The sequence below is a fragment of the Amphritea balenae genome, assembly GCF_003858655.1.
Lineage (GTDB): Bacteria > Pseudomonadota > Gammaproteobacteria > Pseudomonadales > Balneatricaceae > Amphritea > Amphritea balenae.
In genome coordinates, this window is the sequence record NZ_RQXV01000002.1 from 460105 (window position 1) to 509633 (window position 49529).

Annotated in this window: 42 protein-coding genes and 2 riboswitches (1 of these 44 running past the window's edge); of the genes, 39 read left to right on the top strand and 3 right to left on the bottom strand. The window is 49.8% G+C overall.

Going from position 1 to position 49529, the window contains the following annotated elements:
* The 8 genes from EHS89_RS06385 to EHS89_RS06420 form a co-directional block, all read left to right on the top strand.
* A protein-coding gene (locus EHS89_RS06385) for a monovalent cation/H+ antiporter subunit D family protein (protein ID WP_124925289.1) crosses the window boundary here: on the top strand, nt 1–222 show its 3' portion. 1329 nt of this gene lie to the left of the window's left edge; the window shows 222 of its 1551 coding nt (coding positions 1330–1551); its start codon lies beyond the left edge, outside the window; its stop codon occupies nt 220–222.
* Entirely contained in the window at nt 219–1748 is a 1530-nt protein-coding gene (locus EHS89_RS06390) for a monovalent cation/H+ antiporter subunit D family protein (RefSeq protein ID WP_124925290.1), read from the top strand. The genes EHS89_RS06385 and EHS89_RS06390 overlap by 4 nt, the downstream gene beginning before the upstream one ends.
* The gene (locus EHS89_RS06395; RefSeq protein ID WP_124925291.1) at nt 1749–2006 is read left to right on the top strand and encodes a hypothetical protein; all 258 of its coding nucleotides are present in this window, start codon (nt 1749–1751) and stop codon (nt 2004–2006) included.
* Nucleotides 1999–3723, top strand: coding sequence for a Na(+)/H(+) antiporter subunit D (locus tag EHS89_RS06400; protein WP_124925292.1), 1725 nt, complete (start codon nt 1999–2001; stop codon nt 3721–3723). The genes EHS89_RS06395 and EHS89_RS06400 overlap by 8 nt, the downstream gene beginning before the upstream one ends.
* A gap of 407 nt (nt 3724–4130) precedes the next feature.
* The gene (locus EHS89_RS06405; RefSeq protein ID WP_124925293.1) at nt 4131–6317 is read left to right on the top strand and encodes an OsmC domain/YcaO domain-containing protein; all 2187 of its coding nucleotides are present in this window, start codon (nt 4131–4133) and stop codon (nt 6315–6317) included.
* 255 nt (nt 6318–6572) lie between these two features.
* On the top strand, nt 6573–7004 hold the full coding sequence (locus EHS89_RS06410; protein ID WP_124925294.1) for a hemerythrin domain-containing protein: 432 nt from the start codon (nt 6573–6575) through the stop codon (nt 7002–7004).
* Between the two features lie 12 nt (nt 7005–7016).
* Entirely contained in the window at nt 7017–7295 is a 279-nt protein-coding gene (locus EHS89_RS06415; protein WP_124925295.1) for a DUF2249 domain-containing protein, read from the top strand.
* Nucleotides 7292–8593 carry a hypothetical protein gene (locus tag EHS89_RS06420; RefSeq protein WP_124925296.1) on the top strand — a complete coding sequence of 434 codons (1302 nt, stop codon included), beginning with the start codon at nt 7292–7294 and terminating at the stop codon, nt 8591–8593. Before EHS89_RS06415 ends, EHS89_RS06420 begins: the two co-directional genes overlap by 4 nt.
* 80 nt (nt 8594–8673) lie before the next feature.
* Here EHS89_RS06420 and bmt read toward each other — a convergent pair whose 3' ends face one another.
* Entirely contained in the window at nt 8674–9750 is a 1077-nt protein-coding gene (bmt, locus tag EHS89_RS06425; RefSeq protein ID WP_124925297.1) for a betaine--homocysteine S-methyltransferase, read from the bottom strand.
* A 275-nt stretch (nt 9751–10025) separates the two neighbouring features.
* Nucleotides 10026–10805: a 5,6-dimethylbenzimidazole synthase gene (bluB, locus tag EHS89_RS06430; protein WP_308430934.1), complete on the bottom strand. Its 780-nt coding sequence runs from the start codon at nt 10803–10805 to the stop codon at nt 10026–10028.
* 43 nt (nt 10806–10848) lie between these two features.
* Nucleotides 10849–11074: riboswitch (cobalamin riboswitch) on the bottom strand.
* A 296-nt stretch (nt 11075–11370) separates the two neighbouring features.
* Nucleotides 11371–11507, top strand: a riboswitch (cobalamin riboswitch).
* 94 nt (nt 11508–11601) lie between these two features.
* On the opposite strand from bluB (EHS89_RS06430), the gene EHS89_RS06435 reads away from it, so the two are divergent.
* The 27 genes from EHS89_RS06435 to EHS89_RS21040 all read left to right on the top strand — a co-directional run bounded on the left by EHS89_RS06435 (nt 11602) and on the right by EHS89_RS21040 (nt 39861).
* Nucleotides 11602–12402, top strand: a complete 801-nt coding sequence (locus EHS89_RS06435) for a DUF4198 domain-containing protein (RefSeq protein ID WP_229753628.1) — start codon at nt 11602–11604, stop codon at nt 12400–12402.
* Between the two features lie 12 nt (nt 12403–12414).
* A complete protein-coding gene (gene cbiM, locus EHS89_RS06440) occupies nt 12415–13035 on the top strand; it encodes a cobalt transporter CbiM (protein WP_124925299.1) in 621 nt (206 codons plus the stop codon).
* Entirely contained in the window at nt 13028–13609 is a 582-nt protein-coding gene (locus EHS89_RS06445) for a cobalt ABC transporter permease (RefSeq protein WP_124925300.1), read from the top strand. The genes cbiM and EHS89_RS06445 overlap by 8 nt, the downstream gene beginning before the upstream one ends.
* A gap of 2 nt (nt 13610–13611) precedes the next feature.
* Nucleotides 13612–14394 carry a cobalt ECF transporter T component CbiQ gene (gene cbiQ / locus EHS89_RS06450; protein WP_124925301.1) on the top strand — a complete coding sequence of 261 codons (783 nt, stop codon included), beginning with the start codon at nt 13612–13614 and terminating at the stop codon, nt 14392–14394.
* Entirely contained in the window at nt 14391–15083 is a 693-nt protein-coding gene (locus EHS89_RS06455) for an energy-coupling factor ABC transporter ATP-binding protein (RefSeq protein ID WP_124925302.1), read from the top strand. Before cbiQ ends, EHS89_RS06455 begins: the two co-directional genes overlap by 4 nt.
* Entirely contained in the window at nt 15083–16462 is a 1380-nt protein-coding gene (locus EHS89_RS06460) for an MFS transporter (protein WP_124925303.1), read from the top strand. The genes EHS89_RS06455 and EHS89_RS06460 overlap by 1 nt, the downstream gene beginning before the upstream one ends.
* Nucleotides 16463–16528: 66 nt before the next feature.
* Nucleotides 16529–18379 carry an ATP-binding protein gene (locus tag EHS89_RS06465; protein WP_229753627.1) on the top strand — a complete coding sequence of 617 codons (1851 nt, stop codon included), beginning with the start codon at nt 16529–16531 and terminating at the stop codon, nt 18377–18379.
* The gene (gene cobO, locus EHS89_RS06470; protein WP_124925304.1) at nt 18376–18963 is read left to right on the top strand and encodes a cob(I)yrinic acid a,c-diamide adenosyltransferase; all 588 of its coding nucleotides are present in this window, start codon (nt 18376–18378) and stop codon (nt 18961–18963) included. Before EHS89_RS06465 ends, cobO begins: the two co-directional genes overlap by 4 nt.
* Nucleotides 18963–20375 (top strand): cobyrinic acid a,c-diamide synthase CobB, encoded by a 1413-nt coding sequence (locus EHS89_RS06475; RefSeq protein WP_124925305.1) that lies wholly within the window; start codon nt 18963–18965, stop codon nt 20373–20375. Before cobO ends, EHS89_RS06475 begins: the two co-directional genes overlap by 1 nt.
* Before the next feature lie 2 nt (nt 20376–20377).
* The gene (locus tag EHS89_RS06480; protein WP_124925306.1) at nt 20378–21478 is read left to right on the top strand and encodes a cobalt-precorrin-5B (C(1))-methyltransferase; all 1101 of its coding nucleotides are present in this window, start codon (nt 20378–20380) and stop codon (nt 21476–21478) included.
* On the top strand, nt 21475–22302 hold the full coding sequence (locus EHS89_RS06485) for a precorrin-6A/cobalt-precorrin-6A reductase (RefSeq protein WP_124925307.1): 828 nt from the start codon (nt 21475–21477) through the stop codon (nt 22300–22302). The genes EHS89_RS06480 and EHS89_RS06485 overlap by 4 nt, the downstream gene beginning before the upstream one ends.
* 65 nt (nt 22303–22367) lie before the next feature.
* The gene (locus tag EHS89_RS06490) at nt 22368–23009 is read left to right on the top strand and encodes a precorrin-8X methylmutase (RefSeq protein WP_124925308.1); all 642 of its coding nucleotides are present in this window, start codon (nt 22368–22370) and stop codon (nt 23007–23009) included.
* 183 nt (nt 23010–23192) lie between these two features.
* Nucleotides 23193–24482, top strand: a complete 1290-nt coding sequence (gene cbiE / locus EHS89_RS06495) for a precorrin-6y C5,15-methyltransferase (decarboxylating) subunit CbiE (RefSeq protein WP_124925309.1) — start codon at nt 23193–23195, stop codon at nt 24480–24482.
* Nucleotides 24475–25257, top strand: a complete 783-nt coding sequence (gene cobI / locus EHS89_RS06500; protein ID WP_124925310.1) for a precorrin-2 C(20)-methyltransferase — start codon at nt 24475–24477, stop codon at nt 25255–25257. Before cbiE ends, cobI begins: the two co-directional genes overlap by 8 nt.
* Nucleotides 25254–26033: a cobalamin biosynthesis protein gene (locus tag EHS89_RS06505; protein ID WP_124925311.1), complete on the top strand. Its 780-nt coding sequence runs from the start codon at nt 25254–25256 to the stop codon at nt 26031–26033. The genes cobI and EHS89_RS06505 overlap by 4 nt, the downstream gene beginning before the upstream one ends.
* Before the next feature lie 28 nt (nt 26034–26061).
* Nucleotides 26062–26838 (top strand): precorrin-3B C(17)-methyltransferase, encoded by a 777-nt coding sequence (cobJ, locus tag EHS89_RS06510; RefSeq protein WP_124925312.1) that lies wholly within the window; start codon nt 26062–26064, stop codon nt 26836–26838.
* Nucleotides 26839–26852: 14 nt separating this feature from the next.
* On the top strand, nt 26853–27644 hold the full coding sequence (cobM, locus tag EHS89_RS06515; protein WP_124925313.1) for a precorrin-4 C(11)-methyltransferase: 792 nt from the start codon (nt 26853–26855) through the stop codon (nt 27642–27644).
* An 88-nt stretch (nt 27645–27732) separates the two neighbouring features.
* A complete protein-coding gene (gene cobW / locus EHS89_RS06520; RefSeq protein ID WP_124925314.1) occupies nt 27733–28827 on the top strand; it encodes a cobalamin biosynthesis protein CobW in 1095 nt (364 codons plus the stop codon).
* 21 nt (nt 28828–28848) lie between these two features.
* Nucleotides 28849–32787, top strand: coding sequence for a cobaltochelatase subunit CobN (cobN, locus tag EHS89_RS06525; RefSeq protein ID WP_124925315.1), 3939 nt, complete (start codon nt 28849–28851; stop codon nt 32785–32787).
* 13 nt (nt 32788–32800) lie between these two features.
* Complete coding sequence (locus tag EHS89_RS06530; protein WP_229753626.1) at nt 32801–34435, top strand: cobyric acid synthase; 1635 nt, start codon at nt 32801–32803, stop codon at nt 34433–34435.
* A 3-nt stretch (nt 34436–34438) separates the two neighbouring features.
* Complete coding sequence (gene cbiB, locus EHS89_RS06535) at nt 34439–35410, top strand: adenosylcobinamide-phosphate synthase CbiB (protein ID WP_124925316.1); 972 nt, start codon at nt 34439–34441, stop codon at nt 35408–35410.
* On the top strand, nt 35407–36615 hold the full coding sequence (locus EHS89_RS06540) for a threonine-phosphate decarboxylase (RefSeq protein ID WP_124925317.1): 1209 nt from the start codon (nt 35407–35409) through the stop codon (nt 36613–36615). Before cbiB ends, EHS89_RS06540 begins: the two co-directional genes overlap by 4 nt.
* On the top strand, nt 36605–37303 hold the full coding sequence (gene bluB, locus EHS89_RS06545; RefSeq protein ID WP_124925318.1) for a 5,6-dimethylbenzimidazole synthase: 699 nt from the start codon (nt 36605–36607) through the stop codon (nt 37301–37303). The genes EHS89_RS06540 and bluB (EHS89_RS06545) overlap by 11 nt, the downstream gene beginning before the upstream one ends.
* A gap of 85 nt (nt 37304–37388) precedes the next feature.
* Entirely contained in the window at nt 37389–38528 is a 1140-nt protein-coding gene (locus EHS89_RS06550) for a sirohydrochlorin chelatase (RefSeq protein WP_124925355.1), read from the top strand.
* A 103-nt stretch (nt 38529–38631) separates the two neighbouring features.
* A complete protein-coding gene (locus EHS89_RS06555; RefSeq protein ID WP_124925319.1) occupies nt 38632–39006 on the top strand; it encodes a VOC family protein in 375 nt (124 codons plus the stop codon).
* 129 nt (nt 39007–39135) lie between these two features.
* Nucleotides 39136–39432: a hypothetical protein gene (locus EHS89_RS06560; RefSeq protein ID WP_124925320.1), complete on the top strand. Its 297-nt coding sequence runs from the start codon at nt 39136–39138 to the stop codon at nt 39430–39432.
* 264 nt (nt 39433–39696) lie between these two features.
* Nucleotides 39697–39861 (top strand): hypothetical protein, encoded by a 165-nt coding sequence (locus EHS89_RS21040; protein WP_170167426.1) that lies wholly within the window; start codon nt 39697–39699, stop codon nt 39859–39861.
* Between the two features lie 79 nt (nt 39862–39940).
* Here the strand turns inward: EHS89_RS21040 and EHS89_RS06565 are convergent, their stop codons facing one another.
* The gene (locus EHS89_RS06565; RefSeq protein ID WP_124925321.1) at nt 39941–40840 is read right to left on the bottom strand and encodes a LysR family transcriptional regulator; all 900 of its coding nucleotides are present in this window, start codon (nt 40838–40840) and stop codon (nt 39941–39943) included.
* 154 nt (nt 40841–40994) lie between these two features.
* Here EHS89_RS06565 and EHS89_RS06570 point away from each other — a divergent pair, with 154 nt between their 5' ends.
* The 4 genes from EHS89_RS06570 (at nt 40995) to EHS89_RS06585 (ending at nt 49050) form a co-directional block, all read left to right on the top strand.
* Entirely contained in the window at nt 40995–42194 is a 1200-nt protein-coding gene (locus EHS89_RS06570; protein WP_124925322.1) for an NADH:flavin oxidoreductase/NADH oxidase family protein, read from the top strand.
* A gap of 335 nt (nt 42195–42529) precedes the next feature.
* Complete coding sequence (rpsA, locus tag EHS89_RS06575) at nt 42530–44209, top strand: 30S ribosomal protein S1 (protein ID WP_124925323.1); 1680 nt, start codon at nt 42530–42532, stop codon at nt 44207–44209.
* Between the two features lie 704 nt (nt 44210–44913).
* Nucleotides 44914–48537, top strand: a complete 3624-nt coding sequence (locus tag EHS89_RS06580) for a hypothetical protein (RefSeq protein WP_124925324.1) — start codon at nt 44914–44916, stop codon at nt 48535–48537.
* 321 nt (nt 48538–48858) lie between these two features.
* Complete coding sequence (locus EHS89_RS06585; RefSeq protein ID WP_229753625.1) at nt 48859–49050, top strand: S1 RNA-binding domain-containing protein; 192 nt, start codon at nt 48859–48861, stop codon at nt 49048–49050.
* Nucleotides 49051–49529 lie beyond the last annotated feature (479 nt).

The window sequence follows — 49529 nt, forward strand, 5'->3', positions numbered from 1 at the left end:
GAGTCACGGAAATCAGAAAATATTAAAGAAGTTTCCTGGCTGATGCTGGTGCCTATGTGGGTAATTGTTATTGCCAATATCTACTTCGGTATTGATACCAGTCTGACAACCGAAGCGGCTAGTAGCGCCTCTGAATGGCTTTTCCAAACTAACAATATGCTTGAAAACAGTGCCCTTGAAAACAATGTATCAGAGGCTAATGTGCAGGAGGTGTCTTCATGAATCTCTGGCAAGCACTCGAACCGGCGCAGCTAATTACATTATCTATCTGTGTTCCTTTTGTGGGTGCACTACTGGTTATCGCGACGGGGAAAATACCCAACCTGCGTGAAGCAGTGACACTGATAACAGCAGCAATACTGTTCAGTATTGTTCTGGCGATTACCGATTACACTTTCCAGGGAGTAACGCTCCAGCTGGATGTGGTCGAAATTTTTCCCGGGCTTGGCATCAGCTTTGTTGTTGAACCTTTAGGTGTACTATTCGCCCTGGTAGCCAGCTTTCTCTGGATTGTTACCAGCATATACGCCATCGGGTATATGCGGGGCCACAACGAAGATAATCAGACCCGTTTCTTCTGCTGTTTTGCACTGGCAATCAGTTCTGTCATGGGTATCTGCTTCTCAGGAAACCTGCTGACGCTGTTTATTTTCTATGAGGTCCTGACCCTCTCAACTTACCCTTTGGTAACTCACGCTGGCAACGACGCGGCGAAGCAGGGGGGGCGGGTCTACCTGGGTATCCTTCTGAGCACCTCAATTGCGTTCCTGCTATTCGCGGTGCTTGGCACCTATGCCCTGACCGGAACGCTGGATTTTCGCGCTGGCGGTATTTTTGATGACTCACATAATAAAGTGGTTCTCAGTGTTCTGCTGGTGCTGTTCTGCTACGGCGTGGGTAAAGCGGCTATCATGCCTTTCCATCGCTGGTTACCTGCTGCGCTGGTTGCGCCAACTCCGGTCAGTGCGCTGTTGCACGCAGTGGCTGTGGTAAAAGCCGGTGTATTCAGTATTCTGAAGATAGTTATCTATATCTTCGGAATTGAAGGCCTGAAAGATCTGGCAACAACCGATCTCATGTTATATATCGGTGCGGCGACGATACTGCTGTCGTCCTGTATCGCCATGACCAAGGATAATCTGAAGGCACGACTAGCCTACTCAACTGTGAGCCAGCTGAGCTATATCGTGGTAGGGGCGCTTCTCGCATCTTCAATCGCTAGTGCCGGTGCTGCCTTGCACATCGCTACACATGCGGTCGGTAAGATCACGCTGTTCTTCTGTGCTGGCGCTATTATGGTGGCCAGCCATAAGAAAAATATCAGCGATATGGTGGGTCTGGGGCGCAAAATGCCCATTACTTTTGCTGCTTTTACTATAGGTGCAATTAGTATTATCGGTTTACCACCTATGGCAGGAACCTGGAGTAAATGGTATCTCGCTATCGGCGCATTAGAAACGGATAAGCTCATTATCGTAGCGGTGCTGATGGTAAGTTCTCTGTTGAACATAGCTTATCTGTTACCGATTCCTATCAAGGCCTTCTTCAGCAAGCCTGTTGCAGGTGCAGAGCCCTGGTCCTGGTCACAAACAAAGGAAGCACCGTTACCGATGCTGATTGCCCTGACAGTCACTTCTGTTGGTTGCCTGGCTCTGTTTTTCTATCTTCAGCCCCTGGTCGACCTCATTAATCTGATTCCGGGAGTCTCAACCGAAATGACAGCTTCAACGAATATGGGGGAGGGCTAGATGTCTGATAAACACCATTCAGATGATGGCTGGTTTGATAAGCCTGAAAACGTTAAGAAAATGTTAAAAGTTTTCTATGTTGTTTGTGCTCTGTTAGTCCTGGTTGATTTTATTGTTCACAGACATATCTACCACGACTGGGAAAGTATTCCGGCATTTTATGCCATCTATGGTTTTATTGGTTGTGTTGTTCTGGTGCTTATAGCGACAGAGATGCGTAAGTTCCTGATGCGTGGGGAAGATTACTACGATGAATAGTGTGATACCGTTTCTTCCTTTGCTGCTGGGTGCCCTGGCGGCGATTGTGCTGCGGGGCTGGTTGCGCAATCTGATAATGATTGTTGCGCCTATCCTGGGCGCTATTAACCTGATGGGCATGGAACATGGCGTGTTCTGGTCCCTTGAGTTTATGGGTTATGCCCTGGAACCGGTAAAAGTAGATAAACTCAGCCTGATGTTTGGCTATCTGTTCCATCTCGCTTCTCTTATTGCTGTTATCTATGCGCTGCATGTTAAAGATACCGTACAGCATGTGGCAGGGCTGGCTTACGCTGCAAGCGCCGTGGGAGCCGTCTTTGCTGGTGACCTGCTTACCCTGTTTATTTTCTGGGAACTGCTGGCACTGACCTCAGTATTCCTTATCTGGGCTCGCCGTACGGATCGTGCTTATTCTTCCGGTATTCGTTACCTGATCATTCAGGTACTATCCGGTGTGTTGTTGCTTGTGGGCCTGTTGATCTTCGCCCAGGTCAATAACAGCTTGCTATTTACTCAGATCGGCCTGCAACATGAAGGCATTGCTCAAGTTGGTGCCTGGTTGATCTTCTTTGCCTTTGGCATCAAGTGTGCATTTCCATTTATGCACAACTGGCTGACCGATTCTTATCCTGAGGCTACCCCAAGCGGTACAATTTTCTTAGCCTCATTCACCACCAAGGTAGCGGTATACGCTTTTGCCCGGGGCTATCCCGGTGAGGAAATCCTGGTCTGGATCGGCGTTACCATGGCCTGTTTCCCAATATTCTTTGCAGTAATCGAAAATGACTTGCGACGGGTACTCGCCTACAGTCTGATCAACCAGATCGGCTTTATGATAGTAGGTATTGGTATTGGTACTGCACTAGCCTTAAATGGTGCCGTAGCTCACGCCTTTAACGATGTTATCTTTAAAGGCCTGCTGATGATGACCATGGGTTCAGTACTGCACATGACCGGTAAAATCAATGGTTCTGAGCTAGGCGGGCTATATAAGAGTATGCCTAAAACCACCGTGCTATGTATTGTCGGTGCAGCTTCCATCTCTGCTTTTCCACTGTTTAGCGGTTTCGTATCCAAATCGATGATTATGGCCGCTGCCGTTTCTGAAGGTTATGATGTGGTCTGGCTGTTGCTGCTGTTTGCTGCTGCAGGTGTATTCCACCACGCAGGAATCAAGATTCCTTACTTTGCGTTCTTTGCTCATGATTCGGGTATCCGTACCACAGAGCCACCTAAGAATATGCTGATTGCCATGACGATAGCCGCAATCGCCTGTGTTGTATTAGGTACTTTCCCGGCCCAGACGGTTTATGCCCTGTTGCCCTGGGAGCATAGTTATCAGCCTTATGATGTTACCCACGTGTTAACCCAGCTGCAGTTGCTGTTCTTCTCGGCGCTTGCATTTGTTTGGCTGAATCTGCGTAATATGTATCCGCCTGAGCTACCATCGACTAATCTCGATGCGGATTGGTTATACCGCAGGCTTGCGCCGGCTATTGTAAAAAGGGTTGCGAGCACAACTTATAATGCTTATGTTGGCTTTGAAAAGTCTGTAGCTATTTCGATAAAGCAGATGGTACAAGGTTCCTATGATGCAGAGTCAGGCAAACCCAAAGGTTACTTCGCAAGACTCTGGCCAACTGAAACCATGGTCGTTTGGGTAGCGGTATTGCTGGCGATCTATCTGATATTTTATTACCTACCTGATCTGCTCTAAGAGCACTTCACTTTCAGATAGTAGAATTGCGGGCTCAAGGACATAGGAGTGGTTTCGTACTCAGTTTTCGAGCCCGATGCTTAAAATATTTAAGGGAGTCATCTGTGATGACTGGAATGCTATTGGTGATCCTTCATGGTGAAGGCAAGCAGATGGCAAGGTTTCAAAAAAGCTGCAGGATTATGCTGTCTGTTTGCCGAAAGTGAAGCCTGTAATCTGAGGTCATGATGAGCTTGGGGGAAGGAGTCACTGATTATGTTCAACCTCGTTATACGGGGCTTCCAGATTGTCTTCGTTTTAATTCCATTATTAATGCTAAAATGCCTGCCAAATGATGCGACCAGCAACCCTGTTTAGTCTGCACTCATCCCTATTTTGTATCAAACGATTCCGGAACCAAGACTCAAATGGAAATCAAAGTAAATTTTTTAGAAAACCTCAGGCTTGAAGCAAAGTTTGATGATTTCACCGTCACCGCAGATCAGCCTATCCGCTACAAAGGTGATGGTTCTGCCCCTAGTCCGTTTGATTACTTCCTGGCTTCGTCGGCGCTGTGTGCTGCCTACTTTGTGAAGGTCTATTGTAAGGCCCGTGATATTCCAACCGAGGATATCCGACTTTCGCAGAATAATATTGTTGACCCTGAGAATCGCTACAACCAGATCTTTCAGATCCAGGTAGAGTTGCCGGAGAGCATCTCTGATCGTGATCGTGAGGGTATTCTCAGATCAATCGATCGTTGCACCGTTAAAAAGGTAGTGCAACAAGGGCCTGAGTTTAAGATCGAAACGGTTGAAAACCTGGACGAAGACGCCACTATTATGGCGATGGGTGTACAGGATGATGGTACTAATACCATGATTCTGGGTAAGGACCTGCCGTTGGAAAAAACCATCGGTAATATGACCGGTATCCTTGAACAGCTGGGTATGAAAATTGAAATTACATCCTGGCGTAATATCGTTCCTAATGTCTGGTCGCTGAATATTCGTGATTCCGCATCAGAATTGTGTTTTACCAATGGTAAAGGCGCGACTAAAGAGAGTGCTTTGTGCTCAGCATTGGGTGAATTTATCGAGCGCCTGAGCTGTAACTTCTTTTATAATGATCAGTTCTTTGGTGAAGAGCTCGCTAATGCAGAGTTTGTACACTATCCAACCGAAAAATGGTTCCCGCTTTCTGAGGATGACGCTATTCCTGAAGGCTTGTTAGATGATTACTGTCTTGATATCTACAATCCTGAAGGTGAGTTACAGGGCTCCAACCTGATAGATACAAATTCCGGGAACCACGAGCGCGGTATTTGTGCCTTGCCCTATATCCGTCAGTCCGATAATGAAATCGTCTATTTCCCGTCTAACCTGATGGAGAATTTATTCCTTAGCAACGGTATGAGTGCGGGTAATAACTTATATGAAGCCAAAGTTCAGTGTCTGTCAGAAATTTTTGAGCGGGCAGTGAAGCGTCAGATCATCGAGCAGGAATTGGTACTGCCTGATGTGCCTATGGCTGTATTAGAAAAGTATCCGGGGATTCTGGCGGGTATTCAGGGGCTTGAAGAGCAGGGCTTTCCTGTCGTTATTAAAGACGCTTCCCTGGGCGGTCAGTTTCCGGTTATGTGCGTTACCCTGATGAACCCAAGAACCGGGGGCGTGTTTGCATCCTTTGGCGCACATCCTAGTTTTGAAGTAGCGCTGGAGCGTAGTCTGACTGAGCTGCTGCAGGGACGTAGTTTTGAAGGTTTGAATGATGTACCGCCACCGACATTCAATAGTCATGCAGTAACAGAGCCTAATAACTTTGTTGAACACTTTATTGATTCCACCGGTGTTATCTCCTGGCGTTTCTTCAGTGCAAAACATGATTTTGAATTTTGTGAATGGGACTTCTCTGGTAGTAATGAAGAGGAATGCGCCGGCCTGATGGCCATCCTGGAGGCGCTGAATAAAGAGGTCTATGTATCGACCTTTGAGCTGCTTGGTGCTTCTGCCTGCAGGATTCTGGTGCCGGACTATTCTGAGATCTATCCAGTGGAAGACCTGGTTTGGGATAACACCAATAAGGCGATATTCTTCCGTGAAGATATCCTTAATCTCCATAAGCTGGATGCTGAGCAACTAAGCGATCTGGTTGAGCGTCTGGAGGAGAGCGAGGAAGATAACTACACCGAAATTCGCACATTGATCGGTATCGAGTTTGATGAAAATACGGTCTGGGGGCAGCTGACGGTTCTTGAACTTAAGATCCTGATCTATCTGGCGTTACAACGTCATGAAGATGCTCAGGAGCTGGTGGAAAGCTTCCTGCAGTACAATGATAATACGGTCGAGCGTGGCCTGTTTTATCGGGCAGTCAATGCGGTATTGGAAATCGTGTTGGATGAAGAGCTGGAGCTGGAAGATTACATCCATAATCTACAGCGGATGTTTGGTGAACAGGTAATGACAGATGTAATTGGCTCTGTCATCGGAGACCTGAGATTCCACGGTTTAACCCCGACCAGTACTAAACTTGAAGGGATAGAAAAGCATCTGCGCTTAATCGAGAGTTATAAAAAACTTCATACCGCGCGCGCGATGATGGCTTCGCAATAACGATAGCCACTACGAACCAAAAAAAACCGGCCTTCAGGCCGGTTTTTTTATGGCTGCTCAAGCGGCTAATCTAACTGCTTTACTCGTGTGTTTTTATGCTGTGCTTTCTATCTAAGGTCTTAATTCGCAGTCTGCAGACTCAGCAGTTCACAGTATGAAAATAATTATCTTATTAAGCATTGTTAAAACTAACATAAATCAAGGCTCTAAAAATCAGTTGGTTTTTAATGATTGTAGATTTTATGGAGTTAGATAATGACATCAATTGTAGAGTATATGACCGATCAGCATCGTTGCTGTGATGATAGTTTTGCCGATGCTGAAGCCGCGGTTTCAGCTCAGAACTGGGGCGAAGCAGGGCAGCAGTGGGATAAATTTAGCCGGGATCTTGAGACCCATCTTACCAATGAAGAGGAGAACCTTTTTCCTAAGTTTGAGCAAGAGAGTGGCATATACAATGGGCCGACGGCGGTGATGCGGATGGAGCATCAGCAGATGCGAGAGATGGTCAAATCGATGACCAAGGCTCTGCAGGCGCAATCGGTGGATGATTACTTAGGTTTGTCAGAAACCCTGATGATCCTGATGCAGCAGCACAATATGAAAGAAGAGCAGATGCTCTACCCGATGACGCAACAATATTTAACGGATTCCGCTGCAGTGATCAGCAGCCTGAATGATCTGTAGGGCTTAGTACTGATGCCGAATTTGCTTGCACTGGATGTTAGCGATCTTGAGCCGCCCGAGCCGATGACGGCGATTCTGCATGAGCTGCAACAGTTGAACCCGGATACTGCGCTCAAGGTATGCCACCGTAAGCGGCCTGTTCCCCTGTTTAGTTTCTTACAGGAAATGGGCTATGCATATCATTGCGTAGAGCTGGGTGTTTCAAATTTGGTTATCTATATCTGGCCGGAAGACGATCGGTTGCTGGCTGAATTCTGTCATCAGCAGGCGAGTCAGGATATTTTGCCATGAATACTGCAGGGCTATCACTGGATAATGTGCCTGAGTTCAGAATTCCAATGGGCTTTTTTCTATCTGCGCCCTGGTTTGGCATGCTGGCGGCGTTATTGATGCTGATAAGCCCTGAGCTTATCTCTTCCCGTTGGCATCCTTCAATGTTGGCCACAGTGCATCTGCTAACGCTGGGTTTTGGCGCCATGATTATGGTTGGCGCAATGATCCAGGTCCTGCCGGTTCTTAGTAGTCAGCCGGTACCGGCGGCTGCGACATTATCTCCCTGGATCAGGGGGGGATTGGCATCAGGTACCCTGTTTCTGGCCCTTGGTTTTTTGTTTAATCAAAACAGTTTGTTCTATATCGCACTGGCGTTACTGGCTGGCGTTTTTATGCTGTTTTTGGGTGCGTTAGGGGTCGCCCTGGTGCGGGTGAAAAGTGGTGGTGATTCGGTATTTAGTTTACGTTTAGCGGCGCTTTGTCTGCTGGTTACAGTACTGTTTGGGGTGTTGCAGCTTTCTACCTATATGGATCTGAATTGGATAGGTTACTCTTTTGAACGTACAGATAGTCATGCGTTGTTAGGGTTAGCTGGCTGGGGGATGTTACTAATTATGGGGGTGAGCTTTCAGGTCATCCCTATGTTTCATGTTGCGCCAGCGTTTCCTTGGTGGTTTTGTCGGGGGAGCTCTGCTCTATTATTCATCACTCTCGTAATTGCATTGCTCGCCAGTGGGGCTATTTCAAAGGCTGCACTACTGATGCTTCCGCTGATCATCTGCTTTTATGGGGGTTATGCTCTCTACCTGATATATCAGCGCAAACGTAAGTTGGTGGACTATACGATACGTTTTTGGCAGCTCTCTTTTACCAACCTTGTATTGTTGTGCTTGGTTTATTTACTGCATCAATTAGGGTTAAGCATTATGCCGGAGTCTGCTCAATTCTATCTGTTGCTAGGTTTTGGTTTTGGATTGGGGTTCGTTGTTTCGGTGATGTTAGGAATGCTGCAAAAGATAGTTCCTTTCCTGATGTTTCTGCATCTGCAGCGAGCCTGCATTCATGAGCCTGGCGCGTTTATGAAGTTACCTAATATGCGGCAGTTGCTGCCTCAGTCGGATTCAAAGTGGCAGTACTATCTGCACATAAGTGCACTGGCAACGCTTTACCTGTCATTTTTTGGCGGTGATCTGCAGTACCCGTTGCTGTTTGTGGCAGCGGCGTTATTACTGGCAAGCTTTGCCTGGTTATTTAAAACCTTGTGGCAGGCTAACCGCCGCTACATTGAAAGTATGGCGTCTATAACGGCTAAATAGTGCTGATTTATTGGCGCAGCTTGTTCAAAGCTGCGCAGTACTGATTTTCAGGTGATTGATGGCTGTTCAGGTAACCTTGCTTAGTGCTGTGCTTTTCTGGGTGCCCGTCGAGAGCGGCGAGTCTGGCCGCCACTGGCAGAACCGCCAGCGACACTCAGATCGCCGTTTAGCTGGGCTTTAGCGCCAGTGCTGATTGCGCCTAGTACCTGTTCAAGTGTTTCCAACTCTGGCTTATCTCCGGCCTGATAACCGTCTAGTGCTTCGCGCATCGCGGCTATATGGATTGGAGTAGTGCCGCAGCAACCGCCGATAATACGAGCGCCGGCGTCGGCCACCATGCGGGCATAGCTGGCCATAAGTTCGGGGGTACCGCTGTAGACGATCTTACCATCAACATATTCCGGGATACCGCAGTTGGCTTTGGCAACCAATACCGGATCAAGCTGGTGTTGTTCGGCTGAGGTTTTCATATTCATGATAGCTGCGACTACTTCAGCAGCGCCAACACCGCAATTAGTACCACAGGCGCCAGGAGGCTGATCGAACTGAGTGCCTAACTTAGCACTTAACTGAACCAGTTCATCGGGTGTGACGCCCATCATGGTACGACCGTTAGTATCAATGCTCATGGTATAAACCACGGGCAAACCGGTACTAACCGCGGCTTCATAAGCAACTTTAGCTTCTTCGCTGGCGGAGATCGTTTCTATCCAGAGCACGTCTACACCACCGTCTTTTAAGGCTTCAGCCTGTTCCTTGAATGCGGAGTAGGCTTCATCGTAGGTTAGGGTGCCGGTCGGTGCGAAGATCTCTCCGGTCGGACCCATTGAACCGGCAACGATAATGTCCCGGTCGCAGATATCGGCTTTTTGTCTCAGGATCTGCGCAGCGGCCCTGTTAAGTTCGTGCACCCGGTGTTCTGCCTTGTGTAACTTCAGGCGAAAGCGGGTGCCGCCAAAGCTGTTGGTTAGCAGGATGTCAGAACCGGCATCGATAAATTGTTGTGCCAGATCTGCGATACGGTCCGGATGATCAATATTCCATAGTTCAGGCGCATCTCCGGTTTGAAGCCCCATAGTAAACAGGTTTGTGCCTAATGCGCCGTCTGCTAATAGGAAAGGGCGTTCATTCAGCAGGTGGGTAAACAGATTGGACATGGGATTTACTCTCGGGTCAGATGTCAGATGCCGGAATTCAGATTGGAATACTGGGAACCGAAAAGTTTAGCCCCGGATGATATAGATAATATCGCTCAGGCGTCGCGGTATGTTCTGAATGCGTCAGAGATTGTTGCAACTGTCATTTCGGGAGGGTTGGCAGCGCACCGGCGCCTATCTCTGAGAGTTAGGGGCCGGCGGATGTTATGTGAAGTTTGAATATTTCTTATTCAAAGATTGTGGTTTCAGTGTGGCTTATGTCAGAACAGGTTCGTTCAGAACTGCTCAGGAAAGTCCCTGTCTCTGTTTATCTGCTCGATCAGGGAATCCTCTTCTGCAGAACGGGTATTCTGCCAGCTATCAAAATGTACCAGTTGCTCGAGTGGCTGGCGGGGCAGCCAGCCTGCTGTTTCCAGTTCTGGTTTATCATAGAAGTGATCAACGTAACCGATGCAAAGGTAGGCGATCGGAATTATTTTACGGGGAATATTGAGTAGATCCTGAAGCTTGCGCTGGTCGAGGATACTGACCCAACCGACGCCCAGGCCTTCGGCCCGGGCTGCCAGCCATAAATTTTGTACCGCGCAGACACTACTATATTGATCCATTGTTTTGATATGAGTGCGGCCGATAACCGTAGGGCCTGCGCTGTCACGATCGCAGGTTATACAGATATTGAGTGGAGACTCCAGAATCCCTTCGAGTTTAAGTGAGCGATAGGTATCGCGTTTCTCTTCGGGGAACATCTCTGCAGCTTCATTGTGAGCGGTAGTAAACAGGTCGTGAACCTGTTGTTTCTTTTGTTGATCAGCGACGACTAAAAAATTCCAGGGCTGCATAAAGCCGACCGAGGGTGCATGGTGTGCGGCGTAAAGTACCCGGCTAAGCACTTCGTCAGGCACCGGGCCTGGCTTAAACTGGCCGCGCACATCGCGACGGTTGAAGATGGTTTTATATAAACCGTTTCGTTCTGAGTCATCGAACCAGATGTCAGTCTGCTGACCGGAGTGAGTCGCTTTGGCTGTATGTTTAATTGTGCTTTGCATCTGTTCCATAGGTATTCCCCTTAGATATGGAAACTAAAAACGTCTGTCCAAACGTGTTTTGGTCTCACAGGCCGGTCTTCTGACTCAGGTGTAGATAATCATTGAGATTATCCTATGCAGACACCTTCCCGGCGCTAGCCAGTGGTACAAGCCTGCATAATCACCATTACAGCGTTGGGCACGTATCGGATTTACACCGATTTCCCGATTCTCCCGTGCCGGTTCTACTTATTTCATTAAGTTAGAGCGGCAAAGGCACCTGTAAGCATGTAGATTGATATCAATCGAACGGCAGAGCCTAATCAATTGATTCAGAGGGAACTATGATCGTAATCAATATTTGTTAAAGACTCGGGTATTTGGTCGCATTCTGATAAGACCGCGTCGCGGTTTCCTTGGACCTAGTGTTTGGTTTGAGATAGCGCAGGTAAAGGGTTGGGATAGCTTGAATTTTATTTGAGTTAACATGAATAAGAGTTGTTGACAGTGGTTGTTTTGGAGGAGTATCTTGGCTCGATTGTCAGGCCGCATAATCACGGTTATGCAAGGCGACTAAGGCAGATTAAATTTATCCGAATGATTTAATCTAACCGATAGTTGTCTGGGAAGTTGGTGCATCCTCAGGATAACCCCAACACTGCCCCCGCAACGGTAAATAGGTCAGTTTTTCTAATCTATGAGTCCGGTACCAGCCTGGTAAATGTAGTTCAATGGTGTTGCGGAGGGCTTCACCGAGCGGCAATTTTAAATTGTGCTTATCCTCCCAATTCCGCCTGTATTCATGTTTCAGACGGAGCTTTATCACGTGTTTAAATCGTTCACTCTGCCACTGGTTGCTGCCGGTGCCATTCTATCTTCAACCGCCCAGGCTCACTTTCAGATGCTGTATACACCAGATCTGTTGCGCGAACGGGGTGGTCAGATCACTCTAAAAATGCCTTTTACCCATCCTGCTGCCAGTGGTCATGTGATGACTGCAGAGACGCCTCAGAGCTTTTACAAAATCCGTAAGGGTAAAAAGACGGACCTGACGGATGCCATTAAGCCGATCAGTTGGACCAGTGCAGAGAATACCGGCCCCGCGTATGAAGCTGATGTAAAGCTGCGCGGTCTGGGTGATCACGTATTCGTCATGGAGCCTGCGCCTTATTACGAAGAGTCCGAAGATAAGTACATTCAGCAGATTACTAAGACTATTGTTAACGTGGGTAGCCTGCCGACTGACTGGAATGAAGAGTTGGGCCTGAAAACCGAGATTGTACCGCTGAGCAAGCCTTATGCGATTTATGAAGGTGGCACTTTTGTCGCGGTGGTAAAGAGTGAAGGTAAGCCGGTACCCTTCGCGGAAATTGAAGTTGAGTATCTCAACTATGAGCCAGATCTGGATAATAACAGCTTCGCTAAAGATCCAAAGATAACACCACCGGCTGATGCTTTTATTACTATGACGATAATAGCTGATGCCAACGGTACCTTTACCTTTGGCCTGCCTAAGGCGGGGCAATGGGGGTTTGCGGCACTCGAGGTTGGCCCAGAAAAAGAATATAAAGGTAAAAATCTGTCGCAGGATGCGGTTATCTGGGTTCAAGCCCACCCGATAAAGTAGGCGGAGAGTTATATGCATATTGTTGATGGTGCATTATCTGTTCCGGTGCTGGCAACGGGCGCTGTTCTGGGGCTTATCGGGGTAGCGATCGGCTTAAAAAAGATGGATTACGATCACTTGCCTCAGGTAGGCGTGCTGTCTGCGGCATTCTTTATCGCATCCTATATCCACTTGCCATTAGGTTTTTCCAGTGTTCATCTGATACTTAACGGTTTGATCGGCCTGGCATTAGGCTGGGCTGCATTCCCCGCTTTGCTGGTTGCTCTGTTGTTACAGGCGGTTTTCTTTGGCTTTGGTGGCTTCTTAGTACTGGGAGTCAATGTTGTTAACATCGCATTACCGGGTTTGCTGGTTTATTACCTCTGTCGCCATGGTATTGCGACTTCATCACCTAAGGGAGCTGCCATCTGGGGTGCCATCGGTGGGGCCGGCTCAATACTGCTGACCACCATCATGGTTGCCGGATCTCTGGCACTGTCCGGTGAGGCATTCATATTGGCGGCAAAGGCTACATTGGTGGCGCATATTCCGGTGATGGTGGTGGAAGGTTTTGTCACTGCTGCGGCGGTATTACTGATTCGTAAGGTAAAACCTGAATTCCTGAATATTTCAGAGGACTGGGAAGATGCGTAAAACACTACTGCTCGTATTAACGCTTATGGCCTGTCCGGCCTTTGCTCACAATATTGTCGGTGGTGTATACGCTATCGGTAGTCTGATTGAAGGCGAAGTGGGCTTTTCTGATGGAATCATGGCTCAGGCCGGTGTGCCGGTAATTATCACCGACGGTAAGGGTAATAAACTCGGAGAAGTTCAGGTTGAAGAAGAGGGGTTGTTCAGCTTTGAAGCAACTCGTCAGATTGACCACCATTTCTCTATTGATCTGGGGTCCGGTCATGTTCTGAATACCCTACTGCCTGCCGATGAATTGCCTGATAGCCTGGGCGGCAGCACTCCGACTGAGACTGCCGCTACTGTCTCATCTGCCAATACCTCAGCTGTCAGCCTCAACGACGTAGATTCCGTTGCTCTGCAACAGATGATTGAGCGTGCAGTTTCCAAGCAGGTTAAGCCGCTGCGTAAAGAGTTGCAGGCCTATAAAGAGAAAGCCTCGTTGCAGGATATCCTGGGTGGTATTGGTTATATCTTCGGTTTGTGCGGTATTGGAATCTGGTTGCGGCAGCGTAAATCAGAGAGTCAGAGCTGAATATGTCGCAAAATTTCGAGCATAGCGGAACATCATGGAAAGGCCAGCGATTAAAGCATGATGAGTCGATGGTTGATCGCCTGGATCCACGGGTGCGGATAATTGTTGTATCGATCTTCGCTTTGGCGGTCGTGTTATCCCATGATTTCTATGTTCTGTTGTTGGGTCTTGTTTCGGCCGTGGCAACGGCGGTTATAGCACAGCTTAACTTTAAGCGGACGTTACGCCGGGTCATTGCGATGGATATGTTTATGATCTTTCTTATCCTGATGCTGCCGTTTACCACGCCGGGAGAAGCGCTGTTTTCAATTGCGGGCTTGCCGGCGAGTAAAGAAGGCTTACTACATGCTTTGATGATTGCGCTGAAAGCTAATGCAGTGGTGTTTGCCCTGTTAGCGCTTATCGGGACAATGAGTGCAGCAACCTTAGGTCATGCAATGGCTCACCTGCGGGTGCCGGATAAGCTGGTGCATCTGCTACTGTTTACCGTGCGTTATTTGGATGTGATCGGACAGGAATATAAGCGCATGCGCCGGGCGATGCAGGCACGGGCCTTTGTTATGACGGTCAGTAAGCATACCTGGCGCTCAGTTGGTTATCTAATAGGAATGCTGTTGGTGCATTCACTGGAACGCTCAGAACGAATCATGGATGCAATGAAGTGTCGCGGCTATAAGGGACAGTTTTATCTGATGGACGATATGGTGCTACAGCGTCAGGATTATCTGTTTATGATGCTTAGCGTACCTTTTTTCTTGTTATTAATCGGGTTGAATTTCATATGACAGTGTTAATAGAAACCCGGGGGCTGAGTTATCGTTATCCTCGCCGCGGTGAAGTGTTGAACGAGATCGACTTTAAGCTAGAGGCGGGGGATCGTGTTGCTCTGACCGGATCTAATGGCGCCGGTAAAACCACTTTATTGCACTTGTTAGTGGGTTTGAAGAAAGCTAAGGCGGGCGAAATTCATGCTTTTGGTGCGCAGCGCCGGGAAGAAAAAGAGTTTGTTGAAGTGCGTGCCCGGGCCGGTTTCCTGTTTCAGGATCCTGACGATCAATTGTTCTGTCCTACGGTGCTGGAAGATGTTGCTTTTGGTCCGCTCAACCTGGGCAAAGCCCGGGATGAAGCGATGCAGCTTGCTCACCAGGCATTGGTATCGGTTGGTTTAGAAGGCTTTGAAGAACGGGTCACGCATCAGTTGTCCGGTGGTGAAAAGCGCATGGTAACGCTGGCATCAGTGTTAGCGATGGAGCCGGAAGTGCTATTGCTTGATGAACCAAGCAATGCGCTGGACACCAAAGCGCGTTGGCGTTTAATCAATATTTTGCAAGAGCTGCCCCAGGCGATGATCATTATCTCCCATGATGATGATTTTCTGGATCATCTGGCGAATCGTTGGGTGCGCCTTGAAGATGCAAAGCTATTTGAAGATCGGCGCATGATCGTTCCTGAACTGAGAGCCGTTACTGTTTAATGATGATTTTGCTGCCACTGAAAAATGCTGACTTCCGCTGGCTGTTTCTGAGTCAGCTGGTTTCACTGCTGGGTACGGGTCTGACGACGGTGGCGTTGGCATTGTTTGCCTTTGATCTGAACCCGCTCGAGGCTGGCATGGTGTTGGGCGCAGCACTGGCAATTAAAATGGTGGCATACGTTACCGTAGCGCCGGTTGTGGGTGGTTATATTCATCGTTTACCCCGGCGGCACTGGTTGGTCGGTCTGAATATCAGTCGGGCGGTATTGGTCGCTTTGTTACCCTTGGTAGCTGAAGTGTGGCAGTTATTCGGCGTTATCTTTCTGCTAAATGTGCTGGCAGCGGGTTACACGCCGGTATATCAGGCGTTACTGCCAGATATTCTGCCCGACGAAAAAGAATATACCCAGGCTTTGTCACTGTCGCGGTTGGCGATGGAGATGGAGAGTTTGTTGAGCCCGGCGTTAGCGGCGGTGCTGTTACTTGTTATGCCTTATACAGTACTGTTTGAGCTGAACGGTCTGGCCTTTATTCTGGCTGGTCTGGCGCTCTTGCTGGCAAAAATTCCGGTTAGCAGAGCAACGGATCGTAGTGCCGGCGTATGGCAGCAGGTTAGTTTTGGTATGCGTAGCTACCTCAAAACGCCACGCTTATGTGGTGTTCTGGCACTCAACCTGGCGTTATCGGCTGCCGGGGCGATGATTATCGTCAACACCGTTGTATATGTTCGTTCTGTATTAGGGCTGGGGGAGCAGCAAGTACCGCTGGTGATGATAGCGGCGGGCGTCGGTTCCATACTGGCAGCGTTGATGGTGCCGGATCTGCTGGAGAAATATTCAGCCCGTACCATAATGCTATGCGGTGGTTCAGGGCTTAGTCTGGCGCTCTTTAGTGGTTTGCTGATGCCTGGTTATGCGGGTTTATTTCCGATCTGGCTGGTGATCGGCTTTGCCAGTTCGCTGGTTCTGATTCCTACCGGACTAGTGCTTCGTAATTCATGTCGGGAGCAGGACCGTAACGACTACTTTTCGGCTAATTTTGCGCTAACCCACGGTATGTGGTTTATCGGTTATCTGCTGGCGGGTTGGGTCGGCAGTCATCTGAGTATATCCTGGGCGTTTGCCTGTATGGCTTTGCTGGCGCTGCTGGCAACCTTGTTGGCGTGGCAGGTCTGGCCCGTTAATGATGAGCTGGAAATGTGGCATGAACATGTCGCGAAAGATCATCTGCATCCCCATGTACATGATGAGCACCATCAACATGAGCATGAAGGTTGGGAAGGGCCGGAGCCCCACGAGCATCCGCATTATCATGCCCGTCAGCGCCATCGGCATCGTTTCGTGATTGATGAGCATCATGCCCATTGGCCCAAGCAATAGGGTTTAATGGCAATAAGGTGTAAGGGCAGTAAAGGCTAACAGCAATGATGCAGAGCAGGGTAATTAATGCCGTTGATAATATCAGCAGCCAGAGAGAACGAGGTTAAAATGACGGACCAGTATTTTCCTTTCAGTGCGGTAGCCGGACAGGATCAGTTCAAACTGGCGCTGATGTTGGCGGCGGTCAACCCTGCGATCGGTGGTGTAGTGATCAGTGGTCCGCGTGGCTGTGCTAAATCAACACTGGCCAGGGGGCTTGCTGACCTGCTGCCGCCTCATAAAGCTGACGCTAAAAGAAAGGATGACCAGTCTCTGTTGGATGCTGAGTTTGTTACCTTGCCACTGGGGGCCAGCGAAGAGATGCTGCTGGGCACGCTGGATCTGCAGCAGGTATTAAATGAGAAAAAAATAGCCTTCAGTCCGGGGCTGTTAAGTAAGGCCGATGGTGGCGTGCTTTATGTTGATGAAGTAAACCTGCTGCCTGACAACCTGGTGGATCTGTTGTTGGATGTCTCTGCCAGTGGTGTTAACCGTATCGAGCGGGATGGCATCAGCCACAGCCATCGAACTGAGTTTCTACTGATCGGTACCATGAACCCTGATGAGGGTGAGCTGCGACCTCAGTTGCATGATCGATTCGGTTTGTCGGTAGAACTGACGAATCAGTATACGGCAGCCCAGCGGGTAGAAATTGTTCGTAGCCGGGAGCAATTCGATCGTAATGCGGATAGTTTTTGTCAGCAGTATGAGGCTTCACAAGCTGAGCTGATCGCTGCGATACAGCAGGCCCGTAATATATTACACAGTGTCGATTGTTCTGATGCCCTACGGTTAGAGATAGCCGAACGCTGTAATGCCGCCCGTGTTGATGGCCTGCGGGGCGATATTGTCTGGTATCGGGCTGCGATTGCCCACGCTGCGCTTGAGCAACGACAGCAGGTTGAAATAGTGGATATTGAAGCGGTTGAAGAGTTGGTACTGGCCCATCGACGCCATGCGACACCGCAACCGCCGTCATCACCCCAGCCACCTCAACCTCCTCAGAATGACCGGGGTAATGACCGGGATAACGGTTTTAAGCGACCGGATGATAGCCAGCGCAAGCAACAGATGCCGCAGGAGGCGCCTCAGGAACAACACAGGTCATCCAGTGACTGGGGTAGTATGGAGCCTCAGCAACAGCGCACCGCTGCAGGTGTTATTTTGCCACTTCCAGTTTCTATGCCAGAGCAGCAGCCCGCCACTAAATTACTTAAAGGCAAAGTCGAAGAGCTGGCAGGTAAAACTAAAGGTTCGGTATCGGGTGGACAGCATAAAGGTGTCACTGATAGTCATAAACCTGACTGGTTCGGTACGCTGCTATCTAACATGGGTAACTGGCCGCCGGCTCAGCTGCGCTTTAAGAAACGGCAACAGGGTCAATCAGTATTACATCTGATATTGCTGGATACATCCGCATCGACACTGGCGTCTGATCAGTTTTCCAATGCCAAGGCTGCCGTAATTGAGATCGCCCGACCTGCTTATCTGCAGCGTGAACAGTTGGCTGTTTTAGGTTTTGGTAATAATAAAGTTGAAAACCTGTTACCCCGGATACGGGCACCAAAAGAACTGCGCGGCTGGCTTGATAGTCTTCCCGCTGGTGGAGGCACGCCGATGGGGGAAGCGTTACAGCAAGCCCAGAGCTACCTTGAACAGTTACAACGCAAATCATCACAACTGTTGATACGTACCTACATTCTGACCGACGGTCGCAGTAATGCTCAGTTACAGGGCATTGATCTACCGGGCGAAACCGTTTGGATTGATACTGAAGTTGCTGCCGTAAAGCGGGGGCGTGGTAAACAATTTGCAGCGCAACTAAACGCTGAATATATTTCTCTTATGACTCATACAGCACAGGGAGTTAAAGCATGAAAACCCATCAGGAACGCATGGCCCATAAAAAGGCTGTAGTCGATCAAAAAATTGCTAAAGCCACCGAAGAGCGTGGTGTATTGATTCTGTTAAAAGGTAACGGCAAGGGCAAGAGTAGTTCTGCCTTCGGTACTATGGCCCGCATGGTAGGGCATGGTAAGAAAGTGGCCGTTATTCAGTTTATTAAGGGCCGCAAAGAGACGGGCGAATTTAAACTGTTTCGCGATCATCCGCTGATCGATTGGCACATTATGGGTCATGGTTTTACCTGGGAAACCCAGGATAAAGAGCAGGATATTGCTGCGGCTAAGCAAGCCTGGGCGTTGGCCGAGGAGCTGTTGCAGGACGACAGCTACGGCATGTTGGTCTTTGATGAGATGAGTTACATGTTCAAGTACAAGTACCTTGAGCTTGAACCGGTTATTGAAGCGTTGCAGAAGCGCTCTAAGATGCAGAGTGTGATGATCACCGGCCGGGTCATGCCGGAAGGACTGGAAGAGATTGCCGATACTATCAGTAGCATCCGTGACGAGCGCCATGCTTTCCGTCTGGGTGTTAAAGCGCAAGAGGGGATTGAATTCTGATGACCGATCAATCCAAGGGCTTAGAATCACAGAGCCTGGAATCAAAGAGCTTTGAGCCACAAACAGTCAGCTGTCCGGCGCTATTCTTGTCGGCGCCGGGTTCCGGTGATGGTAAGACTACTTTCACTGCAGCACTGGCACGCTACTTTAAACAGCAGGGTAAGATCGTCCGTATATTTAAAACCGGTCCTGATTATCTTGATCCACAAATTCTGGCGCAGGCATCCGGGCAGGATGTCGAGCAACTGGATCTGTGGATGGCCGGTGAAGAGTATTGCCAGCAAAAGCTGTTTGAAGCGGCACAGGCTGCTGATCTGATTCTGGTTGAAGGCGCTATGGGGATGTTTGATGGTGATCCATCAAGTGCCGATCTGGCGGCTCGCTTTAATATCCCGGTCGCTATCCTGATGGATGTTAAAGGCATGGCACAGACAGCGGCAGCTCTGGTTACCGGAATGGCAAACTTCCGCGATGATGTACAAGTGGCGGGTCTGATTGCTAACAGTTGTGGTACCGAACGTCATGCAGAGCTGATTCGTAATGCTTTACCAGAGAGTTTGCCGTTACTGGCAACATTGCCACGGGATCCTGCGGTAGCACTGCCAGAACGGCATCTTGGTCTGGTTCAAGCGGAAGAGGTGCGTGAGGAGTTGGAACAGCGCTTCAATGCGGGTGTTGACTGGGTTGCTGGTAATAAGATTACTGAGTTACCAGCACCGGTTGAGTTTCACTCAGCGCCGGTCCCTACCGTTGAGCCGCTACTTAAAGGTAAGCGCATAGCGGTTGCCCGGGATATAGCATTTAGCTTTATCTACGATGCTAATCTGCGTTTGCTGCAGGATATGGGCGCAGAGTACCAGTTTTTCTCGCCTCTCAACGACAGTGAAATACCCGCTGCGGATGCGCTCTGGTTGCCGGGTGGCTATCCGGAACTGTATGCGGCTCAATTGGGAAAAAACCAGTTGATGCAGGAGTCTATCAGAGCATTCCATGACAGCGGTAAGCCGACCCTGGCCGAGTGTGGAGGCTTCCTGTACTGCCTGGAAACCCTGACTGATTTGCAGGAACAGCAGTATCCGATGCTGGGCCTGATGGGTGGTCACGGGGCTATGCGGGGTAAACGCGGTTGCCAGGGGATGCAGACGGCAGTATTACCAGAAGGTGATATTCAGGCTCATGCGCACCATCGTTCTCGCAGCGAAGGCACTGCCGAACCCATCAGCTATGGTCGACGTCAGCGTCATGCGGCACCGGGGGAGGCGATTTTCCGTGAGGCCGGCCTAACTGCTAGTTATCTGCATCTGTTTTTCCCATCTAATCCGGCGGCTATAGCTGCGGTGTTTAATGGTACTTTTGAAAAAGCTGAAGCGGGTTTATTTGAAAGCTCTCTCGAAAAGAGTAAGGCAGGCTAAGCATGTGGCCAGAAAGTTCTGAATCACCCCAGCCGCTGCGTAGCGGTTTAACTACAGGTTGTTGTGCAACAGCCTGTTGTGTGGCGGCGGTTCAGGCTTTGCTTAAGCAGCGTCAGCCAGACAAAGTTGAGGTTCATTTACCCCGGGGTAAAACAGTTGAGTTAGTGATTGAGGGTTATCATGCGATAGAGAACGGCATATCAGCCTCGACCATCAAAGATGCCGGCGATGACCCGGATGTTACCCATGGTGCCAGGGTCTTCGTTGAATTGCGGTTGGTGAGTAATAAAGGGGTTTCCTTTAAAGCGGCTGCCGGGGTTGGCACTGTTACCCGGGAAGGGCTGATGTTGGCTGTCGGTGAGCCCGCCATTAACCCTGTACCCCGCAAGATGATGACTGAACATCTTGAGAATGCGGCCTATACCTACGGCTATGAAGGTGGCTTTGAGGTATCGGTCGGTATTGAAAAAGGCGATCAGATCGCCTTGAAAACGATGAATCCCCGGCTCGGAATTCTGGGTGGGCTGTCAGTGTTGGGTACCACCGGCATAGTACGACCTTATTCATGTGCCGCTTATATCGCCTCTATTCATCAGGGTATCGATGTGGCGCGCAGCAATGGTATTCATCATATCGCTGCAACAACCGGTAGTAGCAGTGAAGCGGCAATTAAGGCGCACTACGGCTTACCGGAAATGGCCCTGATTGAGATGGGGGATTTCGTCGGTGCTGTATTGAAGTATCTGAAAAAAGCGCCGGTTAACAAACTCAGTATCTGCGGAGGTTTTGGTAAACTGACCAAGCTGGCTAACGGTCATCTTGATCTGAACAGTCGGTCTTCGAGTATAGATTTTCAACATCTTGCCCTGCTGGCAGAGCAAGCCGGTGCTGACCGGGAACTAAGCGAATGGATAAAAACTGCTAATACCAGTGTGCAGGTGCTTAAAGCCTGCCAGTTGAAGGGGATTGATCTGGCGGGCATCGTTTGTCGGGAGGCGCTTATTAAAGCGCGCAGTATAGTGCCGGAAGAGGTTGAGGTAGAGATCTGGGCGATAAACAGGCAAGGGGATTTTGTCGGCTCTGCCAGTGGAGAAACGCTATGAAATTGCTGTTGCTGGGTGGCACTGCGGATGCCCGTAAAGTTACTCGCGAATTGGACGAACAGGGTCTCTTACAGATAAGTGACACGGATAAAGATAGATTAAAACTGATATACAGCATCGCCGGTTTAGTGCGTACGCCGCAGGTGCCCTGTGAGGTGATCAGTGGTGGCTTCAGTCAGTACGGCGGGCTATCGGTTTACCTGAAAGAGAACGGTATTGACGCGATTCTCGATGTTACTCACCCCTTTGCTGAGAAGATGAGTAATACCGCGGTGACAGCGGCACGGCAATGCAATATCCCTTGCTGGCGCTTTCATCGTCCGGCATGGACTAAACAGGCTGGTGATTGTTGGCAGTTGTTTGAAAATTGGCAGGAACTGATACCTGCGTTGGCTGGCAAAAAATCGGTATTGCTGACCGCAGGGCAGCTGGACCAATCATTGATTGATCAGCTGGTAGAGCAGGCCAAAGTTGTATGTGCCGAAGGTCAACCACAGCAACTGATCTTACGGACAGCGGCACCGCCAAGAGCAAAGCTGCCTGACAGTATTATCTGGATAAAAGCGCTGGGCCCGTTTAAAGAAGCGGACGAACTGGCGTTGTTTAACGAGTACCAGGTGGACGTTGTTGTCAGTAAGAACAGTGGAGGTGCAGCCACCGAAGCGAAGCTGACAGCGGCGCGTAAGTTAGGCGTAGAGGTGATGATGTTACAGCGCCCGACATTTGATGCTGCGGATCAGCAGTTCAGTACCGTTACTGAATGTGTTGATTGGCTAAAACAGCAGCTGGTCGCCGGTTTAAAAGATAACTTAAACGATAGCTGAAACAGACAAATTTATCAGGGCTGAATTTTTTTTCAGTCAGGGCAGCCCGAGACAGGAAAACTCTAGTGTCATTTGAATATGAGATAAACCCGCAAGCTATTGAGCAGGAAAGCTTCCGTCAGATTCGTGAACTGACCGATCTGTCTGGACTGAGCCGTGAGCAACAGCAGGTTGTGATGCGGGTGGTGCATAGTGTCGGTATCCCGGAGATTGCCGCTCAGGTTCGCTTTAGTGAGAATGCCTGTACCAGTGGTATGGAGGCACTCGGAGATAACTGCAACATCCTGTGTGACGTTGAGATGGTCAAACAGGGCATTACTAAACGAATGATTAATCACCTGCCGCTTTGCTATCTGAATGACCCGCAGGCTGCTGCTCTGGCTAAGGAGCGTGGAGAGACCCGCTCAATGGCTGCGTTGGAGCTCTGGCGTTCTAATCTGTCTGGTAGCGTGGTGGTGATTGGTAATGCGCCTACCGCGTTGTTCCGGTTGCTAGAGATGATCGAAGCAGGTGCAGATAAACCCGCCTTGATTATTGGTATGCCGGTGGGCTTTGTTGGTGCGGCTGAGTCAAAGCAGGCCCTGTGGGATTGCCACCAAAAGCTGGGTATTGAATGCATTACGTTACTGGGACGGGAAGGGGGAAGTGCAGTTACCGCCGCGACCTGTAACGCCCTGTTACGTTGTAATCGTGGAGAATGGTACTGATGCAGTTTTATACTACCGAGCTGGGTGTAAGCGAAGTCACCGCTGCCACTTGTAATGTCTTTTTGCGCTGTAATCAGGGAGAGTGGTGCTGATGCAATTTTATACTACCGGGCTGGGTGTAAGCGAAGCCACCGCCGCGACCTGTAACGCCCTGTTACGTTGTAATCGTGGAGAGTGGTACTGATGCAATTGCATATCATCGGGCTGGGTGTAAGCGAAACTGCACATCTGGATCAGGCTGCACTGACGGCGTTGCAAGCGGCTGACTCTGTGATCGGTGCCGAGCGCCAATTAGCCACAGTGCAGCACTTACTATCGACAGGCCAGGAACAGATCATATTGCCTAAGTTGAGCCGGTTAAAGGAGCAGTTAACAGCACAGGCTGATAAAGACTGCTCAATTGCCGTGCTGGCCTCCGGCGATCCATTGCTCTATGGCATTGGTCGCTGGTTCAGCCGCACGTTTAATCCCAGTGATCTGAGTTTTTATCCTGCTGTTTCGAGTATTCAGGCTGCTTGTCATCGCTTGGGCCGGGCCTTTCAGGATTTGACAGTACTGAGCCTTCATGGCCGCCCATTAGCAAAAGTGCGTACTCAGTTAAAACGCAATCAGGCGCTCATTATTCTGACCGATAAGCACAGCACGCCGCAGGCGCTGGCTCAGGAGTGCATTGCAGCAGGCTTTCCTGATTCAAAACTGACAGTGCTTGAAATGTTGGGCTATGAGCAGGAGAAAATCAGCCTGTTTAGCGCGTTGGAGTTGGCTGAACAGCCGTTGTGCAGTGAACTTACCTTTGATCCGCTGCATGTCACGCTGATTGATCCTTTAGGTGCGGGCGGCGTATTCCCTGAGTTTCCGGGTATTCCTGATGAAAGCTTTGTCACAGATAGTGGTGAAGGTAAAGGGATGATAACCAAGCGGGAAGTACGCTTATCGATACTATCCCTGCTCCAGCCATCAAGCCAGGACTGTATCTGGGATATTGGTGCAGGCTGTGGCGGTGTCTCGGTTGAATTGAGCTACTGGAATGCTGATACAAGTGTACATGCGATCGAATACCACCCCGCACGCCTGGCCTGTCTGGCTGCAAACCAACAGCGCTTTGGTGTGGTCAGCAATCTGCACGTGGTTGAGGGGCGGGCACCGGAAGTACTTTCTGATCTGCCTAAACCGAATAAAGTTTTTATTGGCGGCAGCGGTGGCGAGTTAGCTCAACTGTTAACCCAGGCCTGGAGCGTATTGCCGGTTGGTGGCGTGCTGGTGGTCAGTGCGGTCACTGAAACAACCCGGCAGCAAGTGTTCAGTTTTTATCAGGCACGGCAAGCGGCGCAAGACAGTGATTTTGAAAGTATGCAGGTGGCCGTGAGTAAAGGTGATCTGTTAGCTGGACAGTTGATGTACCGGCCGACGCTGCCGGTGGTACTGACACGCTATGTGAAATTAAACCTAAATGCAGAAAGCTCCGATGACTGATGCGCTAACGACCAAAGCTGTTAATAAAAGCGAAAGTGAATTTACAAAACCGGGCACATTTTACGGTGTGGGCGTAGGCCCAGGTGATCCGGGTCTTATTACTGTAAAAGCATTGCGTTTGATTCAGAACTCGCCGGTAGTCAGCTATCTGGTCAATGACCAGGGGCATTCGCAGGGTAATGCGATCGCTCAGGCAGCCATAGCCGAAGACAACGCTCCGGTTGTTCCGGAACAACAGCATATCGCGATTACCATGCCGATGCTGACTGAGCGCCGCCTGGCTAACGACGCCTACGATGAGGGTGCGCGGCAGATTAGTGAACAGCTCGAACAAGGCTATGACGTAGTGTTCCTGTGTGAAGGGGATCCACTGTTCTTTGGTTCATTTTCCTATCTGTTAGAGCGCTTGCAGGACCAGTACACCTGTCACGTTGTTCCGGGTATCTCGTCGGTTAATGCGGCCGCCTCTGCCTTAGTAAAGCCGCTGACCATGTTGACCGAGTCCTTTGTAGTCATGAGTGGCCGACACAGTGATCAGCAGATCCTGCAGGCACTAAATGAACATGATTCGGTGGTGATTATGAAAGCCGGACAGGCCCGACCAAGGATTCTGTCTTTATTAGCAACGGCAGGCCGTACACAAGATGCCCAGTATCTTGAATATATCGGTCGGGATAATGAACGCATAGAGCAAGACGTTACTGAACTGGAAGTTGAAGCGGGTCCTTATTTTTCATTGTTTGTAGTACTGCGCAGTGAGAGAAGCAGCCGATGAACCTTCCGATCAAGCCGGTCATCAGAATTGTTGCTCTGACCGAAGCGGGTCACAGGCTGGCGTTGCACTTGCAGTCTCAGCTTGAAGACGCGCAGGTTAGTTATAAGCCACAACCCTTTAAAGAGACTGTGCAGCAGTTTTTTGAGCAGGGTGAGCGGCTGATCTTTATCTGTGCCACCGGTATCGTGATGCGCAGCCTGGCGCCGGTTATACAGGACAAGTACCTTGATCCCCCGGTACTGGTACTGGATGAACTGGGTCAGTTTGTTATTCCGTTGTTATCGGGCCATGAGGGCGGCGCCAACGACTGGGCTGTCAATATAGCAGCGTTACTCGATGCTCAGCCGGTCATTACCACGGCTAAGCCCTACCTTAAACCACTTTATACGGTGGGAATGGGTTGTGAGCGCAACTGTCCGGAAGAGGAACTTGAAAAACTGTTATTGAGTTGTCTCGAACAGACAGGATTAACGCTGGAGCAGATAGACAGTATTAGCAGTATTGATATTAAGGCTGATGAAGTGGGCCTGATAAGACTAGCGCAGAAGTTAAATAAGCCATACCAGACCTGGGATAAACACCAGTTGGGTACTGTCGAGAATCTGCTCAGTACGAAATCAGATTATATCTTTAAAACCGTTGGTGTTTACGGCGTAGCGGAATCAGCTGCTCTGTACACTGCGCAACAGGCAACCGGTGAAACTGCCGAATTGCTGTTGAATAAACATAAAACATCTAAAGCGACCTGTGCCATTGCGCGCAGCTACCCGCGTTAAAGAGATCAGGAAAAAGAGAATAAAATCGATGACTCAGTTATTTGTAGTTGGAACAGGGCCGGGCGATGCTCAGCTGGTAGCACCAAAAGCACTGGCAGCGATTAAAGCCAGTACCGATCTGGTGGCTTACGGCCTGTACCTGGATCTGTTAGGCGATGTCTGCAATGACAAACAGCACCATGATCTGCCTTTAGGAGAGGAGATCGGTCGCGCCCGATTGGCGCTTAATCTTGCTGCTAGCGGAAAGACCACCGCACTTATCTCCAGTGGTGATATTGGTATCTATGCCATGGCTACCCTGGTATTTGAATTGTTGGATCAGCAGTTACAAGGCAAGGAAGATCACCCGGAATGGCTGGATGTTGAGATTCAGGTGGTTCCAGGTATTTCTGCAATGCAGGCAGGTGCCAGTCGTGTTGGTGCTTTGCTGGGCCATGATTTCTGCACCGTATCCCTGTCTGACCTGTTGACGCCCTGGGAAACAATTGAGAAGCGTATCCATAGCGCCGGTACAGGTGACTTTGTTATCTCTTTCTATAATCCGGTTTCCCGCAAGCGGGATTGGCAGTTGAATCATGCCCGCGACATCTTGTTGCAATATCGTCCGGCGAGTACGCCGGTTCTGTTGGGACGTCAGCTGACCCGCGAAGATGAAAGTATCAGAATAATCACTCTGGGTGAGCTGGATGCCAAAGACGTTGATATGTTCACTATGGTTAGCGTGGGCAACAGTGAGTCACGTCATATCGTTAACGGCAGCCGCGAGTGGATTTATACGCCCCGCGGTTATAGCAAAAAGCTCTGAGAGAAGGTAATCAGATGACAGTCTACTTTATTGGCGCAGGCCCCGGTGATCCGGAATTGATGACCCTTAAAGGCCATCGGATTTTGCAGCAGTGCCCGGTGGTGCTATATGCCGGATCTCTGATTCCCCGAGAGGTGCTGGAAACCGTTGAGGACAGCGCGGAAAAAATTATCGATACAGCCTCTACCGATCTGGAAGAGATTACCGCTCATATCGTTCAGGCGCATAAAGAGGGGAAGGATGTTGCACGGTTACAGTGTGGCGATCCGGCTCTGTATGGTGCCATTGGTGAACAGATTCGACGCCTTGAGGATGCGGGCATCGATTATGAAGTGATACCGGGCGTCAGCGCAGTGGCCGCTTCTGCAGCTTATCTGGGTAAAGAGTTGACCTTGTCCGGCGTATCTCAGACCGTCATCATGACCCGTTACGAAGGTAAGACGCCGTTTCCTGAACGCGAGCGTTTACCTGAGCTTGCCCGCAGTGGTGCGACCCTGGCAATCCATCTGGGCGTGACCCGGATTCATAAGATTGTTGAAGAGTTGATACCCCACTACGGCGAAGATTGTCCGATCGCAGTTTGCTACCGTACTTCATGGCCGGATCAGGACAAAGTAACCGGTACTTTGAAGGATATAGTGGCTAAAGTCCGCGAAAAGGGCTTTACCCGCACCTCTCTGATTTTAGTGGGACCGGTACTGGATTGTGATGATTTTGCCGATTCCTACCTGTACCACAAAGATCAGGCGCATGTTTACCGGCCGCGGGTTAAGCCGGAGCAACCGCGAACGGTTAAGCGCGACTGAAATCCTCTGTTGAACAGATAGCCTGAATGAATAAAAAGATTTTTGAATAAGAAGCTTTTGAATAAAAGAATAGCGAAGAGATAACAAGATGCAGCTAAATAAGATTCCAACAACGGTTGTTACCGGCTTTTTGGGTAGCGGTAAAACAACACTGTTATCCAGCGTTTTAAAGCAGGCAGCGGGTAAGCGTATCGCTGTCATTGTGAACGAGTTTGGCGAGCTGGATATTGATTCAGACCTGCTGCGCAACTGTCCGCTGGATTGCGAAGATGAAAATGCTACCGCTGCTGATGGCGAAAACGGTTTCTATGAACTGGCGAATGGTTGTATCTGCTGCACCGTGGAAGAAGAGTTTCTGCCGGTGATGCAGCAGTTGGTAGAGCGTCGTGATGATATCGACCATATCTTAATCGAGACCAGTGGTCTGGCACTGCCAAAGCCGTTGGTGCAGGCGTTTAACTGGCCGGGTATTAAAGAGTATTGCACTGTTGATGCGGTGATTACTGTTATTGACGGTCCGGCAGTTGCCGCGGGACGTTTTGCTCACGATACCGATAAGGTTCAGGAACAGCGTCTGAATGACGAAAGCCTGGATCACGATCCAAGCCTGCAGGAACTGCTGGATGATCAGCTCAGCGCTGCAGATCTTGTTGTGGTAAGCAAAAATGATCTGCTTGATGCCGGTCAGCGTGAATTAGTTCAGCAAGTGGTTACGGCGAAAGTGCCGAGCGCAGTTAAAACGTCTTATATCAGCAACGGTGAAGCTCACCTGGATATGCTGATGGGGCTGGATGCGGCGGCTGAAGAGCGTATCGATCACGTACATAACCATCATGATCATCATCACGAGCATGGTGCTCACCATGATCACGCCCACGATCATTTCGACTCGTTTGTCATTACGCTGGGTGAAGTGGACAGCGATAAGCTGCAAGCGGCGCTTAAATCGCTACTGAGTGACTTTAATATTTACCGGGCTAAAGGGTTTGCCGCATTGTCGGGTAAGCCGATGCGTCAGGTGTTTCAGGCGGTAGGTAAGCGTCTGGATGTCTATTTTGATCGTCCATGGGCTGCAGATGAAAGCCGCACGACCTCTTTAGTATTTATCGGCAAAGGTATTGAAGAGTCGGTCATTAAAACTGCACTGGAAACAGCGCTTATTGATCAGCCAGCGGTCGTTTAAATATTGTGAGAAGACTTTAGTATGCATCTTTTAGCGGCCCAGCCGGGCGGATTTGTTGATGATGAGGGTATCATCGATCTGGATCAGTCCCCGGCTGATATTGTCATTCTGTCTGCGGCAGACAGCTCTCTGGCTGCGCTGGCGACCGGTGTTGCCGATTTGCCGGATAGTACAAACTGGCCAAGTGTTCGCTTAGCTAACTGGATGCAATTGCTGAAGCCTGCCGCCTATGATCTGTATGAACATAAGGTTCTGGAACATGCCAGGGTGGTAGTGCTGTCATTACTGGGCGGACAGAATTACTGGCAGTATGGCTTTGAGCGCCTGCAGGACTGGGCACGCGGCGGCTCAGACGCACAGCCACGGCAGCTGATCATCGTCCCCGGTGACGATGCGGCTGATCCAGACCTGTTGGATGCCTCTACGGTTGAACAACAGCATTGGCAAAGTGTCTGGCGTTATCTGCGCGAAGGTGGGGTGGATAACAGTCAGCAATTGGTTCGTTTCCTGACGGCTGAATATCTGGGCATTGATACTCTCTGGCACGAGCCCCGGACCCTGCCGCGCTGCATGATGTATATGCCCCAGGATGTACAGGCACAGATAGCCGGGCAAGCCACTAATGCTGGTTTTAATCTGGGGCAGGCTAGTTTTGCCGAATGGCAGGCGCGCTGGCAGCAGCAATCATGCAATGATAATGAGCGACCTGTGTGTATATTGCTGTTCTATCGTAGCCATCTGCAAAGCGCTAATACAGCCATGTTTGATGGCCTGATAGCTGAGTTAGAACGCCAGCAACTAAACCCTTTGCCGGTAGCGGTGGCCTCCCTTAAAGACCCTGAATCTATTACGCTGGTGAATGCGTTAATAGAGCAGAGCGGTGCCAGCCTGATTATCAATACCACCGGCTTTGCCAGTAATACTGTGGCGAGTCCTGACCTGTCTTCCGAGCCGACAGAGTTTTATTCGCCGTTTACCCGTAAATTGCCGGTATTACAGTTGGTATTGTCCAGCAGTACCGAAGATGACTGGCAACAATATAGCCAGGGACTGCGCAGTCGGGATATCGCCATGCAGGTAGTATTGCCTGAGATGGACGGTCGAATCCTGACCCGGGCGGTGAGCTTCAAGGCAGAAAGTTATTTTGATCCGCACTGCCAAATCTCGGTGATACGTTATGCCCTGCATACTGAACGTGCCGCCTTTATCGCTCAGTTAGCGATGAAATACTGCGCTTTGGCCCAGAAACCAAATCATGAAAAACGGCTCGCTCTGATTCTGGCTAACTATCCTACGAAGGATGGTCGGATAGGCAATGGTGTAGGGCTGGATACCCCGGCATCGACCATTAATATTCTGAATGCTTTGCAGGCAGCGGGCTATCCACTGCAGGATATTCCTGTCGAAGGTGATGCGTTAATTAAAGAATTGCTGGGAGCAGTGACCAATAACCCCAATACCCTGCATCAACTGCCTTGCTGGCAAAGTATGGCGTTAGATGAGTATCAATACTATTTTGATCAGCTACCCGAAGAGAGCCGGAAAGCGATATTAGAACAGTGGGGTGGTCCTGAGCAGGACCCAAAATGCCGCGACGGTCGGCTGATGTTATCGGGCATACGCCTGGGTGAAACCTTTATCGGTATTCAGCCCGCCCGGGGTTTTAATATGGATCTGGTGGCGAACTACCACGATCCTGATCTGATTCCGCCGCATAACTATCTGGCGTTTTATTTCTGGCTGCGGCACTGCTATCAGGTAGACGCGGTCATCCATGTCGGCAAACACGGCAACCTCGAGTGGCTACCGGGCAAAGGTACCGCGCTTTCAGAAAGTTGCTGGCCTGATATCTCGCTGGGACCGATGCCGCATTTTTATCCCTTTATTGTTAATGATCCCGGTGAAGGGGCGCAGGCTAAACGACGCACTCAGGCGGTGATTATAGATCACCTGATGCCGCCGATGACCCGCGCCGAAAGCTATGGTGAACTGGCGGAGCTGGAAGGCTTAGTCGACGAGTATTATCAGGCGATGGGTATGGATACCCGCCGTGAAGAGTGGTTACGGGCAGAGATTCTTAAACAGGTTCAAAGCAGCAATGTATTGCAGGAGCTTAGCGGGATTGAAGTTGAGACTGTTGCAAATGATGATGGTTATGAAGAGGGTTATGAAGAGAAAGTACTGGCTGAACTGGACGCTTATCTTTGCGATATAAAAGAGGCCCAGATCCGTCATGGTCTGCATATTCTCGGCGAACTGCCCGAAACAGATAAACTAGCGGACACTTTAGTTGCGCTGTTACGTCTGCCCCGTGGTGAAGATGATAGTAGTCAGGGCATCCTGCATAATTTGATCGCGGATCTGGATCTGCGTGTCGACGTTGAAGGAAAGAGTAAGCTGTTTGATCCGTTGGCCGCCGACGCTGCACTCTGGCAGTCGGAGCGTCCTGAACTGTTACAAGCCGTTTCTGACGATCTCTGGCGTACCGAAGCTGATACCCGGGAGCGTTTGGAGTTGCTGGCTAAACAATTGATTCTGGATTACGTGCTGAACCAGAACAGTCCTCTGGCAGAACTGCAATTACCACATACCATGGCTCAGCTTAAATACGCCCGACAGACGCTTCACCAAGCCCTGCAGCAAAGTGTTGTGTTAGAAATCGACTCGCTTATCAATGGTCTTAACGGCGAGTTTGTACCGCCGGGTCCGAGTGGTGCGCCAACAAGAGGGCGGCTGGATACTCTGCCGACCGGGCGTAACTTTTTCTCGGTCGATAACCGGGCGATTCCGTCGCCGGCGGCCTGGGTTATAGGCGAGCGTTCCGCCCAGGCGCTTATTCAGCGACACTTACAAGAGCACGGCGACTATCCAAAACAGCTGGGTCTTTCCGTATGGGGCACCGCTACTATGCGTACCGGCGGCGATGATATCGCTCAGGCATTTGCCCTGATGGGAGTGCGACCGATCTGGGCGCCGGGTTCAAACCGGGTTGTTGATTTTGAAGTGATCAGTAGTCAGTTGTTAGGCCGGCCGAGGGTCGATGTAACGTTGCGGGTATCAGGTTTTTTCCGCGATGCATTCCCTAACGTAATGAAGCTTTACGATGCGGCGGTGCAGGCGATCGCAGCGTTAGAAGAGCCGGGTAACGGTAATACCATCCAGTTTAATATTCAGCAACGACAGCAACAGCTTGAAGCTCAGGGGATGTCTGGTGAGGATGCCCGTCGTGAAGCCAGCTATCGCGTATTCGGTAGTAAACCCGGTGCTTACGGTGCCGGTTTACAAGGCTTGATTGATGAACGTTGCTGGGAACAAGCCAGCGATCTGGCGGAAGCCTACCTGAACTGGGGCGGTTATGCCTATGGTAATCAGCAGGGTGACGGGGTAGATGCTCGTGGTGCGTTTGAGCACCGGTTATCGCAGCTTGAAGCCGTAGTGCAAAATCAGGATAACCGTGAACACGATCTTCTCGATTCTGATGATTATTATCAGTTTCAGGGCGGCATGACCAACGCGGTAACTGTGTATCGTGGAGAGGCTCCGGCGGTTTATCACAATGATCATTCCAACCCGATGGCACCCAAGGTACGCACCCTTAAAGAGGAGCTGAACCGGGTGATTCGGTCGCGGGTACTGAACCCGAAATGGATCAACGGGATGCAGGAGCATGGTTACAAAGGCGCGTTTGAGATGACCGCTAGCGTCGACTATATGTTTGCCTACGATGCCACTACTAACCTGATCGCCGACTATCAATATGAAAAAGTGACCGATACGTTGTTGTTTGATGAGCAGAACCGGGCGTTTTTGGAACAGCATAACCCCCATGCTTTGGAAGAGATGGCTGAACGTCTGCTTGAAGCAACTCAGCGTGGGCTATGGCAAGAGCCGGGTTCATACGCGGATAAACTGCAGGATCTGCTGCTGGAACTGGATCAGCAGCAGGAGATGGCCGAATGAGATATCTATTGTTATGAGTAATCAGCGGGTGAATGAGTTTAGAAACCAACACACATTGATGGTGCAGGGTACAACATCCGATGCCGGAAAGAGCATTCTGGTAACAGCCCTGTGCCGTATTCTTGCGCGCAAGCAGATTGCGGTAGCACCCTTTAAATCGCAGAACATGGCGCTCAACAGTGCCGTCACTGCTGAGGGTGGTGAAATCGGTCGGGCCCAGGCGGTACAGGCCGAAGCCTGCTTTTTGCCACCCTCTGTGGAGATGAATCCGGTTCTGCTTAAGCCTAACAGTGATCTGGGTGCTCAGGTGATTCTCAATGGTAAGGCCATTGGCAATATGCAGGCTACAGAGTATCACCATTACAAGCCGGAACTGTTGCAGGAAGTAGTGCGTAGTCACCGCGCATTGCAGGATAAATATAGCGCGGTGATTGTTGAAGGTGCAGGCAGCCCGGCGGAGATTAATTTACGCGAGCATGATATAGCCAATATGGGTTTTGCCGAGGCGATCGACTGTCCGGTCATTATTGTGGCTGATATCGACCGTGGCGGTGTTTTTGCGCATCTTTACGGTACTTTTGAGCTGCTGAGTGATAGCGAGAAAGCCCGTATTAAAGGTTTTGTCATTAACCGTTTTCGCGGTGATGTGAGTTTGCTGCAATCCGGGCTGGACTGGCTTGAGCAACGTACCGGAGTGCCGGTGCTGGCGGTTATCCCTTACATCACCAACCTGCATATCGAAGCGGAAGATGCGGTTAACAGTCAGCAGAAAACCGATACGGCTTACCAGCAGTTAAAAGTCGTCGTACCCAGGTATCCGCGGGCCAGTAACCATACTGATTTTGATGTATTGCGTATGCATCCCCAGGTGGATTGTGAATTTATGCCTGATCCGCAGCAGTTCAACGGTGCAGATCTGATCGTCTTGCCGGGCAGTAAGAATGTTCGGGGTGACCTTGAATGGTTGCAACAATCGGGCTGGGCTGATGCCATTAAACGTCATTTGCGTTTGGGCGGCAAAGTGATCGGTGTCTGTGGCGGTTATCAGATGTTAGGGCAGTGGATACACGATCCGGATGCGATCGAATCCAGCGCAGGATCAACGGCGGGTTTAGGCTTGCTGGATATGGCCACCACCCTGACTGACAACAAGGTACTGCGTAACGTTACCGGACAGTTGCTGGGTTCTTCAATCCCGGTCAAAGGTTATGAGATTCATGCGGGTATCAGTAGCGGTGCTGCATTAGATAAGCCTCTGTTTTCGATCACTGCTGCTGTACCAGAGCAACAATCGAATCAACTTTCAAATCAATTATCAGAAGTAGAAGAACAACCAGAGCTTGCCTGCGAACGTTTTGATGAAGGGGCTCAGAATCTGGATGGCACGGTATTGGGTTCATACATCCACGGTATCTTTGATGAAAAGGACTTGCTGGAACACCTGCTGCAATGGGCAGGACTGGGTCAGGTAGAACAGTTTGATTACCTGGCCTTTCGTGAACAGCAGATCGAGCGTCTGGCGGATGCGGTAGAAGATGTGATGCCGTTGGCTTCCCTGTGCCAGCTGTTGGCACTGTCAGAGCCAAGCCAAAACTCAGAACAGGGCTGCAGCTCAACAGAGCAGCATACGACAGCAGGAGCATTGTAACTGATGGTATTAGTCAGCTGTTTGTTACTGGCGTTGCTGCTGGATCTTCTGTTTCAGGAGCCGGCCCGTTATCACCCGCTGGTGGGCTTTGGTAATCTGGCCAGTTGGTTAGAGAAGCAGTTGAATACCGGTGCTGCTAACGGACGTATTAAGGGGCGTATTTCGGGCCTGGTCGCCTGGGGTCTGATTGTAGGGCCGCCCACGTTGTTTTTTTTCTGGCTAGAGGCTCTGATCGCTGAGTCAGAAGCGCTACAGCTTTTAGTCGGCGGTCTGATGCTTTATCTGGCGATTGGTTGGCAGAGTTTATTGAGTCACGGGCTGGCTATTGCTAAGCCGTTGGCTGCAGGACGAATGGTTGATGCCAGACAGGCTGTGAGTATGATCGTTAGCCGTGATACACGCGAGCTGGATGAACAGGCTATTGCCGGTGCCGCAACCGAGTCGATGCTGGAAAATGGCTCCGATGCAATATTCAGTGCAATTTTCTGGTTCTGCCTGTTGGGCATACCTGGCGTGGTTTTATATCGGCTGAGTAATACTCTGGATGCGATGTGGGGCTATAAGAATGAACGTTTTTTGCAGTTTGGCTGGGCCGCGGCCCGGATCGACGATCTGTTGAACTTTATTCCGGCTCGCTTAACAGCGCTCAGTTACGCCTTGATGGGACAGACCCGAATCTCTCTTGCTGCCTGGCGGCAGCAAGCGGGAAACTGGAAAAGCCCGAATGCGGGGCCGGTAATGGCTGCCGGTGCGGGGGCGATCAATGTCTCTCTCGGTGGTGCGGCTATTTATCATGGTCAGCTACAGGAACGGCCGCCACTAGGACCGCAAGATGGTCCTACTGCATCGGCAAAGAGTATTCGTGAGGCTTGTGCTCTGGTTAACCGGGTATTATTGCTCTGGGTTGGTGTAATCATAGTAGGGGTCAGTGTTACAGCATTAACCGCTGTTTCGGCCACGGGAGTCAGCCTGTGAATTTGTTAAGCGATGAACTGATCGTTGAAAAGAGTGTGATTGATAGCGCTTCTGGCGAGCGCTGTTTTAGTGATAATAGTATGAATACAAGCATTGCTGATGACTTTGCTGATGGCCTTATTGAGCCGACTGCGATGCCGTTACATGGCGGTGATATATACAGCGCCAGTGTTCGCTATGGTATACCAGCGCCGCAGTGGCTGGATCTCTCTACCGGCCTGAACCCTGAATCCTATCCGCTACCGCAACTGGATGCTGCTGCCTTTCAGCGATTACCTTATCTGAATCCTGACTTTATAGCGGCGGCGGCGCATTATTACGGCAATGATCAGCTGATGCCATGCAATGGCTCGCAGCTGATTATTCAGGCTTTGCCCCAGTGTCTGGAGCAAGAGTACTTGCCACCAGGAGTTCAGGAAAAACTGCCGGTGTTACTGCCTGAGTATGGCTATCAGGAACATCGTGATCACTGGCAGCGTCATGGTAATCCTATTCGCACTTATCCTGCCTTCGATTCAGGTGCAGCGGTAGCGACAGTCGAAGCCGCTATAGATCAGGGTGATCCTTTTCACTTGGTGGTTATCAATCCTAACAACCCAACCGGGCTCTGTTTTACGCCACAGCAGTTGAAAAACTGGGCTGAACGAATGCCTGGTGGGGGCTATCTGGTGGTAGACGAAGCTTTTATTGATCTGGAGCCTACACAGAGTGTGTTGGCTAACCACTTTTGCGATAATATGCTGGTCCTGCGGTCTTTCGGTAAGTTTTTTGGCCTTGCCGGTATTCGGCTGGGCTTTGTGTTTGCCCAAGCTGAGTTACGAAATGCACTACAGCAGCATACCGGTATCTGGATGGTAAACGGTCCGGCTCAGTCCCTGGCTACCAGGGCACTACTAGATAGCGAATGGCAGTACAGTGCACAACACAGAATACGCGACTGTGCAGCGCACACCCGACAGTTGTTCAGTGCATTGTTTGATCGAATCAAGCCATTAATGCAGGTTCATACGCCGTTGTTTTCCAGCTACCAGATAGACAGAAAAGAGGCGTATCGGTTACATCATCACTTTGCCAGTCAGGGTATTCTGCTCAGGGTTATTGAGCTTGACGGGCAAACGAGCTTACTGCGTATCGGTATTAGCAGTGCCGCAGATGACCAACAAAGTGAAAGGTTACGGGAGGCAGTAGCTAGCTATGTCGGATAACAAAGCCTCAAATAGTCTGTCGGGTAAAAATAAGGCCTACAGCACTGCTGACAAAGAAGCGGTGTACCGGGTTATTGCAGAACGCCGGGATATGAGACATTTCCGCTCGGATGCGGTTGATCCGGAAGTGATTAAGCAGATGCTCATTGCTGCGCATCATGCTCCTAGTGTGGGACTGATGCAGCCCTGGCGGTTCCTGCGGGTTTCAGATAACGACCTGAGACAACAGTTACATCAACTGGTTGATGAGGAGCGTGCGCATACCGCCGAAGCGATGGGTGAACGTAAGAACGAATTCATGAAGCTGAAAGTGGAAGGTATTCTCGATTGCGCTGAAGTGATTGTTGCCGCACTACCCGATGATCGGGAAAAGTACGTTTTTGGCCGACGCACCCTGCCGGAGATGGATCTGGCTTCACTTTCCTGTGCTATCCAGAATATGTGGCTGGTGGCACGGGCTGAGGGAATAGGGATGGGCTGGGTGTCAATGTTTGACCCACAAGCTCTGGCGCAGTTGTTAAAAATGCCGGCCAATAGCAAGCCGGTGGCCATTCTCTGTATCGGCCATGTAGATGAGTTTTATGACCGGCCCATGCTGGTGGAAGAGAACTGGGCGCAGGAGCGTCCGTTAGAAGAATTTATATATCAGAATTATTGGCCTGAAACTGCTGAAGAGCAGGGGAACTAAAAGCGGGTAACCTAAAACTAGGTAACCGAGAGTTCCGGTCAACAGTATTTACGAGTGGAGTAGAGTTGTGTCTAAGAAAGGTATTATGGTTTGTGGTCACGGTAGCCGTGATAAAGACGCTGAACGTGAATTTGGTCTGGTTGCTGCGGGCTTAAAGAAACGTTTTCCGGAGATGCCGGTTGAGTATGGTTTCCTGGAATTTTCTGCGCCCAATATACATATGGGTCTGAACTCCCTGATAGAGCAGGGCGTTGATGAGATCTATGCGGTGCCGGGTATGTTGTTTGCGGCGACTCATGCGAAGAACGATATCCCATCGGTGCTGACGACCTTTGAGCAGAACTGTTCTGATGTAGCAGTTAAATATGGCAGCGAGCTGGGTCTGCATAGCGCCATGATCGAAGCCTTTCAGGCGCGTATTTACGAATCTATGGGGCTGGACCCTGAAAACCCACCTGAGAATCTCTACGATACCCTGCTGGTGGTTGTTGGCCGTGGTACCTCTGATACCCATGCCAATGCCGAAGCGGCAAAGCTGACCCGCATTGTGAATGAGAATATGGGCTTTGGCTGGGCTGATACGGTTTACTCCGGCGTAACATATCCTTCAGTGGGTGTGGGCATGGAGAAACTACTGAAACTGGGTTACAAGAAGGTTGTGGTCGCACCATACTTCCTGTTTACCGGCCGCCTGATCAAGCGTATCTATGGCTACGTTGATAAGGTTGCTGCGCAGAACCCTGAAGTAGAGTTCATTAAAACCCCATACCTGAACGACCACGAGAAAGTGATCGATGCCTTTGAGGTGCGGGTGCGCGAGATTCTGGAAGATGAGCAACCGGCAGAAACCCTGATGAGCTCCTTTAAGCGTCGCCTGGCCGCGGGTGAAGTGGATGTGCATCACCACCATGCTGAATTTACACCAGAGACAGAGACCGGTTCCCATGGTCATTCACATGCTCACGACCATAGCCACGACCATTCTCATGATCACGGCCATTCCCATGACCATTCTCATGGTCACAGCCATTCACACGGCCATGACCACGGCCATGGACACTCCCACGGTGTGTACAAACATATTGGTCATCCGTTAGGGCCTCGTACTATGATCGGTGAAGGCATCTGTTGCTGCTTTATGAGCCAGTTCCCACAATCGGTGCTTGATGAAGAACAGGACAAGATCGCCGGCAGCAAGCCTGAAGATGCGCTGGCGCATAAGTAACTATTTGTTATGATCAGCTCTGTACCGGGCAGCCCTGCCCGGTACTTTTTTAAGCGCATGCTTATCTTAAGTACAGTCTTTCAACATTACGGACACAATCAAAATGCTTTTAGGCGTATGTCTTGGGACCAACGATCTGGCCCGTGCTGCTGTTTTTTATGATCGTCTACTGAATACGCTTGGCATGGTGCGTACGATGGAAGCGGATAATGAGGTAGGTTATGGTCCAGAGGGCGGATCTAGCTGTTTCTGGATACTGGAACCTTTTGATAAACAGCCGGCTACCCATGGAAATGGTACTCAGGTGACCTTTAAGGCGGTCAGTAACGACGCTGTAACTGCATTTCATCAGATCGCTCTGGAAGCAGGCGGGACTGATGATGGTGCTCCCGGCTATCGATATCGTCCTCATTACTTCGGCGCTTATTGTCGTGATCCGGATGGCAATAAGCTGCATGTCATGCATGAATCTGATTGAAATTTTAATTGAATCTTTGTTATTAACCGGTTGTTGTGAAAAATCATCAGGGCCGGTGCCCACTTTGAGAAACACTGTGTTAGCCTATAGGCAGCAGTATCTTTTCGCATAACCGAATAAGGGGTAGGTATGGCTCGAAATTTTAAAGGATCAGGCTATAAAAATGCTAATCCGAAGAAGGTCGCTCGGGGAATAATAGAAGCGGTTGAAACAGAGGGACCTTTTAATGACTGGGTGGGTATGCCCCAGTACTATATTCATCAGCTCACGGTGGATTCTGAAGTTTATCGCTACCTTTCGCCGAACAAAGAGTTTGAAATCGAGCTGGGTAAAAAAGTGACATTTCGCTACAAAGAAACCGCTAAAGATAAGATGGTCGACAAAAAATCCCTGGGGGTTGTTATCGACCCGAGTGAATTGCAATAATGTCTATAGACTGCTTTCTGATCTAAGCAGCTAAATCATATCGATGTCCGCTTTGTGTCAAAGCGGACATCTGTCCTGATAAAAGATACAAATACCTTTATTTCCCAATCTGATTTCTTCACCAATGAATTTACTGGCTGATACCCGGCCAGATATAATCGACTCTTTGATTCTCTAGTCCCCAAAATGGTTAATTGCTCCTTGTCTTATCATGAAGGAACTATCTAGGCTGGTTGTATATATATCATCCTGCGAGGGCTCGCTATGAACGATGAATATGACAACGTTTTAGAACGGGACGAAGAGGATGTAGCTCTCGATTCAAATGAAAAACTTAACTCTATAGTTGCTGCAGAAGAGGTAAGCGATTGCCTGGCTGATGAGGTTACTAATGATCAGCGTATTGTTAAGCTTTGGGATGATAAGTGATGCGCCGGTAAAACTATCAGACTGCTTTAACTTGCCCGATATGCATTACCGGTCTTATAGAAATTGTCACAGCAGTACGTTAATAAGCTGTTATAAGCTCTGAGCACTTTTCTCTAAGCATCTCCCTGAACAATATCACTGCGGGTGTTACTTGCTTTCTGCCAGGGCAAAGCAGATAGAGTTGTACCGGCGGTGATTGAAAGTCAGAAAGTACCTGTACCAACTTTCCGCTACGCAGATCTGCAGCTATATCTATCAACGATCTGTGTGCGATTCCCTTACCGGCAACCGCCCAGCGCCTGACAATATCAGTATCATTACTGATTCTGTTACTGGCTACTTTTATCTTGTAGCTGGCTGAGCTATCCATATATTCCCAATTATCGAACAGCCGACTATCCAGCCGGTATAACAGACAGCTGTGTTTTCTAAGATCCTCAGGATGCGAAGGCTCACCAAACTCAGCAATGTAACCGGGAGATGCGCAGGTAATTCTGTTTATCGTGGCAATATGAAAGGCCACCATGGTTGAGTCTTCTGGTTTCCCATAGCGAAGAGCAACATCTACCTGATCTAAAAAGAAGTTGGAAAGGGAGTCCCCTACATTCAGATCAATCGACAGTGAGGGATGTTGATCCATTATTTCATCTATCCAGGGTAAAACGATATTGCGCCCTAAATCCGATGAAACGGAAAATTTTAGCTCTCCACCGACTTTTCCCTGTACCTGATGGGCTGACAGGCGGCCCTGTTCGATTGATTCAAGCGCCTGACGACAATGGAACAGGAACTGTTCGCCTTCCGTTGTTATGCGTAACTGTCTGGTTGTTCTGATAAACAGTTGTACGTCTAACTCTTTTTCTAATCGCTTGAGCGCCAGGCTTGCTGCTGCAGCGGTGATGCTCAGCTGTTTTGCTGACTCGCTGATGCTGCCGGTTTCAGCGATTCGAATGAAAAGGCTCAAATCTGATGTGTTCATTAGTAACTTTTATTTAATAGTCTTTTGTAAATTACACTGTTTTTAGTTTATAGATAGTCACGGATAATGTCTTTAACAGCAGCGGTAATTGCCAGCAGGCACTGAAACCCGAACTGCATTAGACCGATATGGTTTGAACATTAAAGAGGTTGCTATGAGCGGGACATCAGATTCAATTCATCTACTCAATCGTCCATTGGAGCTACCTTGTGGTGCGCTGTTAAAAAATCGTCTTGCTAAATCAGCAATGTCTGATTCGTTGGCGAATGGCGCGGGTGATCCGACAGAAGCACAGATCCGACTCTATGAACGCTGGGCGCAGGGGGGCGTTGCTTTATCGATTATTGGTGAAGTGCAGGCTGATCCGGGTTTTCCTGAAAAACCGGGTAATCTTGTTTTAGGTACAGGCTCAGATCTTAAAGCTCTACACGCACTTGCATCCCGCGCTTCGATTGAGGGGGCACATATATGGCCTCAGCTAGGTCATGCAGGGGCGTTATCCCACGCACAGATTAGCCAGCCGACAGGGCCTTCCGCATTAAAGATTGGTGATTTTCAGTGTGCTGGACTGACCATGGCAGAAGTGGAACAGTTGCCTGCTATGTATGCCCGGGCAGCGGTGCAGGCAAAAGAAGTTGGATTCACCGGTGTTCAGATTCATGCGGGTCATGGTTTTTTGCTGAGTCAGTTCTTGTCGCCATTGTTCAATCGGCGAAATGATCAGTATGGCGGCTCTGTTGAAGCCAGGAGTCGCATTATTGTCGAGGTGATTAATAAAGTGCGATCTGCTGTGGGTCCGGCATTTCCAATCGGACTCAAGATCAACTCCTCTGATCAGTTAGAAGGGGGGCTGACACAGGACGATGCCTTAGAGGTTATCCGTATACTGGATCAGACTTCAATTGATCTGATAGAGATTAGTGGCGGTACCTATTTCCCCGGTGCCAGGGCAAGTTCTGATAGTGCGACAGCAGGGCCGTATTTTGTAGGCTTCGCTCAACGGGCCAAAAGCGTAACCTCTGTGCCCCTGATGGTAACAGGTGGGATTAAAACCCGTGATGAGGCGCTTGAATCGCTGGCTTGTGGTGCGACCGATATGGTTGGGTTGGCACGGGCTATGGTGTTAAACCCTGAGCTAACTAATGACTGGTTGAGTGAATCAGGTGGTGACCCTGATTTCCCCCGATTCGCGGCATCTCCTCCCGGCGGAATAACCGCCTGGTATACAATGCTGATAACGGCGTTAGGTAACGATAACGAAAGCAGCTACTCATTAGATCTACCTACAGCTATGCGTATCTATGAAGAACGCGATAATCATCGTTGTGTGACCTGGAAAAAGACGTTTTCGTGAAATAGAGCTGTCAAAGCTGGTTTATTGTTAATGATGAAGTAAATGTATTTCAGGCCTTAATGATCTGGGATTCGCCTGAATCGTTAAGATAATGCCGATAAATGAATGAATTTGATGCTTTTTTAGCTTTGATGGAGTCGTTTTCTTACGCATTTACTTCCTTAAGTGCGAACTAATCTGTAAAATACGCACCCGAAACCCGTAATCAGTTGTTTTTATGTCAGTCTTTGTTCAACTGTGCGGGATAAATAAATTGCCCTGTATCTAACTGACAATACAGGTATTACCAGCTGTAAACACACTTGAACGATAGTGTTCACAGCATAGGAAAAAGCATGACCGAAAGCTTTGCTGACTTATTTGAAGAATCCCTAGAACTCGTAGCTATGGTACCAGGCACCCTCGTAATGGGTGAAGTTATCGAAATCGATAGCGACTGGGTTACTGTAAACGCTGGCCTGAAATCTGAAGCTGTTATCCCTCGCGCTCAGTTCCTGAACGATGCTAACGAACTTGAAGTTCAAGTTGGTGACATGGTTAAGGTTACTCTGGAAAGCGTTGAAGATGGCTCTGGTGAGACTCGTCTGTCTCGTGAAAAAGCTAAGCGCGCTGAATCTTGGGGTGTCCTTGAGACTGCTTTCGAAGCTGAAGAAACTGTTAAAGGTTTCATTAGCGGCAGTGTAAAAGGCGGCTTCACAGTTACTGTTAACAAGATTAACGGTTTCCTGCCAGGTTCCCTGGTTGATGTACGTCCGGTTAAAAATGTTGACCACCTGATGGGTCAAGAACTTGAATTCAAACTGATCAAGCTGGATCAAAAGCGTGACAACATCGTTGTTTCTCGTCGCGCAGTCCTGCAAGAAGCGAACAGTGCTCAGCGTGATGAGCTGCTGGCTACGCTGGAAGAAGGTCAGCAAGTTAAGGGTTACGTTAAGAACCTGACCAACTACGGTGCATTCGTAGATCTGGGCGGTGTTGACGGCCTGCTGCACATCACTGACATGGCGTGGAAGCGTATTTCCCACCCTAGCGATATGCTGACTCCAGGTGATGAAATCACCGTTCAAATCATCAAGTTTGATAAAGAGACTAACCGTCTGTCTCTGGGTCTTAAGCAGCTGAATGAAGATCCATGGTCTTCTATCCTGGCTCGTTTCCCAGCCGGCACTAAGGTTCCAGCACGTGTTACTAACCTGACTGACTACGGTTGCTTCGCATCTATCGAAGACGGCGTTGAAGGTCTGATTCACGTTTCTGAAATGTCTTGGACTAACAAGAACATCCATCCTTCAAAAGTTGTTCAAGTGAATGACGAAGTTGAAGTTATGGTTCTTGATGTTGATGAGAAGCGTCGTCGTATCTCTCTGGGCATGAAGCAGTGCATCGCTAACCCATGGTCTACTTTCGCTGAGCAGTTCGCTGCGGGTGATAAAGTGACTGGTACTATCAAGACTATTACCGATTTCGGTATCTTTGTTGGCCTTGAGTCTGAGTTGGATGGCCTGGTTCACATGTCTGACATCTCTTGGGAAGCTGATAACGAAACAGCTCTGCGCGCTTACAAGAAGGGCGAAGAAGTTGAAGCAGTTATCCTGTCTATTGATGCAGAGAAAGAGCGTATCTCTCTGGGTATCAAGCAGCTGGAAAGCGATCCGTTCTCTGAGTACGCTGCAGCTAACGATAAGAACACTATCGTTAAAGGCATCGTTAAGTCTGTAGACGCTAAAGGCGCTAATGTTGAGCTGGCTGAAGGTATCGAAGGCTACCTGAAAGTTTCTGACATCAGCATCGATCGCATCGAAGATGCTTCTACTGTCCTGAAAGTAGGCGAAGAAGTTGAAGCGAAGATCGTTAACCTGGATCGTCGTAACCGTTCTATCTCCCTGTCTATTAAGGCTAAAGACCAGGCAGACGAGAAAGCGGCTATCAAGGCTGTTGCAGAGCAGACTGTTGAGACCGCTGGTCCAACAACTATCGGTGACCTGATCAAGGCACAGATGGCTTCTAAGAAGTAATTCTTACTGCCAAATAAAAGGAGCGCATTGCGCTCCTTTTTTTGTGCCTGAGCTTTTTCTATTTGAGCTTTTGTTTCTGGTTCTCCCAGAAGCTATTCCCTTTATAAGATCCCTTTTCGAGCTACACTCTCACTGCTTTCCCCGATGCGGTCCCGCCTTTAATAGGACTGATTGAATGGACGTTTCAGGGTAAGAACATAAGAAGGCTAGTTACGTGGATAATTTACGTGCGATCACTCCTAAATCTCCGGTGTTGGCTGCATTATAGATCTCTAGGTGTTTTTATCTTACTTTAGCTACTACTATAAAGTTACTGTCACCCGTTGGCAGTCCAGCATCAAGGATTGTGCTGTGTAGTCTCTTCAGCGATTTCGTTTCTGGTGCCATTGGTAAGCTTGTCGTGTCGGCACCATCATTTCAGTTATTCGGATGTGCCACCCATTAAGCTTGCTGTAACGGCCAGTATTTGTATCTCTGGCCCTAAATTATTGGCAGAGGCGTATTGCAGGGTTTTAGTTGTGGCAGTAGATCGCAGCTATAACTAGGCAGGCACGAACACCCGTAAGCGGGCTGGACTCGTCGCTGTCGATCCTGAATCTCAAGTGTTGGCGAGGTTATGTGTTTTTCCTTCAGGTTAAGAAGCTCTTGGCCTGAGGCCGCTATGGTTTTTATTCTTTAAACACTCAGCTAAGGAGGGCTGTAACATGTCAATTACTGTACTCATGGTTCTCGATGGCGAATACCGCTTCGACCAGGCACCTGCACCTGAACCGCATACAGGTTCTCAAGATTTTACGTTCAATACACTCGTTCAGACACTGGAAAACGCAGGTATGACCGTCTACAAGGCGCATCGCGATAGCGATGCCGATGCTGACGTTACGGCCGATGAAAACGGATTCGATTTTTCTAGCCACGACCTGCTCGCCTACGATGTGATCTGGCTGTTTGGTTATCACGGGCGCAACGCGTTCCCGCCTGGTACGGGTGGATCGAGTGGTAATCATCTGCTTTCCGCCGCAGAACACACGGCGATAGAGGTCTTCATGGATGCCGGCGGCGGCATATTTGCTACCGGTGATCACGATAGCATCGGCGCGGATACCGGTGGCCATATCAAGCGGGTACGGGCGATGCGTACCTGGTTCGGTGAAAATGACACCCAGATCAATACGTTACCCGCGGGTTTTCCGCTCAACTATGATGTTGTGGGTGCGTTCCAGGCCGACACTGTGCAGGCGAATCCCCAGAGTGATTACAGCAGTGAAACGGAGGATTTTAAATTCTTCGAGAACCAATCGGATTCCATTCCGCAACCTATCACGCCGACCAGTTCGCCGGCGCACACCATTTTACGGCGCAACGGTGATGATATCACTGTGTATCCGGATCACATGCACGAAGGTAATACGCTGGGCAGTACCGAACTGCAGCCTTTTATCGACGGTGGCACCCTGACTGATTTTCCGTCGCTTGATGGGCATCGTGAACTGCCGGAGATCATCGCGACTGGACAATCCTTTGCGCAGCTCTCGAAGTTTGCCTCCGGCGCGTTTGGTGGAAATTTCATCAGTAATGTTGTTCCTGCCCCCAAGACCGTCAACACCCTGAGCACCTACGACGGTCGAACCGTGGGCGTTGGGCGAATTGTTACCGGTGCGACTTTTCACCATTACATCGACATTAACCTGACGGGTGATACTGACATTGACACGCCGGATGAATTTGCTCAGGCCGGCCCGGATGCGGCCAAGGGCCAGGGTTACGGTTATGCCGGTGCGGAGGAGGTCTTTGCCGATATCAAGGCCGTCTACGTAAATATCACGAAGTGGCTTGCACGACCGAAACCTATTATTCAGATTGTCCTTGAACGCAGCACTTTCAGTCAGGATGAGGCCACGGCCGACGGCACTTTTATCGGTGCTTTTCTGGTTACGGTCAATGCACTCAAACCCAGCCAGTTTCCTAATGGCGGAATCACGACCCTAAGCCCGTCCCAGGCGCAACTGGACGCGTGGGCCCCCGGTCTTACACTAGAGGATGATAACGGAATCACCATTCGGGCATCTGATATCGACAGCGATGATCCGGGTCTGCCCGACAGATTGCAGCGCTTCACGTTTACGTACGAGGTGACGATCAATCCAATAGCTGCGTTCAGCTTCGGGGGTGAAAATCGCGCACTTTATCTCGACGGTTTACTGACACCCTCATACGGCGTTAGTAACCCGCTGACAGACCGGGCGTGGATCGTGCTCGTTAAGGCTGCCAATCCGTTCATGCTCGATCTTGCCAATGGTAACGAAAAACACTGGCTTAGCACTGATGTTCGGGTATTCAAAGTCGTGGCTGGTACACCGTATCTTGGTCATACACTGGTTGAGAACGCGACACCCGACCAGGCCCGCAGTTGGCTACAGAGCGTGATTGGTACTCTGGAAATTGGTGGGTTTGAAGGTATCCCGATCACCCAGGCCGAGTCGGCCCTGAGTCCGTTGCCGACAACAACCGTAAGCGGCAAGCCGGTCTATAACTTTGCGATCGCCCGTGTGCGCCTCAACGGTCAGGCTGTTGCTGCGAACAACGTGCGTGTTTTCTTCAGGATATTCACAACACAGACGACGGCGGCATTGACGTTCAGGCGTACTAGTGGGGCAACACCGATCGACGGTACGCCTACTGCGGGCTATCTGCAAACGGCCGGCGCCAATCCGATTGCGCTGCCGGGTGAGAATGTCGCGGGTGACGAGTGGCTGTCCTATCCGATGTTCGCAGCTGCACGCGCGGCTACCCCAGGCGCGCAGACCGACCCGAACAACGTTGAACCATCCATTGCGCCGGTACCGGGTGATGAAGTATCCACCTTCTTTGGCTCATTGATCGATACCAACCTCAATACGCCGTATCTACCGCCGGAACCGGGATCGGCTGCTGCGCCACAGGGGCTGTCATCGCTACTGATGGGCGCGCATCAATGTATTGTTGCACAGATCGAGCATCAGGGTACGCCGATTCCTAACTTCGCCAAACCATCAACTTCTGACAAACTCGCGCAACGGAATATTGCCATGAGCGAGATCGCTAATCCTGGGCTGGAAGCCTCGCGGATGGCTTTGCATACTTTCGAGATCGAGGCGACGCCAGCACCAATCGCCGATAACTACTGGCCTGACGAACTACTTGTCGACTGGCATCAGGGTGCACCGGACGGTACATTCGCTGCTCTGTTCATACCGACTTGGGACGCGCAACAGGTCATTGAACTGGCCGATCGTTTCTATGCCCGGCATGAATTGTATCTACTCGATGAAGATACTGTGGCAGTTCCGGCTGGTGGTGTTCGATACGTGCCGATCCCGCGACACCAGGTACGTCAGACCGGTGTTGTCAGCGCCCACTTCCCGCTGGGCGTCAGGAAAGGGGACCGCTATGACGTTTCGATCCGCCAGGTCACCTACGGCGAGCGACGGGGCAAGCAGCCAAAATACGAAGGTCGCGAGATATCGCATGCCGAGGCCCTGCGCTTGCTCAAGCAAAGTGGCACCGCGGGTAAAGCCAAAAGAAAATTGCCACGTGGTGCATTCCGCGTCGGGAACAGAGAGGTTTTGGTGACGGACACGTCAGTGTTCGATATGAAATCTGATAAACCTCTGTTGATGAAACTCCCAAGTGAGGAAGATCTAAAAATATTAGCGAGCACTTCGGGGCGATGGCGGGAGACGATCGGGGCCTTCCAGATCGGTATTCCAGTTTCGGATAAACAGACTATGCGCGTCGATCTGTTGAGGCTGCTGGCATTGTTACGCTGGCGTGCGGACTTTGTGAAGCCCACGAGTCGTTGGTATGTAACGTTCAGCCGTTACGTCGAGCTTATGACCAATAAGGTGCGTGCACTCGGCATCGATCCTTTCTCAATTGATCCTTCGCCCAATCCCGCCATTCCGGGAATGGGTGATGACGGCAATGGCAGCGGGGGTGAAGATGACCACAACAGTGGCGATACGGGGGATGCAACCAATACAAATCCGTTCCTTGAGCCTGGCGATGACGAGTGGCTTGATGATACTTCCGGCCTTAAACCACCCGGCGAGGCTGGCTCGGGCAGGTACTCGGGCAAGGTGTCCGGGCTGCTGTACGACCACTTCGGGGACTTCGAGGGATTCATGCTCGAGACCTATGGTGGTAAGCACCTGAGGTTCTTCAGTAGAGAGGCCGCGATACAGGATATCGCCAACAAAGCTTGGTTGGAGCGGTATGTCGTGACCGTGATGACAGTGGCGAGCGATAGTCGGGAGGTGAGGCGGCTACTGATTCGAGGCTGTCGCTGAAAGAGTGAAGATCCGACCGTCGATGGAAGAGCTGTATCCAGCAGTACGACACACAACTAATACGGATAGGTTGCGCGCAGCCGCAACTTAATCCGATTGTTGTAACAGCCCGTATCTCATTAAGTAATTATCTCGGTGAGAGTTTAAGCGATTTCAGCGTTGTGTTGATAACCAGTCTTTCAGGCCGTATGACGCCATAGCCTTGGAGCGGCATGCGGGCTGTTGGGCATTACCCTGAAAGAATCCATAATCTCTAGACCGCTGCAGATAACGATAAGAACGCTATCGTTAAAGGCATCGTTAAAGTCTAAAGCCGCTAATGTGAAGCTGGCTGAAGGTATCGAAGGCTACATGAAAGTAGGCGAAGAGGTTGAAGCGAAGATCGTTAACCTGGATCGTCGTAACCGTTCTATCTCCCTGTCTATTAAGGCTAAAGACCAGGCAGACGAGAAAGTGGCTATCGAGGCTGTTGCAGAGCAGACTGTTGAGACCGCTGGTCCAAACTATCGGTGACCTGATCAAGGCACAGATGGCTTCTAAGAAGTAATTCTTAATGCCAAATAAAAAGGAGCGCATTGCGCTCCTTTTTTTGTGCTTGTCGTTTTCTGACTGGGCGTTTGTTTCTAGCGTTCTCCCTGAGCTATTTCCTTTATATGATCCCTTTTCCGGCTACGCCCTCACTGCTTTAATCTTTATAGTAATTGTGTAAGGATAGTCGTCAATCTGATGTTTTTCTCCAAACGTCGTTATGCAATAAGCAAAGGAAAGCTTATGAAATTCAAGCAATTATCACTTCTTTATACAAACTCCGTTTCGGAGTTATACGTCAATTTGACGCGTTATAACACGTCAGTTTGACGTATATTTAGCTGTTAGGAATCATATGGATATTTACCAACCACCCAAAAGTAGCCTTTTGGTAGGCAAAAAAGACTACTGGAGATCACTATGGTTGCTTATTCCTATCAACATATATTTGTGGTGGAAGTTAT

Bases quoted from the DNA above. Each gene is read 5' to 3' on its own strand.
- EHS89_RS06475 (WP_124925305.1), top strand. From the start codon at position 18,963: ATGACCGATCAATCCAAGGGCTTAGAATCACAGAGCCTGGAATCAAAG.
- EHS89_RS06480 (WP_124925306.1), top strand. From the start codon at position 20,378: ATGTGGCCAGAAAGTTCTGAATCACCCCAGCCGCTGCGTAGCGGTTTA.
- EHS89_RS06455 (WP_124925302.1), top strand. From the start codon at position 14,391: ATGACAGTGTTAATAGAAACCCGGGGGCTGAGTTATCGTTATCCTCGC.
- EHS89_RS06390 (WP_124925290.1), top strand. From the start codon at position 219: ATGAATCTCTGGCAAGCACTCGAACCGGCGCAGCTAATTACATTATCT.
- cobN (WP_124925315.1), top strand. From the start codon at position 28,849: ATGCATCTTTTAGCGGCCCAGCCGGGCGGATTTGTTGATGATGAGGGT.
- cbiB (WP_124925316.1), top strand. From the start codon at position 34,439: ATGGTATTAGTCAGCTGTTTGTTACTGGCGTTGCTGCTGGATCTTCTG.
- EHS89_RS06580 (WP_124925324.1), top strand. From the start codon at position 44,914: ATGTCAATTACTGTACTCATGGTTCTCGATGGCGAATACCGCTTCGAC.
- EHS89_RS06570 (WP_124925322.1), top strand. From the start codon at position 40,995: ATGAGCGGGACATCAGATTCAATTCATCTACTCAATCGTCCATTGGAG.
- cbiE (WP_124925309.1), top strand. From the start codon at position 23,193: ATGCAATTGCATATCATCGGGCTGGGTGTAAGCGAAACTGCACATCTG.
- cobW (WP_124925314.1), top strand. From the start codon at position 27,733: ATGCAGCTAAATAAGATTCCAACAACGGTTGTTACCGGCTTTTTGGGT.
- cbiM (WP_124925299.1), top strand. From the start codon at position 12,415: ATGCATATTGTTGATGGTGCATTATCTGTTCCGGTGCTGGCAACGGGC.
- cobO (WP_124925304.1), top strand. From the start codon at position 18,376: ATGAAAACCCATCAGGAACGCATGGCCCATAAAAAGGCTGTAGTCGAT.
- bluB (WP_124925318.1), top strand. From the start codon at position 36,605: ATGTCGGATAACAAAGCCTCAAATAGTCTGTCGGGTAAAAATAAGGCC.
- EHS89_RS06420 (WP_124925296.1), top strand. From the start codon at position 7,292: ATGAATACTGCAGGGCTATCACTGGATAATGTGCCTGAGTTCAGAATT.
- cbiQ (WP_124925301.1), top strand. From the start codon at position 13,612: ATGTCGCAAAATTTCGAGCATAGCGGAACATCATGGAAAGGCCAGCGA.
- EHS89_RS06530 (WP_229753626.1), top strand. From the start codon at position 32,801: ATGAGTAATCAGCGGGTGAATGAGTTTAGAAACCAACACACATTGATG.
- cobM (WP_124925313.1), top strand. From the start codon at position 26,853: ATGACAGTCTACTTTATTGGCGCAGGCCCCGGTGATCCGGAATTGATG.
- rpsA (WP_124925323.1), top strand. From the start codon at position 42,530: ATGACCGAAAGCTTTGCTGACTTATTTGAAGAATCCCTAGAACTCGTA.
- EHS89_RS06460 (WP_124925303.1), top strand. From the start codon at position 15,083: ATGATGATTTTGCTGCCACTGAAAAATGCTGACTTCCGCTGGCTGTTT.
- EHS89_RS06555 (WP_124925319.1), top strand. From the start codon at position 38,632: ATGCTTTTAGGCGTATGTCTTGGGACCAACGATCTGGCCCGTGCTGCT.
- EHS89_RS06550 (WP_124925355.1), top strand. From the start codon at position 37,389: ATGGTTTGTGGTCACGGTAGCCGTGATAAAGACGCTGAACGTGAATTT.
- cobI (WP_124925310.1), top strand. From the start codon at position 24,475: ATGACTGATGCGCTAACGACCAAAGCTGTTAATAAAAGCGAAAGTGAA.
- cobJ (WP_124925312.1), top strand. From the start codon at position 26,062: ATGACTCAGTTATTTGTAGTTGGAACAGGGCCGGGCGATGCTCAGCTG.
- EHS89_RS06410 (WP_124925294.1), top strand. From the start codon at position 6,573: ATGACATCAATTGTAGAGTATATGACCGATCAGCATCGTTGCTGTGAT.
- EHS89_RS06400 (WP_124925292.1), top strand. From the start codon at position 1,999: ATGAATAGTGTGATACCGTTTCTTCCTTTGCTGCTGGGTGCCCTGGCG.
- EHS89_RS06445 (WP_124925300.1), top strand. From the start codon at position 13,028: ATGCGTAAAACACTACTGCTCGTATTAACGCTTATGGCCTGTCCGGCC.
- EHS89_RS06505 (WP_124925311.1), top strand. From the start codon at position 25,254: ATGAACCTTCCGATCAAGCCGGTCATCAGAATTGTTGCTCTGACCGAA.
- bmt (WP_124925297.1), bottom strand. From the start codon at position 9,750: ATGTCCAATCTGTTTACCCACCTGCTGAATGAACGCCCTTTCCTATTA.
- EHS89_RS06465 (WP_229753627.1), top strand. From the start codon at position 16,529: ATGCCGTTGATAATATCAGCAGCCAGAGAGAACGAGGTTAAAATGACG.
- EHS89_RS06415 (WP_124925295.1), top strand. From the start codon at position 7,017: ATGCCGAATTTGCTTGCACTGGATGTTAGCGATCTTGAGCCGCCCGAG.
- bluB (WP_308430934.1), bottom strand. From the start codon at position 10,805: ATGGAACAGATGCAAAGCACAATTAAACATACAGCCAAAGCGACTCAC.
- EHS89_RS06565 (WP_124925321.1), bottom strand. From the start codon at position 40,840: ATGAACACATCAGATTTGAGCCTTTTCATTCGAATCGCTGAAACCGGC.
- EHS89_RS06560 (WP_124925320.1), top strand. From the start codon at position 39,136: ATGGCTCGAAATTTTAAAGGATCAGGCTATAAAAATGCTAATCCGAAG.
- EHS89_RS06485 (WP_124925307.1), top strand. From the start codon at position 21,475: ATGAAATTGCTGTTGCTGGGTGGCACTGCGGATGCCCGTAAAGTTACT.
- EHS89_RS06405 (WP_124925293.1), top strand. From the start codon at position 4,131: ATGGAAATCAAAGTAAATTTTTTAGAAAACCTCAGGCTTGAAGCAAAG.
- EHS89_RS21040 (WP_170167426.1), top strand. From the start codon at position 39,697: ATGAACGATGAATATGACAACGTTTTAGAACGGGACGAAGAGGATGTA.
- EHS89_RS06395 (WP_124925291.1), top strand. From the start codon at position 1,749: ATGTCTGATAAACACCATTCAGATGATGGCTGGTTTGATAAGCCTGAA.